This window comes from Paenibacillus tritici (assembly GCF_018207515.1).
GTDB lineage: Bacteria > Bacillota > Bacilli > Paenibacillales > Paenibacillaceae > Paenibacillus_AQ > Paenibacillus_AQ tritici.
Window position 1 is genome coordinate 2,537,218 of the sequence record NZ_CP073365.1, and the last position, 57,671, is coordinate 2,594,888.

48 protein-coding genes and 1 tRNA gene (1 of these 49 running past the window's edge) are annotated in these 57,671 nt (G+C 52.7%); 44 read left to right on the plus strand and 5 right to left on the minus strand.

The window, feature by feature from the left end; translation table 11 throughout:
* Positions 1 to 393 precede the first annotated feature (393 nt).
* The 14 genes from KDC22_RS10585 to KDC22_RS10650 all read left to right on the plus strand — a co-directional run bounded on the left by KDC22_RS10585 (position 394) and on the right by KDC22_RS10650 (position 19,204).
* Positions 394 to 1,347: a nucleoside hydrolase gene (locus KDC22_RS10585; protein ID WP_211722987.1), complete on the plus strand. Its 954-nt coding sequence runs from the start codon at positions 394 to 396 to the stop codon at positions 1,345 to 1,347.
* A 142-nt stretch (positions 1,348 to 1,489) separates the two neighbouring features.
* Entirely contained in the window at positions 1,490 to 2,740 is a 1,251-nt protein-coding gene (locus KDC22_RS10590) for a stalk domain-containing protein (RefSeq protein ID WP_211722988.1), read from the plus strand.
* Between the two features lie 267 nt (positions 2,741 to 3,007).
* Positions 3,008 to 3,961: a radical SAM protein gene (locus KDC22_RS10595; protein WP_211722989.1), complete on the plus strand. Its 954-nt coding sequence runs from the start codon at positions 3,008 to 3,010 to the stop codon at positions 3,959 to 3,961.
* A 95-nt stretch (positions 3,962 to 4,056) separates the two neighbouring features.
* Positions 4,057 to 5,091: a bile acid:sodium symporter family protein gene (locus KDC22_RS10600; RefSeq protein ID WP_246553440.1), complete on the plus strand. Its 1,035-nt coding sequence runs from the start codon at positions 4,057 to 4,059 to the stop codon at positions 5,089 to 5,091.
* Positions 5,092 to 5,327: 236 nt separating this feature from the next.
* Complete coding sequence (locus tag KDC22_RS10605; RefSeq protein WP_173139096.1) at positions 5,328 to 7,361, plus strand: methyl-accepting chemotaxis protein; 2,034 nt, start codon at positions 5,328 to 5,330, stop codon at positions 7,359 to 7,361.
* A 493-nt stretch (positions 7,362 to 7,854) separates the two neighbouring features.
* The gene (locus KDC22_RS10610) at positions 7,855 to 8,127 is read left to right on the plus strand and encodes a CD3324 family protein (protein WP_173139097.1); all 273 of its coding nucleotides are present in this window, start codon (positions 7,855 to 7,857) and stop codon (positions 8,125 to 8,127) included.
* A 159-nt stretch (positions 8,128 to 8,286) separates the two neighbouring features.
* On the plus strand, positions 8,287 to 9,306 hold the full coding sequence (locus tag KDC22_RS10615) for a phosphotransferase enzyme family protein (RefSeq protein ID WP_246553442.1): 1,020 nt from the start codon (positions 8,287 to 8,289) through the stop codon (positions 9,304 to 9,306).
* A gap of 119 nt (positions 9,307 to 9,425) precedes the next feature.
* Positions 9,426 to 10,730 (plus strand): ABC transporter substrate-binding protein, encoded by a 1,305-nt coding sequence (locus KDC22_RS10620; RefSeq protein ID WP_211722990.1) that lies wholly within the window; start codon positions 9,426 to 9,428, stop codon positions 10,728 to 10,730.
* Between the two features lie 93 nt (positions 10,731 to 10,823).
* Positions 10,824 to 11,717 carry a carbohydrate ABC transporter permease gene (locus KDC22_RS10625; protein WP_246553444.1) on the plus strand — a complete coding sequence of 298 codons (894 nt, stop codon included), beginning with the start codon at positions 10,824 to 10,826 and terminating at the stop codon, positions 11,715 to 11,717.
* Positions 11,718 to 12,551, plus strand: coding sequence for a carbohydrate ABC transporter permease (locus KDC22_RS10630; RefSeq protein WP_211722991.1), 834 nt, complete (start codon positions 11,718 to 11,720; stop codon positions 12,549 to 12,551).
* 30 nt (positions 12,552 to 12,581) lie between these two features.
* Positions 12,582 to 14,360: a family 43 glycosylhydrolase gene (locus tag KDC22_RS10635; RefSeq protein ID WP_211722992.1), complete on the plus strand. Its 1,779-nt coding sequence runs from the start codon at positions 12,582 to 12,584 to the stop codon at positions 14,358 to 14,360.
* Between the two features lie 45 nt (positions 14,361 to 14,405).
* On the plus strand, positions 14,406 to 15,722 hold the full coding sequence (locus KDC22_RS10640) for an ABC transporter substrate-binding protein (protein ID WP_211722993.1): 1,317 nt from the start codon (positions 14,406 to 14,408) through the stop codon (positions 15,720 to 15,722).
* 28 nt (positions 15,723 to 15,750) lie between these two features.
* On the plus strand, positions 15,751 to 17,562 hold the full coding sequence (locus tag KDC22_RS10645) for a sensor histidine kinase (protein WP_246553446.1): 1,812 nt from the start codon (positions 15,751 to 15,753) through the stop codon (positions 17,560 to 17,562).
* Positions 17,555 to 19,204: a response regulator gene (locus KDC22_RS10650; RefSeq protein WP_211722995.1), complete on the plus strand. Its 1,650-nt coding sequence runs from the start codon at positions 17,555 to 17,557 to the stop codon at positions 19,202 to 19,204. Before KDC22_RS10645 ends, KDC22_RS10650 begins: the two co-directional genes overlap by 8 nt.
* A 409-nt stretch (positions 19,205 to 19,613) precedes the next feature.
* Here KDC22_RS10650 and KDC22_RS10655 read toward each other — a convergent pair whose 3' ends face one another.
* Complete coding sequence (locus tag KDC22_RS10655; RefSeq protein ID WP_211723990.1) at positions 19,614 to 20,891, minus strand: histidine--tRNA ligase; 1,278 nt, start codon at positions 20,889 to 20,891, stop codon at positions 19,614 to 19,616.
* Positions 20,892 to 21,011: 120 nt separating this feature from the next.
* On the opposite strand from KDC22_RS10655, the gene KDC22_RS10660 reads away from it, so the two are divergent.
* From KDC22_RS10660 to KDC22_RS10680, 5 genes are all read left to right on the plus strand, one after another.
* A complete protein-coding gene (locus KDC22_RS10660; protein ID WP_211722996.1) occupies positions 21,012 to 21,158 on the plus strand; it encodes a hypothetical protein in 147 nt (48 codons plus the stop codon).
* A 19-nt stretch (positions 21,159 to 21,177) separates the two neighbouring features.
* Positions 21,178 to 21,831, plus strand: coding sequence for an HD domain-containing protein (locus KDC22_RS10665; RefSeq protein ID WP_211722997.1), 654 nt, complete (start codon positions 21,178 to 21,180; stop codon positions 21,829 to 21,831).
* A 90-nt stretch (positions 21,832 to 21,921) separates the two neighbouring features.
* Positions 21,922 to 23,373 carry a DEAD/DEAH box helicase gene (locus KDC22_RS10670; protein ID WP_173139107.1) on the plus strand — a complete coding sequence of 484 codons (1,452 nt, stop codon included), beginning with the start codon at positions 21,922 to 21,924 and terminating at the stop codon, positions 23,371 to 23,373.
* A 195-nt stretch (positions 23,374 to 23,568) separates the two neighbouring features.
* Entirely contained in the window at positions 23,569 to 24,228 is a 660-nt protein-coding gene (gene catA / locus KDC22_RS10675) for a type A chloramphenicol O-acetyltransferase (RefSeq protein ID WP_211722998.1), read from the plus strand.
* 1 nt (position 24,229) lies between these two features.
* Positions 24,230 to 24,619 carry a hypothetical protein gene (locus tag KDC22_RS10680; RefSeq protein WP_211722999.1) on the plus strand — a complete coding sequence of 130 codons (390 nt, stop codon included), beginning with the start codon at positions 24,230 to 24,232 and terminating at the stop codon, positions 24,617 to 24,619.
* A gap of 312 nt (positions 24,620 to 24,931) precedes the next feature.
* Here KDC22_RS10680 and KDC22_RS10685 read toward each other — a convergent pair whose 3' ends face one another.
* Complete coding sequence (locus tag KDC22_RS10685) at positions 24,932 to 26,647, minus strand: ABC transporter ATP-binding protein (RefSeq protein WP_211723000.1); 1,716 nt, start codon at positions 26,645 to 26,647, stop codon at positions 24,932 to 24,934.
* 223 nt (positions 26,648 to 26,870) lie between these two features.
* On the opposite strand from KDC22_RS10685, the gene KDC22_RS10690 reads away from it, so the two are divergent.
* The 21 genes from KDC22_RS10690 (at position 26,871) to KDC22_RS10790 (ending at position 48,735) form a co-directional block, all read left to right on the plus strand.
* Entirely contained in the window at positions 26,871 to 26,975 is a 105-nt protein-coding gene (locus tag KDC22_RS10690) for a YjcZ family sporulation protein (RefSeq protein WP_211723001.1), read from the plus strand.
* A 250-nt stretch (positions 26,976 to 27,225) separates the two neighbouring features.
* Positions 27,226 to 28,455 carry a CynX/NimT family MFS transporter gene (locus KDC22_RS10695; protein ID WP_246553450.1) on the plus strand — a complete coding sequence of 410 codons (1,230 nt, stop codon included), beginning with the start codon at positions 27,226 to 27,228 and terminating at the stop codon, positions 28,453 to 28,455.
* 204 nt (positions 28,456 to 28,659) lie between these two features.
* Positions 28,660 to 29,628 (plus strand): ABC transporter substrate-binding protein, encoded by a 969-nt coding sequence (locus tag KDC22_RS10700; RefSeq protein ID WP_246553451.1) that lies wholly within the window; start codon positions 28,660 to 28,662, stop codon positions 29,626 to 29,628.
* A gap of 125 nt (positions 29,629 to 29,753) precedes the next feature.
* Positions 29,754 to 31,355, plus strand: a complete 1,602-nt coding sequence (locus KDC22_RS10705; RefSeq protein WP_173139111.1) for a helix-turn-helix domain-containing protein — start codon at positions 29,754 to 29,756, stop codon at positions 31,353 to 31,355.
* Between the two features lie 77 nt (positions 31,356 to 31,432).
* A tRNA-Leu gene (locus KDC22_RS10710) sits at positions 31,433 to 31,516 on the plus strand.
* Positions 31,517 to 32,139: 623 nt separating this feature from the next.
* A complete protein-coding gene (locus KDC22_RS10715) occupies positions 32,140 to 32,385 on the plus strand; it encodes an acyl carrier protein (protein WP_076078321.1) in 246 nt (81 codons plus the stop codon).
* A 13-nt stretch (positions 32,386 to 32,398) separates the two neighbouring features.
* The gene (locus KDC22_RS10720) at positions 32,399 to 33,727 is read left to right on the plus strand and encodes an ATP-grasp domain-containing protein (protein WP_211723003.1); all 1,329 of its coding nucleotides are present in this window, start codon (positions 32,399 to 32,401) and stop codon (positions 33,725 to 33,727) included.
* 33 nt (positions 33,728 to 33,760) lie between these two features.
* Positions 33,761 to 34,870, plus strand: a complete 1,110-nt coding sequence (locus KDC22_RS10725) for a hypothetical protein (protein ID WP_211723004.1) — start codon at positions 33,761 to 33,763, stop codon at positions 34,868 to 34,870.
* Positions 34,824 to 36,002 carry a radical SAM protein gene (locus tag KDC22_RS10730; RefSeq protein ID WP_211723005.1) on the plus strand — a complete coding sequence of 393 codons (1,179 nt, stop codon included), beginning with the start codon at positions 34,824 to 34,826 and terminating at the stop codon, positions 36,000 to 36,002. The genes KDC22_RS10725 and KDC22_RS10730 overlap by 47 nt, the downstream gene beginning before the upstream one ends.
* A 29-nt stretch (positions 36,003 to 36,031) precedes the next feature.
* Positions 36,032 to 36,892 (plus strand): hypothetical protein, encoded by an 861-nt coding sequence (locus tag KDC22_RS10735; RefSeq protein WP_211723006.1) that lies wholly within the window; start codon positions 36,032 to 36,034, stop codon positions 36,890 to 36,892.
* Positions 36,889 to 37,803 (plus strand): FkbM family methyltransferase, encoded by a 915-nt coding sequence (locus KDC22_RS10740; protein WP_211723007.1) that lies wholly within the window; start codon positions 36,889 to 36,891, stop codon positions 37,801 to 37,803. Before KDC22_RS10735 ends, KDC22_RS10740 begins: the two co-directional genes overlap by 4 nt.
* A gap of 10 nt (positions 37,804 to 37,813) precedes the next feature.
* The gene (locus tag KDC22_RS10745) at positions 37,814 to 38,797 is read left to right on the plus strand and encodes an ABC transporter ATP-binding protein (protein WP_211723992.1); all 984 of its coding nucleotides are present in this window, start codon (positions 37,814 to 37,816) and stop codon (positions 38,795 to 38,797) included.
* A complete protein-coding gene (locus KDC22_RS10750) occupies positions 38,794 to 39,597 on the plus strand; it encodes an ABC transporter permease (RefSeq protein WP_211723008.1) in 804 nt (267 codons plus the stop codon). The genes KDC22_RS10745 and KDC22_RS10750 overlap by 4 nt, the downstream gene beginning before the upstream one ends.
* 48 nt (positions 39,598 to 39,645) lie before the next feature.
* On the plus strand, positions 39,646 to 40,410 hold the full coding sequence (locus KDC22_RS10755) for an ABC transporter permease (RefSeq protein WP_246553460.1): 765 nt from the start codon (positions 39,646 to 39,648) through the stop codon (positions 40,408 to 40,410).
* A gap of 27 nt (positions 40,411 to 40,437) precedes the next feature.
* Positions 40,438 to 41,496, plus strand: coding sequence for a Gfo/Idh/MocA family protein (locus KDC22_RS10760; RefSeq protein WP_211723010.1), 1,059 nt, complete (start codon positions 40,438 to 40,440; stop codon positions 41,494 to 41,496).
* Positions 41,489 to 41,740: an acyl carrier protein gene (locus KDC22_RS10765; protein ID WP_173139136.1), complete on the plus strand. Its 252-nt coding sequence runs from the start codon at positions 41,489 to 41,491 to the stop codon at positions 41,738 to 41,740. The genes KDC22_RS10760 and KDC22_RS10765 overlap by 8 nt, the downstream gene beginning before the upstream one ends.
* On the plus strand, positions 41,734 to 43,245 hold the full coding sequence (locus KDC22_RS10770) for a discoidin domain-containing protein (protein WP_211723011.1): 1,512 nt from the start codon (positions 41,734 to 41,736) through the stop codon (positions 43,243 to 43,245). The genes KDC22_RS10765 and KDC22_RS10770 overlap by 7 nt, the downstream gene beginning before the upstream one ends.
* 96 nt (positions 43,246 to 43,341) lie before the next feature.
* A complete protein-coding gene (locus tag KDC22_RS10775; protein WP_211723012.1) occupies positions 43,342 to 45,786 on the plus strand; it encodes a glycoside hydrolase family 38 N-terminal domain-containing protein in 2,445 nt (814 codons plus the stop codon).
* Positions 45,787 to 45,862: 76 nt separating this feature from the next.
* Positions 45,863 to 47,416, plus strand: a complete 1,554-nt coding sequence (locus KDC22_RS10780; protein WP_211723013.1) for a response regulator transcription factor — start codon at positions 45,863 to 45,865, stop codon at positions 47,414 to 47,416.
* 165 nt (positions 47,417 to 47,581) lie between these two features.
* Positions 47,582 to 48,325, plus strand: coding sequence for a class I SAM-dependent DNA methyltransferase (locus KDC22_RS10785; RefSeq protein WP_246553461.1), 744 nt, complete (start codon positions 47,582 to 47,584; stop codon positions 48,323 to 48,325).
* 254 nt (positions 48,326 to 48,579) lie between these two features.
* Entirely contained in the window at positions 48,580 to 48,735 is a 156-nt protein-coding gene (locus KDC22_RS10790; protein ID WP_211723014.1) for a hypothetical protein, read from the plus strand.
* Between the two features lie 20 nt (positions 48,736 to 48,755).
* Here KDC22_RS10790 and KDC22_RS10795 read toward each other — a convergent pair whose 3' ends face one another.
* The 3 genes from KDC22_RS10795 to KDC22_RS10805 all read right to left on the minus strand — a co-directional run bounded on the left by KDC22_RS10795 (position 48,756) and on the right by KDC22_RS10805 (position 52,533).
* Positions 48,756 to 49,709, minus strand: coding sequence for an ROK family protein (locus tag KDC22_RS10795; RefSeq protein WP_211723015.1), 954 nt, complete (start codon positions 49,707 to 49,709; stop codon positions 48,756 to 48,758).
* Positions 49,699 to 51,525, minus strand: a complete 1,827-nt coding sequence (locus KDC22_RS10800) for a class I mannose-6-phosphate isomerase (protein ID WP_211723016.1) — start codon at positions 51,523 to 51,525, stop codon at positions 49,699 to 49,701. Before KDC22_RS10800 ends, KDC22_RS10795 begins: the two co-directional genes overlap by 11 nt.
* 108 nt (positions 51,526 to 51,633) lie before the next feature.
* Complete coding sequence (locus tag KDC22_RS10805) at positions 51,634 to 52,533, minus strand: AraC family transcriptional regulator (RefSeq protein ID WP_211723017.1); 900 nt, start codon at positions 52,531 to 52,533, stop codon at positions 51,634 to 51,636.
* 81 nt (positions 52,534 to 52,614) lie between these two features.
* Here KDC22_RS10805 and KDC22_RS10810 point away from each other — a divergent pair, with 81 nt between their 5' ends.
* From KDC22_RS10810 to KDC22_RS10825, 4 genes are all read left to right on the plus strand, one after another.
* Entirely contained in the window at positions 52,615 to 54,147 is a 1,533-nt protein-coding gene (locus KDC22_RS10810; RefSeq protein WP_211723018.1) for a response regulator transcription factor, read from the plus strand.
* A gap of 377 nt (positions 54,148 to 54,524) precedes the next feature.
* Entirely contained in the window at positions 54,525 to 56,222 is a 1,698-nt protein-coding gene (locus KDC22_RS10815; RefSeq protein ID WP_211723019.1) for an extracellular solute-binding protein, read from the plus strand.
* Complete coding sequence (locus tag KDC22_RS10820) at positions 56,219 to 57,109, plus strand: ABC transporter permease (protein ID WP_039297518.1); 891 nt, start codon at positions 56,219 to 56,221, stop codon at positions 57,107 to 57,109. The genes KDC22_RS10815 and KDC22_RS10820 overlap by 4 nt, the downstream gene beginning before the upstream one ends.
* Before the next feature lie 15 nt (positions 57,110 to 57,124).
* Positions 57,125 to 57,671, plus strand: partial view of a carbohydrate ABC transporter permease gene (locus tag KDC22_RS10825; RefSeq protein WP_173141266.1) — the 5' portion only. Its footprint extends 335 nt past the window's final position; 547 of the gene's 882 nt are visible here — the first part of the coding sequence; the start codon lies at positions 57,125 to 57,127; its stop codon lies beyond the right edge, outside the window.

Genomic DNA, 57,671 nt, shown 5'->3' on the forward strand with positions numbered 1-57,671 from the left:
TGCAACAATCTGCTCTAACTCCCTCCCCCAACTCGCTCCTCTCTTCTAATATATTCATCTATATAAGAAGCACTAAAGAAAATAACAAAAAGCAAGAGAAGCGAAGGGGAAATTTGGAACTGTAGGAGCGGTAGCGACCGCCTTAGTCCCCGGATTTCCACCGCGAACAGTGGTTTAAATCAAGAAATCTGGGGACAACAGCGGCCGGAAGTCCAAATGTTCACCGCAGTGACGCCAAGCTTCAAGTTCAACTCTTAAGTGCGTCTTATCTACCATACTCTCTTATTGAGCAGACCCCAGACCCGTGATAAGATGGGCAGTACGGCTGATAGAGTAAGTAGCTGGTAGAGTATGTATAAGAGTAAGTATAAATAGAGAGTGGGAGAGATAGAGATGAGCAGCAGAACCCGAATGATTATTGATTGTGATACAGGAATAGATGATGCACTGGCGATTCTGTACGCGCTTCGGTCACCGGAGGTAGTGGTGGAGGGAATTACAACGGTGTTTGGCAACATTGATGTGCAGCAGGCGGCGGATAACACGCTGCGGCTGCTCGCCCTCGCCGATCCGGGATATGAGATCCCGGTAGCGCTTGGGGCTTCCCGGGCGCTGGTGCGCGAGCTTACAGGCTTCTCCACACATGTTCACGGGGAGAATGGCATTGGCGGCGTAGAGCTGCCTCCCGCCCGGCAGGTGCCGGTGCAGGAGACGGCGGCAGAATTCATTGTGCGGATGGCGGACGAGAATCCGGGAGAGCTGGTGCTGGTGACGCTCGGACGGCTGACCAACCTGTCGCTGGCTCTGGATCTGGACCCGCAGCTGACCACCAAGCTGAAGAAGGTTGTGGTGATGGGCGGCACGGTCTTTAAGCCGGGCAATGTTACGCCGGTTGCCGAAGCCAATCTGTGGGGCGATCCGGAAGCAGCCGACCGTGTATTCACCTCGGGACTGCCTGTCATGATGATAGGGCTGGATGTTACGCTGCAGACACGGATTACTTCGGAGCATCTGGAGCTGCTGAAGCGCCATGGGCGGGAAGAGAACAAGGCAGTGATAGACTTTATGGAAGAGTCGCTGCAATATTATTTCAATTTTTACCGCGAGGCTAACTATCTGATCAACAGCGCTCCGCTGCATGATCCGCTGGCTCTGATGGCTGCCCTTCAGCCTGACTTAGTGACCTGCCGCAAGATGAAGGTTCGTGTAGAGCATCAGGGCGCATTCACCTCCGGGATGGTGGTTGCTGATTTGCGGGCGCAGCCCAAGGAAGGACAGTTCATCGAGGTGGCGGTGGAGGTGGATGCAGAACGGGCGGTAGGTGTCTTTTTGAACATGTTCATGTAGGTGCAGGCGAACCCCGGACAGAGGAATCTCCCAATAGGTTACAATCTCTTAATTGCTATAATTATCTAGTTTGATAGAATAGTAGGGGATGTAAGGTATAAGAGATTCATAATCTATCTATTAGAGAATGGGGACCTAATGAATGAAGCATTTGGCCAAAATAGTATTATGCGCAGCGATCTCACTGGGCGGCTACTCTGCGCTTCCGGCAAGTGCTGCCCAAGCTGCACCTGCCGGGATTAATATCATGCTGGACGGATATCCGCTGCCGTTCCCGGTAGAGCCCGTTATGATGAACGGCACGACCATGGTGCCCTTCCGCGCTATCTCAGAAGCACTTGGCATTCAAGTGCAGTGGAATCAGGCTGCCCGCATAATCACCGCGACGCAACCTCCCGCTGCTGGAGCAGCTCCGATAAAGGTTGTCCTGACCCTCGGCAGCAAGAATGCCGTCGTGAACGGGGCGGTGGTGAAGCTGGAGGTAGCCCCGCAGGATATCCGCGGTACCACGATGATTCCGCTCAAATTCTTCAGCCAGCAGTTCGGGGCGGCCGCTTCCTGGAATCAGGCTACCAAGACCGTCTCCATTACCTCTCCGAAGAAGGACATGTATACCCTGGGCTTCTATGCGCAGAAGGCCTACAGCGAAGTATCGCTGATTCCAAGCTTTGATGCGGTTGCCTTTGGCTGGGCCCGGATTGACGCCACCGGCCAATTCACCACCACCGGCAAAGACTTCTGGTGGCCGGAGGCTGCCGGTGAGGTTACACCGGAATCCATTGTACAGAATGCCGCAGCGGGAGGGACCGCTCCTTATCTGATGGTCTATTCCAGTGATTCGTCTCTAGAGCTGAGCAAGAATCTGGAGGACCCGCAGCTGCAGAAGCAGACGATTGCAAGTATTGTAGATTTGGCCTCGCAGAAGGGATTCAAGGGCATTGGACTGGACCTGGAAGGGCTGGGCTTGACCGGAGACAAAGCGCTTGTGCAGAGCCAGTACAATACATTCGTCAAGAATCTCTCCGTGGCTGCACGCGCCGCCAGCCTGAAGCTGACCGTCATTCTGCATCCGCTGAACAGCTCCTACAAAGGTTATGATTACAAGACGCTGGGCTCCCTGGCAGATGATCTGGTCATCATGGCTTACGCTTACGAAGGGGAGACGGGACCGGAGCCGATGAATAAGGTCGATGAGAGTATCCGGCTGGCGCTGAAGCAAGTCGGCAAGGACAAGCTGATTCTCGGAATTTCGGTATACAGCGAGAACGAATCCTCTGTCAATGCCAAGATAGATTTAGCCAAACGTTACGGGCTTAAGGGAATCGCCATCTGGCGTCTGGGCCTCATCGGCCAGCCGGTGATGAGCCGGATGGGAGAAGCGGTGGAATTATAGAATCCGCTGCAAGTCTTTAGGCAAGGATAGATTCATTTCATTTTACAAGCTGAGTTAAGACTGCTGTATGGTGATTGCGGCCATGCGGCAGTCTTTTTGTCAAATATATGACCTCATAGTCCCTCTTAGGCGTCTGCCTGTTACGCAGCATCCTGGCTATTCAGGCTGGCGATATCAAATGTCACATTACCCCTGAGAGCAAACCTGTATAATTCTATAGGTTGACCTTACAATTGACGTTTCAACAAATAGGGAGGACTATAGAGGATGAGTACGAAATATAAAGCACTGGAACTGGATAAGCCGATGACCTATGAGCTGGAAGGGCTGGAAGTCGGTGTGACCTCGAACTGTAATTTCCGCTGTGATTATTGCTGCGCTTATAATAGAAATGATGGTCAGACCCTTGACGGTAAGGAAGTCATCCGCATTCTGGAGGACCTGCCCAATCTGAAGCGCGTGCGCCTTTCGGGCGGAGAGGTTACATTGAAATTTCAGGATTGCGTGGATATCGTGGCATACTGCACCTCCCGCGGGATTCAGACCCAGTTGAACTCGAACGGCAGTCTGCTGAACGAAGAGCGCATTGGTCAACTGGTAGACGCAGGCCTGACAACAATCCATATTTCCTTCAATTTCACCACCGCCGAAGGCTTCTCGCGGTATTATAATATTCATCCGAGTGTCTATCACAAGATCAGAGAGAACATCACGATGTTCGCCACAACGCCGGTGAATGTGGTGCTGGAGACGCTGCTGTTCAATGAGACGCAGGATCATATGCAGGAGATCAGTCAGCATGTCTACTCCATGGGCGTAAGAACGCATGAAATCCAGAACAGTATCATTATGGGGCATACCGGCTGGAAGGCGATTGCGGCCCGTGAGCAGCTGAAGAATGCCGTCAATGAGCTGATTGCCCGCAAGCCGGAGGATACCACACTCTACTTCACCTGTATGGACCGTTTCATGGAACCTATGGGCTTCGAGGAGCAGCCGGGCGTCTACTTCCCGCATTGCATCGAAGGCATGAAGCAGCTGCATCTGCATGGCAACGGTGATATTCTGATCTCCGAGCTGTGCCATCCGGTTATTATCGGCAATATTTATGGCGGTACCTCGTTGAAGGATATATATAGCAACATGCCTGCACCGCTTGAAAAGTATCTGGAAAAACGGCCTTGCCCTGCGCTGGATGCCTTGTTCCCGCAAGGCGTGTAGCCCGGCTGCCTGAATTACGGCGGTGGCCGGGCATAATCTAATGGACCGTACGGGCTCCGGCTCTTGACGGCTCACCGGAGAGGAGGAACCCTGACATGTTCAGTGCAGTAAGACGCGGATTAGTGTCATCCAATGTTGTGCTTGAGCGGATTATGCCGCTGCTCACCCCTACAGCGATTGTGGTCGGTGTGCTTAATGAGGCGTCGCTGCTCCCGCTAACCTGGCTGGTGCCATGGATTTTTGCCGCTATGACGCTGATTGGCAGCCTGAAGTCTAATTTCCGGGATCTGCTCGCTGTACTGGTCAAGCCACAGAAGCTGCTGGTTCTGTTGATCATTCTGCATATCGTGATGCCGCTGATCGGCTGGCTGGCGGCTATGCTGTTTTTCCCGGGCGATCCTTATACGGTTACAGGGTATGTGCTGCTTTTTGCGATTCCAACCGGTGTGGTCAGCGTAGTCTGGGTGTCCATGCATGGCGGGAATATCGCCCTTACACTCGCGCTTATTCTGATTGATACGCTGCTCTCTCCGCTGATCGTGCCGGGTACCCTGTACGTTCTGATGGGGGCCAGCGTACAGATTGAGATCGGTGAGATGATGCGGGGCCTGCTCTGGATGGTTGTGCTGCCTTCGGTGGCGGGGATGCTGCTGAATCAGGTCAGCAAGGGCAAGATCAGCGCGGCCTGCGGCCCGCCGCTTGCCCCTCTGGTCAAGGTAGGATTGTTCATCGTGGTGTCGATCAACGGTGCCAGCATTGCCCGGTATCTGAAGCATCCCGACGGCAAGCTTGCCCTGATTATCGCGGTTACCTTCGTTACGGTCGCGCTCGGCTATGTCATTGGTGCTGTAGTCTCGCGCCGCCTGCACTACGATCATGCGAGCGCTGTGGCCGTACAGTTCAACTCCGGGATGCGCAATCTCAGTGCAGGTGCGGTACTGGCCGTTCAGTATTTCCCGCCCTCTGTTGGTCTGCCCGTCATCACCGGCATGCTGTTCCAGCAGATTCTGGCCGCCTGCTCCGGCATGTTCATCCGCAGCAGAGCCAGACGCCTGCAAGAGAGCAGCCAGTCAGCAGATCCGCTGGTTGCTTCAGCCCCGGCAGGGCAGCAGGGGCACGCTCTAGAATAGAACCCGTTATGCGAACCCGCTTGTCCCTGTTCATGCCGTTGTCTGCGGCTCAAGGGAAGGGCGGGTTTTAGTGTACAAATTAATCTGTTATTCGACAAAATTCGATATTATTTCTGGATATTCTACATGAGACATTCATTAATTTCGGGGGGAATCCGATAATAATTGTAATATAAGGTATAGTTCTAAGTTTCGTAGCTACTGGTTGAGAACAGGGCGGAAGGAAGTTGAGAATAATGAAGATTCGTATGAAGTTATCGGTTATGATGATTGTCGTTACACTTATTTCTACAGCATTAATGGGGATTTTTACGTATACCAAATCCACCGGTACCATCATGAATTTGACCGAATCTTCCATGGCACAGGTCAATACCAACAAAGCGCAGACCATTGGGGCCATGATTGATAAAGAGAAGCGCAGTATACAGCTGGTTGCGGGTGAGAGCGAGATTGTGCAGCTTTTGCTTCAGGAGGGCAAGGGCGGATTACCCGGCGGAGACACTCTGCGGAATGAAGTGAATGTGAAGCTTCAGGGCTTGGTGAAGGACGCAGGCAACCTTGAGCATTTGTTTGTAGTCGATCTGAAGGGAACGGCAGTAGCGGACAGTGATACCAAGCTGATCGGTGCGAACTTCAGCGATAGAAATTATACGAAAAATGTGTTGAAGACAGGTGCGCCTGTAATCAGTGAGACATTGAAATCCAAGTCAACCGGGGCTTACGTACTGGCCTTTGTCCATCCTGTGAAAAACGGGGACCAGATGATCGGATTCGTTGGTGCGGCGGTCAATGCGAACAGCCTGATCACCTATCTGGCTGATGCCAAGGTGACCAATGCCCCTTCCTCTTATGCCTATCTGGTAGACGAAACCGGAAATACATTGTTCCATCCTGACGGGGAGAAGATCGGTACAGCTGTCGAGAACGAATCCATTAAGGCAGTTGTCGAGCGGGTGAAGGCGGGGGAAAAGGTGCCGGATGGGGATGTGCAGTACACCTTCAACGGGGCCAAGAAACAAGCCGCCTACACCGTGCTTCCAGAGACGAATTGGACATTGGTATTGACCGGGGATGTGGACGAGGTGCTGCAGCCGGTGAATGAAATGACGAACTTCATTATGCTGCTCGGCTTGGGAAGCCTGCTGCTGACCCTGCTGATAGGAACAGCGGTGGCCACCCGGATCTCTTCACCGATCATCAAGCTCACAGAGCTGGTGAACCGTACTGCGGAGCTGGATCTGAAGTATGACAACCAATATGAATATTTGACCAAAAACAAAGATGAGACCGGAACCATTGCCAAGGCCATGTTCCATACCCGTGCGGTCCTGCGGGAGATGGCCGGAAGCCTGATCGGGATCTCCTCCAAGGTGCTGGACAATGCGGAGACCCTGGAGAAGCTGTCGAACGAAGTCAGAGAGAATGCGCATGATAACTCAGCTACTACCGAGCAGTTGTCGGCAGGCATGGAGGAGACAGCGGCATCTACCGAGGAGATGACGGCGGCCATTCACGAGGTTGAGAACTTTGTCAGCATGATCTCCAGCAAGGTAAAAGAAGGCTCCGGCGTATCCAGCCAGATTACGGAGCGGGCCTTGGCCCTTCAGCATGATGCGGTGACATCCACCGAGAACGCGAAACAGATCTATGACTCGGTCCGCGGGGAGATGCAGAAGGCGATCGAGCAATCGGGAGCAATCCACGAGATTAATCTGCTGGCCGATACGATTCTCTCCATTACCAGCCAGACCAATCTGCTGGCCCTCAATGCAGCGATTGAAGCGGCGCGGGCAGGCGAGGCTGGACGGGGATTCGCAGTGGTGGCCGGTGAAATCCGCAAGCTGGCTGAGAAGTCCTCCGAGACGGCGGCCGGGATTCAGGATGTAGTCAAGAATGTATATTCCTCCGTAGAGCAGATGACCCGGCATTCCGAAGCCGTGCTGACGTTCATTGATAAGAATGTGCTGGGCGATTATGAGCGTCTGACCGAGGTCAGCCAGCAGTATAACAGTGATGCATCTACGATTAATGAGCTGATGAGCCAGTTCGAGGAGTCAGCCGATCACCTGAACGAGACCGTCTCCAGCATTGCTATCGCTGTTAATGAAGTCGCGGCTACCGTGAATGAAGGGGCAATCGGGGTGCAGGATATCGCCGAGAAGACGGCGGAGATTGTGGAGAAGACCTTCCATGAGGCCACCATGGCCGATGAGAATACGCAGAGCGCCAAAGAGATGCAGCTATTGGTAGAGAAGTTCAAAATCTGAGCCGGTTTCAGGAGATCTTTACCTGGGCTTCATCTGATTTTAAGCTTGGGGGGGTATAGTAGCCACATACCCCCCTTTAATATAATCTTTGACCCCGCCGGACGCTGGCGGGGTCCTTTTTTTCTATATAAGAAGCACTAAAGAAATAAACAAAAAGCAAAAGAAGCTGCCGTAAGTCCAAATGTTCACCGCAGTGACGACGAAGCTTCAAGTTTAAAACTTAAGTGCGTCTTATATCCACCGTCCGTAGGAGTTTTGCGGGAAACGGGAGGTTCAAGTATACTATAGTCAATATAAGCCAGGTCAAATATGGAAGGAGGACACTTCATGAGAAGATTAATGCTCAGCTCTACGCAAAGTCTATGGACAGCACGGCAGTGGTTGTTGTGTAGAGCTGATAAGAAGTCTCCGCTGCAACGATTTGCCGGATAAGCGTCTGTTCTATAGACTTTGCTGCCTTTATAAGTTCAATACTTAAGAGGAGCGGAGCTATATGAAATATGTAAATGCGGATCTTGTACTGCCGCAGCGGCTGCTGCAGGAAGTACAGAAATATATGCAGGGCGGGATGCTCTATATCCCGAAGCCCGCGGGCCAGCGCAAGCGGTGGGGGGAGAATTCTGGCGGCAGAACCTATCTGGCCGCCCGCAACCAGTCCATCCGTGAGCACTATGCCAGCGGACTAAGCGTAACCGAGCTGGCCGGGCAATTCTGCCTGTCGGCCGACAGCATTAAGAAGATTGTATATGGAAGCAAGCGGATATGAATTGGAAGGGGCGGTCCCAATTAGTCATCTCATGACTTTTGGGACCGCCTTTTCCACTTGTGTGCAAAAGTTAGGTTACACCTGTTTATTATCTATGCCCGTTGACAGGGCCGAACCTATAATATATGTAGGCAGCTATATTAAGGGAGGCAGGAAAAGATGGGGATAGAAGGTTTAAGCAGCAGAATGGAAGGTGATTCATCACAATCTACATTAGCAGCAGCAAGAAATATTGTGCTGTGTGCGCTCAAGGAATATGAATTAGATTGGACTAAGATTGATTATATCGGGCAATCCGATAGTGTCACCTTCAAGATTGAGACGGAAACGGCGGGGAAGCTGCTGCTGCGGATTCATGGCGAACGGAGCAGCCGGGCAGAAATTCTGTCGGAGCTGGAATGGCTCAGACATCTGAGTCAGACAGCGGGTCTGGTAGTGCCGGAAGGCAGGGTAAGCTCCAGCGGCAGCTATATCCTGGAGACTGGCGGAGAGGAACAGCTTCACTATGTAACCATGATGCGCTGGGTGGAGGGGGAGCATGCGGAGGGAAATCTGCCGGATGAACAGGTCTTCGCCACGGGAGCCATGCTGGCCGGGATGCATGAAGCGGGCGTACAGTTTGTTCCTTCTGCGGACTTCACCCGTCCGGCCTGGGGGGCTGACAGCTTCAGGGCGGAGTGGACCAAGCTGGAGAAGCATCACGCGGCTATGGTATCTGAAGAACAATGGAAGCTCTATCAGGCTGCTGCGGACAAAATCCTGAATGAACTCGAAGCCATGCAGCCGCAGGCCGGCAATTACGGCTTGATCCACGGTGATCTGCACAGCGGCAATGTGGTGTTCGCTGAGGGCAAGCCGCGGGCGATTGATTTCGGCCGCTGCGGCTACGGTTTCTACCTGTATGATCTGGCTGCTGCTCTGCTGGAGCTGTCCACGGAGCAGCGCAGCAGACTTATTGAAGGTTATCGCAGTGTGCGCACACTGGAAATGGAATCGGATTATGAACGGAAGCTGGAATGCTTCTTCGTCATGATCATGATCGGGAACTACAGCCATCACATCGTACATCCGGCTGAAATTCCCGGTTTGCGGGAGGAACAGCCGTATGCACTGGCCTATCTTAGAGAATATCTGGCCGGCTCCCGTTTTCTGTTCAAGAGGATTGAACCTGCCTTGTAATCTGTAAATATGTCCATTGATCCTAGTCTAAGGACATTTTGTGATCTCCCCCGAAGCGGTAACATGAAGACATCAAAGAGCGACCAGCTTTGAATCACCGATAAAAGGGGAGTACACAAATGAAGCGATCCATGCAAAAAGTAACATCACTATTACTGATGGTTATGATGCTGGCATTGGTTGTAACCGCTTGCGGCGGAAACAACGCTAAGAACAATGGTGTTAATGCCGGTAACAGCGGCAAGGAGACGCAGGCAAGTGACAGCGGCAGCGGCAAGAAGACAGAGCTGCTATTCTGGTCACCCTTCTCCGGCTCGGATGGCCCGTTCATGAAGAAAATCGTAGATAAATACAACAGCTCCCAGGATAAATACAAAGTGAACTTCGTAATCCAGCCCAATGGTGAGTATTACAAGCAACTGGATGTTGCGCTCAGCACCGGTAAGGAACGGCCGGACCTGATGATTATGCATGTGGATCAGGTGCCGACCTATCAGAGCAAGGATCAGCTGCAGCCGGTGGATGAGCTTGCGGCGGCAGCCGGCATTAATCCGGGTGATTTTGCCGAAGCGCCGGTTAAATACGCGACCATCGACAGTAAGCTGTACACGATTCCGCTCGACATTCATCCGGTGGTCATGTACTACAACAAGGATCTGTTCGAGAAGGCAGGGGTCACAGCACCGCCAACCAACCGTGCTGAATTCGACGCTGCTGTACAGAAGCTGACGGATAAAGGCAAAGGGGTCTACGGATATGTAGTACCTACCCTTTGGCCGCAGCAGTTCATCTTCCCGTCGCTTGTCTGGCAGAATGGCGGAGAACTCTGGAACGGGACGGATGTAGCCTACAATTCTCCTGAAGCAGTAGAAATGGTGCAATGGCTGCGCGATATGGTAGACAAGGGCGTCTCCCCGGCCAATGTGCAGCAGGATGGCGAGAACACGTTGTTCCTGCAGGGCAAGAATGCGATTCAGTTCAATGGACCTTGGATGAAATCACAGTTCGATGAAGCCGGACTCAACTATGGCGTAGCCGTAATGCCGCAGATCGGCACAGCGAAGCAAGCCATTTATGCAGGCTCCCATGGCTTTGTGGTTCCGAAGGCTGTGACAGACAGCAATACGCTGGCCGGCATCGGTGATTTCCTGAAATATGTCTCCGGCAACTCGCTGGATTGGGCTGAATCCGGTCAGGCGGTCGCTTCCAAAACCGTTATGGACAGTGCAGAATTCAAGGCGATGGAGTTCCAGAGTACGGTATCGCAGAGCTTCTCCTCTGTACAGTTTGCACCGAATGTGCTGAACTGGGGCACTATTGTTGAGCCGGTGTGGAGCGAGCTGAGCAATGCCATCCTCGGCAAAAAATCACCGCAGCAGGCCATGGATGATGCGGTCTCCAAATCCCGTCAGGCGATGAAATAACCAGCGAGATGATGAGATCATTCTGGTAAGAGAAAGCGGGGAGCGCATCATCGCTTCCTGCTTTTCCCTATACGAGGAAATGGAGGGACTCCTTTGAAAAGCACATGGACTTCACGCTTCACCTCATTTCTGTTCATTCTGCCCTATCTTGCAGCCTTTGGCATGTTTCTGCTTTTTCCTATTCTGTACGGTGTTGTGATCAGCCTGCAGGACTTTGAGCTGCTGTCTGACGCGCATCCCTTTGTGGGGCTGCGCAATTATATTACGATTTTCACCCCGGGCACGCATGAGAACAGCATCTTCTTCCGCGGCCTGTGGACCACCTTCCAGTTCGTCTTATATTCTGTACCGCTGTTAATTGTGGCAGGGCTGGGGATGGCGATGCTGGTCAATGCGCTGCCGGCGAAGCTGCGGGGGATGTTCCGGACGTTCTACTTCCTGCCCTACGCGCTGTCCGCTTCCGTAATGGCCGTGATCTGGCTGATGATGTTCGATACGAATGCCGGATTCATTAACAGCCTGCTGCAAAAGCTGGGGCTGACCGGTATTCCGTGGCTGACGGCTACTCCATGGGTCTGGCTGGCGCTGGTGCTCACGACACTCTGGTGGACCATCGGGTTCAATATGATTATTTTTGTCAATGCGCTCAATGAGGTGCCGGAGGATTATTATGAGGCGGCTGCGATTGACGGGGCGGGTGCCTGGAGCCGGTTCATGTCGATCACACTGCCTACGATCCGGCCGGTCATGCTGTTCGTCATGATCACCTCCACCATCGCGTCCTTCAATATTTATGCCCAGCCGTTCCTCCTGACGCGCGGGGGGCCGGGAGACACTACCAAGGTGCTGTTGATTAATGTGCTGGACCAGGCATTCGTGCGCAAGGATATCGGTTCGGCTTCCGCGATGGCGATTCTGATGGCGCTGCTGATCATGATGGTGTCTATCGTGCAGTTCCGTCTCACGAACCGGAAGGAGAAGGTGTAAATGGGGAGAACCCGAAGAATAGGCCTGCTGCTGCTGGCCAGTCTGATTGCGCTGTTCGTGCTGCTGCCGCTGGTCTGGATGTTGTCCACGGCGTTCAAAAATGACTTCGAAGCCCTCTCCGGGCGGATGAATTTCCTGCCGCAGAAGCCTACGCTTGATAATTTCGTTCAGGGGCTGAGCGGGGAGCTGATGAATACACCGATTCTGCGCTGGATCGTCAATTCCTTGTCAGTGGGCATCGCGGGTACGGCAATCGTGCTGCTGATTGATTCGATGGCGGCGTTTGCCCTGGCCCGGCTGCCGGATCTGCCGCTGCGCCGTACGCTGCTGTCCATGTTCATTGCCTCGCTGATGATTCCCAGCGTGCTGACCTTTCTGCCGATGTACATTGAGTTCAATACGCTGGGGCTGATCAATACCTATCAGGCCTTGATTTTGCCCGCTACCGCCGGGGCGTTCGGGGTGTTTCTGCTGTACCAGTTTTTTGTCTCCTTCCCGAAGGAGATCGAAGAAGCGGCCCGGATCGACGGGGTGAACAAATGGAAGCTGTATACCCGTATCCTGCTGCCTTCTGCCGTGTCGATCATGATGACGCTGGGTATCTTCACCTTCATGGGAATCTATAATGACTTCGTCTGGCCGCTGTACGCGACCACCTCGCCGGAGATGCGGACAATTACCGCAGGAATTGCCATGATGGCTACCGGAAGCTACACCCAGAGCTACGGGAAATTAATGGCCATGACGACCATCGCAGCGCTTCCGGTGCTGATCCTCTTCATCGCCGGGCAGAGGTCGTTCGTTAAAGCAATAACCAGCTCGGGTGTGAAATAGCGGGTTCCCTAACCCTGGGAGGAGCAGCAAATGAACAAGATATCAGTGAAACCGCAGAAGGCATGGACGGGTAAGAACCCGCGTAGAATAATCTGCTCCATCGCAGCGGCTCTGCTATTTATACTGGCGGGAGGTGCATATATGTTATTACAGCACAACAATGGCGTAACGGATGAGGTCTACAAAGGGCACGGCGGAACCTTTAAAAACACGCTGGCTGAGATAGATACGCCTGATCCGAGCGTGATTTACAGGGAGGGGTATTATTATATGACCTTCACCCATAACGGAACGGATATCATGGTGATGAAGTCTCGTACCCTCGATTTCCGCCAGGCGGAGCGGAAGGTGGTGTGGTATCCCCCGGCGGAAACAGCCTATTCTGCTAATCTCTGGGCTCCCGAGCTTCAGTATATCCGGGGGAGCTGGTATATCTATTTCGCCGCAGATGACGGAAGGAACGAGAATCACCGGATGTATGTGCTGCAGGGTGACAGCGGTGATCCGCAGGGCGGCTATACCTTCAAGGGCCAGGTCACCGACAGCACCAACAAATGGGCGATCGACGGGCTGGCGATGGAGGCGGACGGAGAACTGTATTTCGTCTGGTCCGGCTGGGAAGGCGAGGTGAACGCTGCGCAGAATACCTATATTGCACCGATGAGTGACCCGCTGACGATCAGCGGACCGCGGGTGCTGATTAGTGAACCGCTGCTTCCCTGGGAGCAGGCCGGAGGCCCGCCTTATATCAATGAAGGCCAGTCTGTCCTTCAGCGTGACGGCCGTGTCTTCATTGTCTATTCCGGTGCGGGAAGCTGGACTCCGCATTATAGTCTGGGCTTGCTGGCTCTGAAGCCCGGCGGCAATCCGCTGGAAGCCGCAGACTGGATCAAGTCGGAAGAGCCGCTGCTGGCGATGGACGAAGCCGCCGGAGTGTACGGACCGGGGCATAACTCATTCACGGTGTCGCCGGATGGCAGCGAGCAGTGGATTGTCTATCACGCCACCACAGGGGCGGCGGACGGGTGGAACAACCGCAAGGCACGGGCCCAGCGGGTTAGCTGGGACAATGAGGGGCTGCCGGTGTTCGGCAAGCCGCTGCCGCTGAGCGAAGCGCTTAACGTTCCTTCGGGAACGGGCGTGTTCCGGGCGGAGTCAGCTGTCCGCAGCGGGAACCGGCTGGAGTTCCCGTCTCTGCCGTCCGCAGTGGATAGCGGCACTCCGCTGCTGGTGCATTATGTGAATCCGGGTGGAGAAGCTGCGAAGGCGCTCTTGTCAGTGAACGGCGGGCCGCCGTCAACACTACACCTGCCGCCATCCGGCGAGGGCCAGGCCGGTTATGCCTATCTGAGTCTGCCGTTCACCGCCGGGAAGAATACAGTTGCTATTGATTGGCCGGAGGGAGCCGGGGCTGAAGTGCAGGCGATTGAAATTCCGCGGTATGAGGGCGAGGCCCAGTCGCTGGAGGGGGAGGCTGCTGCTGAAGACAACCCGTATGCCTCAGGCGGTGCAGTGGCAGGCTTAAGCGGCAGCGGGGCAGCGCTGCGCTTCGGCAATATCCAGGTCCCGCGCTGTGGAACCTACACGGTGACGTTAGCAGTCCTGAATGCTTCGCCGGATGCGAAGCTGGAGGTATCCGTGAACGGGGCGCCGGAGACGATATCTCTCCCCGGGCGGAAGGAACGGAACCAGCCCGCATTCATGGAGCTGAAGCTCAAGTTACAGAGCGGAGAGAATGAGATCATTCTTTTTGACAGACAAGGCAGCTTCGGTATAGATTATATGGATATATGGCAGAAGAGTGAATGAACATGACAGACTCATAGATTGTGAGCAAGACGGGGGCCTGAACATATGAGAGAGACAGGACGCTTTGGCGGACCCAGACGGAATGGACTGGTTACGCTTACAATAATACTGCTGGCGGTTGTACTGGTGCTGGGGGGCTGCGGTGCAGCGCGGGAAGAAGAGTCGCCGGCACCTGCCGCCCAGCCGGTAATCCTGGAGTACTGGACACCGTTCAGCGGTGGAGACAACATCTTCATGACTGAGCTGGTGGAGCAATTTAACCGGGAGCATCAGGAGATCCGGCTGGATCAGATCAACTCCCGGCTGGATGATTATTATTCCCGGCTGCGCACGGCGATTCTGTCCGGCAATGCACCGGATCTGGCTATTATCCATGCCACCAATCTGCCGCAATTCGTGCAGAACGGATATATCGAACCGCTGGACGGACTCGCTGCGGATACCGGGCTGGACTGGGGCCAGTTCAATGCCACAATCGCCGGGTCTACCGTCTACGAAGACGCCCATTATGCCGTACCCTTGGATACGCATACCTTAGTGCTCTATTATAACAAGAAATATCTAAGAGAGGCCGGGCTGCTGGACGCTGAAGACAAACCGTTAATCGGGCAGGGAGAACAGGGGTTTACCGCATTCCTGCACAAGCTGAAGGAGGTAGTCCCGCCCGGTGTCGCGCCGCTGGCTCTGCCCAGCACACGGATTGATTCCGTGTGGTTATGGTGGAGCCTGTATAATCAGATGCCGGGCGGCGGTGTCTTTTATAACCCGGAAGGCACGCAGGCGGTCTTTAACAACAAGGCCTCTCTTCAGGCGCTGAAGTTCGTGAACAGTCTGTATCAGCAGGAGCTTATTCCCCCGGATATTAATGATGCCTTTAAGCTGTTCTACGACGGTCAGGCGGCGGTGCTGATTACCGGGGTGTGGGGAACCGGCGCTTTTGAGAAGGATGAGCAGCTGGAGCTGGGGGTTGTGCCGGTCCCGGTCATTTATGACCATCCTGCAGTATGGGGAGATTCGCATACGCTGGCTATTCCGGCCAAAAGTGAGATGAGTGCGGAGAAACGGAAGGCAGCTATGGTCTTCGCCCGCTGGGCCGTGGAGCATGGAGTGATGTGGGCGGAAGCCGGCCATGTGCCGAGTTCGCTTAAGGTAACCGGGAGCGAAGCTTATTCAGCGCTGAAATTCCGTAGTGATTATGCCAATACCGCCAACTCGGTAGTCTATTGGCCGAGAAATATGAAGCAGTGGAGTATCAATGAAGAGATTATCCGGCAGTTTGAAAAGATGATCTACAAGGAGCAAAGTCCGGAGCAGACGCTGCAGCGGGCAGTGGACAGCATTAACCTTCAACTGAAGAGATGACGGTATCGGATCAAAGGGGAGAATGCGGTTGAAATCATTTCGCGGCTGGTTCAGGAATCTGGCACTTGCGCGTAAGCTTATTCTGATCAATGTGGTGTTCATTGTGCTGCCGCTGGGACTGACGGGCTATTTCGCCTTCGCCCGTTTCACTGAAACCACGGAGCGTAAGGTGGGCGATTATCAGCTTCAGACGCTGAAGCAGCTTACTCTGAACATTGATACCTATATGAATGAGCTGAACCGGCTGACCGTAATGCCCTACCAATATCCGAAAGTTACCGAATATCTTGCCACGAAGCGTGCCCCCGGTGAACCCTTAACGCTGGATGAGATCAGCGGACTCAACAGCTTCGTCACTCAGGTGTTTCTGAACGGCCGGGTGGATATTCTGGGTGTTTCCCTATACGGGACCGGCGGAGCCTCCTATGTGGTCATGCCCGAGAGCCAGTATGTGACAACTTATAAGCTGGATGAGAAGGTTAGCTGGCTGAATAAGTTCAAGGGTCACTACGGGCAGCCGGTGTATGTTGCCACGCATGACTTAAGCGCAAGCGGCGGGAATGTCTACCAGGCCTTCTCCATTGTCCGGGAGCTGCGCAGCTTCGATGACGGCGTGACTCTAGGGTATATTGTCATTGATGTGGACCCCAAGTTCATCCGGGAGATTCTGTCCAACGTCAAGCTGGATGCCAAAGAGCTGCTGTATATTACGGATGACTCCGGCAATCTTGTCACCGGCAAGGAGCATGGGCTCCCCCTGGAGGCCTCTGCCGTCACTCCCGGCCAAGCCGGCGAGGGGGTTAGCCATGTGAAGTCAGAAGGGGAAGGGCTGCTGGTCGCTCATGTGACCTCTGAGGTTACAGGCTGGACTACAGTGGGCGTTGTGCCTGTGTCCAGTCTAATGCAGGATACCGAGGTTCTGCGCACATACATTATTCTCATTGGCATCCTCTGTGTAGGACTGGCCCTGCTGCTGTATGTCTTCATCGCCTACCGGATCACCCAGCCGCTGCGCAAGCTGAGCCGGCTGATGCGGGGTGTTGAGCGGGGAGATCTCAGCAAGGTTTTTCCGGTAAGCGGTACGGATGAAGTGGGGCTGCTGGGCCATTCGTTCAACGGCATGATTGCCAAGCTAAGCGAACTGGGCTATCTGCTCTATGAGACGGAGATCCGGGAGAAGGATGCGCAGATTGCCGCGCTCCAGAGTAAGATCAATCCGCATTTTCTATACAATACACTGGGCTCTATCAGTATGTATGCCGAGCTTGAGGGCAGTCCGGAGATTATTACGATGTCCAACAATCTGAGCAAGCTGCTGCGCTACAGCCTGAGCGGACGCAAGGAGCATGTGACTCTTCAGGATGAGCTGGACCATGTCAGCGGGTATATGGCCATCCAGCAGATGCGTTATGAGGAACGGATTCAATTCAGCATGACCATTGAGCCTTCCCTGCTGGGCTGTGAGGTTATCCCGCTGATGATCCAGCCGCTGGTGGAGAACGCCATTAACCATGCGCTGGATAAAGGGATTGGCCGGGGCAAGATTACACTGACCGCAAGCAGCAGCAGTCGAATCCTCAGAATCACCGTGGAGGATGACGGGATCGGCATGAATGCGGAAGCCCTGGAGGCGCTCCGGCTGCATCTGCGGAATACGAAGGAGCTCGGCGGACGTTCAGGCAACGGGCTGCTGAATGTTCACCGCCGGATTGTGCTGCATTACGGGGAGGAATATGGCCTGTCCCTGGAGAGCATGCCGTATCAGGGCTTCAAGGCAGTGCTTAAGCTGCCGGTCATTAACCATCAGGGCAGAGCAGGGGAGGATGACGGAGTTGCCTAGAATATTAATTGTTGACGATGAATCGGTCTTCCGCAAAGGACTGCGCAAAATGATTACCAGCCTGGACGGCAACTGGGAGGTAGTCGGTGAAGCCAGCGACGGCTATGATGCACTCGACAAGCTGGCCGAGCTGTCTCCTGAAGTGCTGCTTACCGATATCCGCATGCCGGGAATGGACGGAATCCAGCTGCAGCAGCTGGCCGGGGGGCGGTTCAAGGATCTGATGACCGTCGTGGTCAGCGGTTATGATGAATTCGCCTACGCGCAGCAGTCGATGCGCCAGGGGGCGAAGGATTATCTCATGAAGCCGGTCGAACGGGAGGAGCTGGGCCGTGTACTGGAGAGGCTTGGGCGGGAGCTGGCCGAACGTAAAGCGCAACCGGTGCGCAATGAGGAGCCGTGGCAGGTTCAGCCCCTGCTGAAGCGGCATGTGGCCGCGCATCTGACCGAGAGTCTGCTGAAAGGCAAAACGAAGGATAGTGACCTTGAGCTGCTGCGTGAGATGGGCTTTGTGTTCAGCTCCCCCTACTTCATCTGTATGGTGATCAAGCTGGATAAATATTCGGTGGAGAAGGAGCGTTATCTGCGGGGAGATGCCTCTTTGTTCCTTCTGTATATCCAGCAGGTCGTCCAGGAAATGATAGACCGCCAGACCAAGGGGATTAGCTTCGTGCAGTCAGACACCGAGGTGGTGGCTGTGCTGAATATAGCAGACCCGCAGCAATCCTTATCCGCGCCGGGAAGCCTGGGCGACATGATCCGCAGGCAGATCCGTTCCTTGTCCAACCTGACGGTGACCATCGGGGTCAGTAATCCGGCGGAAGGGCTTGCGGGGATTCCGAAGGCATACAACGAAGCCGGAATCGCGCTCTTGTACCGGTTGATCGAAGGCGGTGACAGGCTGCTGGATTATGCCAAAATGACGGAGCGTCCCCACTCCGGCAGCGGACCCCTGAAATGGTCCTGGGAGCTGCTGGAGAAGTCGATTACCGGCGGCAGGGCCGCCAGTATAGGACCGATTGTCGAGCAACTGATTGAAGAGCTGTGCAGCATGGCGGAATCACCGGAGAGCATTCACCAGCAAATCTGCAAGCTGCTGCTGTACTACTACGAATTGTCCGAGGAGCTTGATGTTACCGAATCGTGGCTGGGGTCCAAGGATATCCGTAAAGTGCTGTTCGATGTATGCAGCCTCTCTTCCCGGCAGGAGCTGGCCGAGAAATGCCGCGGACTGTTAATCACGCTGACCGGCTGCATCACGGCATCCAGAGCAGCGAAGGATATCGATCCGGTAACCGCCGCCCAGCGCTATATTTCGCTTCATTACTACCGTCCGCTTAGCCTCAAGGAGGTAGCGGATGAAGTGTTTCTGAGCCCGGTGTATTTCAGCAATCTCTTCAAGCAGAGAACCGGTGTCACCTTCATCGAATTTCTGACGCATATCCGGATGGAAGAAGCCCGTAAGAAGCTGGCATTTACGGATGAGAAGATCCACAGTATCGCGGAAGAGACGGGCTTTGGCAATGTGCGCCACTTCAACCGCGTGTTCAAGAACAGCAGCGGTCTCTCGCCCAAAGAATACAGGGACAGCACACGGGCGGTGCAAGCGGCCTCAATGGATAGCAAGGGCGCTGAAACCTAAGACGAAGAAATAGAGCATGATCTAAATAAGGAATTTACAGCGTGTGAATATCCGGGTCAGTAATTTATCAGCGGCAACCGGGTGAATTTGAACGGGGAGTGGAACGATGCACGCGCTCCGGGCCCGGGCAGATGGAATTCCTGCATAAAATCCAACATTGCACATTCCCCGGGCCCGAGCTAATGGGATTCCTGCATAAAATGCAACATTGCACATTCCCCGGTGCTGATCTGATGGAATTCCTGCCTAAATTGCAACAATGTGTGTTCCTCAAGTGCTAATTGGATGGGATTCCTGCAATAAGTGCAACAATGTGCGTGCCCGGGGCCAAACTGACGAAACATTCTGCAAAAAGTGCAACATTTAGCTATCAGCATCAATAAATTGTGACTGGGGAGAGGCTTCGGAGTCACCCCGTAATTAACTGAACCGCCTCCGTCACTGTAACCAGCCTCTCGCTCCCCAGCTCCATATCCTTCAGCCTTAGCTTCTCCACAGTGACCTCGCTCTCCCCAACCATAATGACATAGCGGATGCCCTTGGCTGAAGCTGCGGCCAGTGTTTTTTTGAGCTTGCGCGTGCCGGTGTCCACGCCTGTGCGGATGCCTGCGGCCCGCAGGGCAGCGGCAGCAACCAGAGCCTGCGGCAGATATCCGCCGACGGGAATAATCAGGACACCGGAACGGTCCGCCGTATCCGCCGGGCGTTCGCCCAGCAGCGCCATGATCGACTCCATCCCGAAGGAGATGCCGACTGTAGGATACTCTATATCGTCGCGTCCGACGAGCTTCCCTATGATGGCGTCATATCTGCCCCCGCCGCCGAGGCTGGAAGTATAGCTGCCTGAAGCATCGAAGATTTCATAGACTGTCCCCGTGTAGAACGACAGCCCGCGTGACAAAAAAGGATCGAAGACGCACACTTCCGCAAGGCCAACCGCATCAATCAGCTGCTGCAAGGCTACTACCTCAAGCGTACCGGGCTGCCCGTCCAGCTTATATCTCTCTACCATTTGCCCGAACCCCGGGTTCGTCAGCTCCAGCAGCTCCGAAATCAGCCGAACCGTCTCAGCAGTCAGTTGCTTGTCCGTCAGCTCTGCCAGCACACCGCCGCTGCCGATTTTGGCTAGCTTGTCGAGCGTCAGCATGACGGAGAGCTGCTCCTGTGGCGGAACGCCGACCGCTCCGAGAATCTCGCCCAGGAAGCGGCGGTTGTTCCACTTCAGCACCACCGGGATATCCAGTCTGCGGAAGACCTCCGCGGCCAGCTGCATCAGCTCGGCTTCAGCCTGCGGACCGGCGATGCCGACCACATCAGCGTCACATTGCAGGAACTCGCGCAGGCGGCCTTTTTTGACCGGACCATCGCGGAACACCTTGCCGATCTCGTAGCGCCGGTATGGGAACACAATACCCGGATTCGTAGCAATCACCTTGGCAAAAGGGATCGTCAGATCGTAACGCAGCCCCAGCCTGCGCCCGCCCTGATCCGTAAGCTGGTACATCTCGCGCAGAATCTCATCGCCCCCGGCATATTTGGAGGTCAGCAGCTCCAGCTCATTAAGCAGCGTCGTATCCATCGACTCGAATCCGTACAGCTCGAACAGCTCCTGAAGCGTAGTCCGCACCTTCTGGCGGATGGCCTGTTCGCGGCCGAAGTAATCGTAGGTTCCTTTAATATTTTGCATCATTAGCAGCTCCCTTGTTCTGTAGTTTCGGTAAAATAAAAAACGCGCCGGACCCCATGGTCCCGCGCGCTTATCTATGCCGCAGGGAGGTCAAACGCGAAATGCGTTAGCCCTCCCTGAATGAATTCAGGTGTGCTAACGCTGCTTGTGATGATGAAGTTGATTCGTTATGATGGACAAGCGGTTCATGCGAATCAATTCCCTTCCGGCTGGATTACAGCACATTATAACGGATCAGAAGCAGCAGCGCAAGACCTGCATTATTAGTCATAAAGGAGTAATTATAATGGATTATATACATCTCATAACGGCGGCAGAAAATTTCGCCAAAGAGCAATTAGGCCAGGATACCACCGGCCACGACTGGTTTCATACCGACCGGGTACGGAATACAGCCGCTCTAATCGCAGGGATGGAGGGAGCCAATGTCGTGATCTGCAGTATTGCGGCACTTCTGCATGATGTGGCTGACGAGAAGCTGAATCCATCCAAGGAAGCGGGGCTGCTCAAAGTCCAGACTTGGCTGGCCGCACATCTGCCGGATGAAGCTGCGTGCGAGCAGATCATGGAGATCATCGAGACGATGTCCTTCAGCGGCGGCAGGGGAGCTCCGATGTCTACACTGGAAGGACAAATCGTGCAGGATGCGGACCGTCTGGATGCGCTGGGGGCGATTGGCATTACGCGGACGTTGGTTTTCTCCGGAGCGAAGGGACGTCCGGTCTATGATCCCAAGATCCCTCCCCGGGACGAGTCGCTGAAGGAAGAATACCGTGATTATTCCAAAGGGACGGCGGTCAACCATTTTTATGAGAAGCTGCTGAAGCTGAAGGATCTTATGAACACTTCGTACGGGAAGCAATTGGCGGAGGAGCGCCATCAGTTTATGCTGGTTTTTTTGGAGCAATTTTATAAGGAATGGAATCAAGGGGCAGAGTAGGTGTTATAATGGAATAATGCGTAAGATGGATGGAACGCGGGAGACCCCGCCTGAACCGGAACAATCGGCATAGAAGAGGTAGAATATAATATGAGTGAAGTACAAGTACAGTTTAGTGATTATGGTTTGAGTGAGGAGATTACCCGTGCGCTCGAGGTTCTGAAGTACGTGGACCCTACGGAGGTGCAGCGGAAGGTGATTCCGGTGGCACTGAAGGCGCGCGATCTGATCGTCAAGTCGCAGACCGGCAGCGGCAAAACCGCAGCATTCGCCATCCCGCTCTGCGAGCTGGCCGATTGGGCGGAGAACAAACCCCAGGCGCTGGTGCTGACACCGACCCGGGAGCTTGCCCAGCAGGTGAGAGAGGATATTACGAACATCGGGCGCTTCAAGCGGATCAAGGCGGTAGCGCTGTTCGGCAAGCAGCCTTTTGCCCCGCAGAAGATCGAGCTGACCCAGAAGACGCATGTGGTTGTAGGCACGCCGGGCCGTGTATTCGACCATATCGAGCGCGGGACGCTGAATCTGAGCCGGATACAATATCTGGTAATCGACGAAGCGGACGAGATGCTTAGCATGGGCTTCATCGAGCAGATTGAGAAGATCATCAAGCAGCTGCCCAAGGAGCGTGTAACGATGCTGTTCTCGGCGACGCTGCCGGATGTGATCAAGAATCTGTGCCGGAAGTATATGACGGAGCCGGTGGACATTGAGATTGAAGCCAGCGGAATTACGACAGCGTCGATCGAACATGCCCTGATTGAAGTCGTACAAGCTGCCAAGTTCGGGCTGCTCAGCGATCTGCTGACGGTGGAGAATCCGGATAGCTGCATTATCTTCTGCCGGACCCAGGAGCAGGTGAATTCCCTCTTCCGCGGGATGGCCGACCTCGAATATCCGGTGGACAAGATCCACGGCGGCATGGAGCAGGACGAGCGGTTTGAGGTGATGAATGCTTTTAAGCGGGGACAATTCCGTTATCTGATCGCCACCGACGTTGCTGCCAGAGGGATTGATATCGAGAACATCACCCATGTCATTAACTATGATATCCCGCTGGAAAAAGAGAGCTACGTCCACCGCACCGGCCGTACCGCCCGTGCCGGCAAAAGCGGCAAAGCGATCACCTTCGTTACGCCGAATGAACACAAATGGGTCAGGGAGATCGAAGGCTATATCGGCTTCAGCCTGCCAATCATGAAGGCTCCTTCGGAGGATGCGGTGGCTTATGCCAAACCGGCGTTCGATCTGAAGCTGGGCAAGCAGCAGGTCCGCAAAGCCGGCAAAACCGAGGTCATGAACCAGGACATCATGAAGCTCTATTTCAACGGCGGCAAGAAAAAGAAGCTCCGCGCAGTTGATTTCGTCGGCACCATTGCCAAGCTTGAGGGCATTACGGCGGCGGACATCGGAATCATCACGATCCAGGATAACGTCACCTACGTCGATATTCTGAACGGCAAGGGATCACTTGTGCTACAGGCGATGAAGGAGACAACCGTGAAGGGCAAGCTGCTGAAGTGCCATATCGCCAAAAAATAAGCCGGAGCTGCTGCTAGTGCAGCCGGGTTTCGAACGCTGTCACACGGGCCACAAGGCCGGGGGGCAGCGTTTTTTGAAATAGTGATGTATGATACAATAATATGAAGTCTTTTTAAAGGATGGACTTTATATGAAAAAGTCAGACAAGTCAGCCTCCTAAATCCGGTTTACACAAACATTTAGGAGGCAGAGCCAATGAATTTTAATCCGATTGACAGGGATAAATGGAAGAGTCAAGAGATCTTTACTCATTACCTGAACCAGGGTACGACCTTTAGCATGACAGCAGAAATTGAGATTAGCAGTTTATACCGCAAGATAAAACAACAAGAATATAAGCTGTATCCTGCCCTGCTATTCTTGATGACCTGTGTGGTCAACTCCAATACAGCGTTCAGAACGGGGTACAATAGTGCGGGGGAGTTAGGGTATTGGGACAAGCTAGACCCGCTGTATACGATTGCTGACAGTGTCTCGGAATCCTTCTCGGCGATTTGGACGGCTGGCACGAAGGATTTCCAAGCGTTCCACGATTCTTACCTGTCGGATGTGGAGAATTATAAGGATTCCGGGCGATTGTTCCCCAGGACACCGATACCCGAGCATACCTTTTCTGTATCTATGATTCCGTGGACTTCCTTTACCGGATTCAACCTGAATATCAGCAGTAACGGGAATTACCTTCTGCCCATTATTACCGCAGGGAAATTCACGACCATAGGCGATTCCATATACCTGCCGCTGTCATTGCAGGTCCATCACGCTGTCTGTGACGGCTATCATGCAGGATGGTTCATGAACGAGGTCCAGGCAATGGCAGACCGTGCTGACGAATGGATTGGTGGAGGGCGATAATTTGGCTACATTACAAGACCATTATGAGAAAGATAAATCTTTGAATATGGAATTTGTCTATCGTGATGAGAGACCTGACCAGGGCTGTAAGTTTATCGTTACTAATACAGAGAATAGAAGCAGAGTTGTGAGTGATGTAGGATGGACCAATTTTACATTAAGTAAATTCGTTGAAATGCTTAATCATTTCCCTATGGATGTATATAATGGTTATTTTTCGCATTATGACGAATCCTTTGAATGGACATGGACCCGACAATCTGATCCAGAGTTGTTCCTAATTACTGTTTTTACTGCGGGCAGTGAATTTTCTTACACCAGCAGTATTCAAGAGATTCAAGCCTTTGGTGCGGCGATTGTTGAGGATATTAAGAGTGCTCCACAATTTTAATATATATAAGACACACTTAAGATTTGTACTTGAAGCTGATTCGTCACTACGGTGAACATTTGGACTTCCGGCCGCTGTTGTCACCAGATTTCTTGATTTAAACTGCTCTTCGCTGGTGAAATCCGGTGACAAAGGCGGTCGCTAACGCTCCTACAGTTCCAAATTTCCCCTCCGTTTCTTTTGCTTTTTGTTAATTTCTTTAGTGTTTCTTATATAAATAAAGAAACCTTCCGGATGCGCCCTTGGCCGCATTCCGGAAGGTTTTTCATTTGAGTCTGCCTGACTTGTTCACTCCGGCATTAATAGAAACACCTAAGCATTATACTGCGCCTGATACAGGCGGCTGTAAGTGCCTCCGGCATTGACCAGCTCCTCGTGGCGGCCCTCCTCGGAGATGCCGTCCTCGCTGACGACAACGATCCGGTCAGCGTTCTTGATCGTCGTCAAGCGGTGCGCGATGACGAGTGTAGTCCGGCCCACGGATAGGTCGGCCAGCGATTGCTGAATCGCCGCTTCCGTCTCGGTATCGAGCGCCGAGGTGGCTTCATCCAGAATCAGAATCGGCGGATTCTTCAGGAACATCCGGGCAATTGCCAGGCGCTGCTTCTGTCCGCCGGACAGCTTGACGCCGCGTTCGCCGATCACAGTGTCCATACCATTCGGCAGGCTGTTAATCAGCTCCTCCAGCCGGGCCTGACGGGCAGCCTGCCAGATCTCCGGCAGCTCTGCATCCAGCTTGCCGTAGGCAATATTCTCGCGGATCGTACCGGAGAAGAGGAATACATCCTGCTGCACGATCCCGATCTGCTTGCGCAGCGAGCTGAGCTTCATATCGCGGATGTCGATCCCGTCGATGGAGATCGCGCCGCCGGTCACATCGTAGAACCGGGGGAGCAGGCTGCAGATGGTTGTTTTCCCCGCACCGGAAGGTCCGACGAAAGCAATCGTCTCACCGGCGTTAACGCTCAGGCTGATATCCTCCAGTACCTTGCGGTCGTCTTCATAGCCGAAGCTGACCTTGCTGAAGCTGATATCCCCGCGAAGCGTTCCAACCTCTACAGCATCCGGTTTGTCGGCGATATCCGGCTCGGTATCAATGACTTCCAGATAACGTTTGAAGCCGGCAATCCCCTTCGGATAACTCTCGATGACAGCATTAATCTTCTCAATCGGCCGGAAGAAGACGTTGGACAGCAGAATGAAAGCGACAAATTCCCCGATTTCCAGCTCTCCCTTGATGAAGAACCACGCGCCGCAGACCATCACGACAATGGTGATCAGACGGGTCATCATATAGCTGACCGACGAGCTTTTGGCCATCAGCTTGTAAGCCATCAGCTTGGTCTCGCGGAACTTCTGGTTGTCCACGGCGAACAGCTCTTTCTCGAATTCTTCATTGGCAAAAGACTGGACCACGCGGATTCCGCCGACATTGTCTTCAATCCGGGCATTGAAGTTCCCGACGTTGCCGAATAGACGGTGATAGGTCTCGGTCATGCTGCGTCCGAAGTGGATAATGACCCAGGCCATAATCGGCACGATGATGAACGTGATCACGGCCAGCTGGAGATTGATATCGGCCATCAGCACAAATGCGCCGACCAGTGTCATGACGGCAATGAACACATCCTCCGGCCCGTGATGCGCGACTTCCCCGATATCGTTCAGGTCATTGGTAATTCTGCCGAGCAGATGACCTGTTTTGTTGTTGTCGAAGAAGCGGAAGGAGAGCTTCTGGATATGATCGAACATTTTTTTGCGCATATTGGTTTCAATATTAATACCCAGCATATGCCCCCAGTAGGTAACTACGTAGTTCATCGCTGTATTGAGCGCATAAATCCCGAGCAGGGCAACGCAGGCAATCAGAATCAGCGGCCAATCCTGACCCGGCAGCAGATCGTCAATGAATTTATTAACGGCCACAGGAAAAGCAAGCTCCAGCAGACCGGCACCTACTGCACAGGTGAAATCAAGGATAAACAGCTTCTTGTAAGGACGGTAATAGGAGAAAAAACGACGCAGCATCTCTTGTTCACTCTTTTCTGTAATGTGTTATGTATCTGGTTATTGAGATCAATTCTCAATTAAACCTTATTCTTAGGATACTAAAGTGGGTTACACGTTTTGTCAACGGTGAGAAATTATTAAATTGAATATAACCCGGGTATTTCATTGCCGCTACACCCATACCAAGAAGATATTTTATACATATTTTAACAGTGTATCCAAGGGTAAAGGAGGAGTTAACATGAGCGAAAATGTTGGGGGATACGGCGGAGCTTTCACTTCCACTGGAGCGATTCTGGTTCTGTTCATCCTGCTCGTAATCATCTCTAAATCTCTTTGGTGCTAATTTAGCTTGATTTCATGTGTGCGGCCGCTGGTCCTGGAGACCGGCGGTTTTGATTCAGCATCAGAAGAGGTGTCAACCCTCTGGAAGAACTTATATTTGTGCAGCCTCCGCCGTTAAGGGCTATAATTGACACATGCGCCTTGGACTAGCAGCATCTTCTGCCTGCAAACCCGGTGTAATACATATCACAGCCTACATCCCTGACGAGCTTTTGCTTGGCGGGTGTTTTGCTGCGACCTGGAGGATCAGCATGAATTTCAGCCGTAAAAACAACATGGCAGGAACAAGCCTGCCTGCCCATGATTCAAATACCGGAAGCCGCTGGATGCTCATCATCGGCATTATTTGTGTGGCCGCCGCGCTGCGCGCCCCGTTCACCTCCGTCGGCCCCCTGCTGGAGATGATCCGTGATGACCTCGGCTTATCGAATACCCTGGCCGGAGCCATCACGACCTTGCCTTTGTTGGCCTTTGCGCTTCTGTCCCCCTTCGCTCCGCAGCTTGCCCGCAGGCTGGGACTTCCCAATATCCTGATGCTGGCCATGCTGACGCTGTCGATGGGGATTCTGGTCCGTTCGGCTTCGGGGACGGTCACTTTCTTTGCGGGTACGGCGATGATCGGCCTGTCGATTGCCGTCTGCAATGTGCTGCTCCCGGGACTGATTAAGGGGAAGTTCCCGCACCGCATCGGCCTGATGACCGGAGTGTATACCGTTTCCATGAATATATGTGCGGCGGCAGCTTCCGGGGTGAGTGTTCCCTTGGCGACCTCTGCCGGACTGGGGTGGAGGGGAACCCTGGCCCTTTGGTTTGTGATCGCTGCCCTGGCAACCCTCTTCTGGATTCCGCAGATGAAGAGTCTCGGTCAGAACAGTGCAGGCACCGTCCGCTCATCGGCCGTACGGATCTGGCGCTCTCCGCTTGCCTGGCAGGTTACGCTGTTTATGGGGCTTCAGTCCTTGCTCTATTATGTTCTGATCTCCTGGTTCTCGGTGATTCTCGGTGAGCGGGGGATGACACCGGGCCATGCGGGGTGGATTCTTTCGCTGATGCAGCTGGCCCAGCTGCCGTTCACTTTCTTCGTACCGCTCTGGGCCGGACGGATGAAGAATCAACGCCTGCTGGTAGTCATTACTTTCGTGCTGTTCATCATCGGTATCCTTGGGGTCTGGCTGGGCCGCACAGAATTAATGGCGTTATGGGCCATCTGTATTGGAATAGGCGGCGGTTTTGCTTTTGGCTTGGCGATGATGTTCTTCAGCCTGCGCACCCGGACAGTGCAGGAAGCAAGCGAGCTGTCAGGCATGGCCCAGTCAGCCGGATATTTGCTGGCAGCGGCGGGACCCGCATTGTTCGGCCTGCTGCATGATGCTGCGGGCAGCTGGAATGCACCGCTGGCGCTGCTTGCGGGAGCATGCGTGCTGCTATTCGTGGCCGGCATGGGGGCGGGACGCGACAGATATGTGGGAGACCGGTTGTGAACGAGAGGCCCCGTCAGCTTGACGGGGCCAACTATACGTTTGTATAAGATTTTTGCCGAGAAAGTGCATTGAAAGCTGGTCAGAACATGCTACGATGTGATTAAGTCATTGAGAATGATAATCAATGAAATTAGACACAGGAGTGAAGCGGAAATGATAAGCTGGGGTCGGAAATGTATTGGGACAGTCGTACTTATAGTGGCAATGTCAGCTATAGCGGCTTGCGGAAATAATAAGGCTGCGGACGGCAACGCCGTGCAGACTGGGAATAAGGCGGAACAGACAGTAGCAGCCAGTGCAGCTCCTGCGGAGACTGGGAATAAGCCATCCTCAGAAGGGGCAACCCGTACGATTGCCGGGGAATTCGGCGAGGTCAAAATTCCCGTGAACCCCCAGCGGGTGGCAGCGATCTATCTGGAAGACTATCTGAAGGCACTGGGCGTTACTCCGGTGGTGCAGTGGTACCATCCAAGCTGGGGCAAGCAGGATTATCTCAATCTGGATGTACCTGAATTTGATATCAGCGGCAGCATAGAAGCACTGCTGGACAAGAATCCGGATCTGATTATTGCCGATGGCGGTGTGGATGCCGCTAAGTATGAGCAGTATTCCCTGGTAGCTCCAACCTACCGCCTGCCGGAGAGCGTATTGCAGGATTCAAGGCTGATCCTTACAGCGGTCGCAGACGCGCTCGGTATTCCTGAGAAGGGAAAGGCTGTACTGGCCGAATATGACCAGAAGGTGGCAGATGGAAAGGCCGCGCTGCAGCAGGCACTGGGACAGGAGAAGGTGGCTGTGATCCGGCTTAATGTGGCGGACAAAACCGTTGCTCTTTTTGGAGTCAAAAACCGCTTTACCGGTGTACTCTATAATCAATTCGGTCTGACACCTGTTCCTATGGCTGCTGAGATGACGGAATTCCAGTCGATTATCTCAGAAGAAGTGATCCCGGAGCTTCAAGCGGATCATATCATTGTGTTCCCTGACAACGGGAATTGGGATACTGCGGCCAACCAGGAGGCGATTCGGATTCTCGATGGCCCGCTGTGGAAGAACCTGCCTGCGGTGAAGAACGGAAACATCTACAGAATGGAGCGTTCCCACTGGCAGTCCGGTGCCATTACGGCCAATTTGATGAAGCTGGATGATCTGTTGAAAGCCTTCGTGAAATAGTATTCCGTACAAGCTGCTGTTTATATTATAAAAGCGAAAAGAGGATCTATCAGCAGGTTGATAGATCCTCTTTTTTGTTTTACACTTAGAACTGATGATAATGGTTCTCAATCAGGAGGGGTAGAATGGCGGAACATTTGCAGGCAAGCACCGGAAGAACGCTGCTCTACAGCCTGATTAACATAGAAGCAGTTACCCGGTCACCCGGGGGAAATGAACCGGTCGCTGTATATCAAGAGCATGTATTAATCATTGTATCGGCAGGAGCGGGCTGGCTCAAGGCAGATCATTGGCGTTATCCATTGGAGAAGGGTGCCGGATTTCTGATCGAAGCCGGGTCGGTAAACAGAATCCAGGCCGGAGAGCAGGGGATCAGCTTTTACCAGCTCTCCTTTGAAGTCATCCGCAGAGGACACAGCAATCATGGCGGAGTGGACAAGCTGTCTGGAGAGGGCCTGCTCGTGCCGGGACTTCTTAACTGCAGGCCCTACTCACAGTGTGCCCTGCTGCTGGATTCCATATATTATAGCTGCCGGCGCCCGGAGGATATGGAATGGTTTGCGGCCCAGACCCGTTTTCAGGAGCTGCTGCTGCTGATTATACGGGCGAATGCCCCGGCGATGAAGACCAAGGATGACCGCGAGGCGGTAGAGCGTTCGATCCGTTATATGGAGGAGCATTTCAGTGAGGCCTTATCCGTAGACCAGCTGGCGGAGATTGCCGGGATTGGCCGTGCGCGTTATACGCAGCTGTTCAAAGAAATTACCGGCCAGATTCCCCTGGAGCACTTGAACAGTCTGCGGATTGAGCAGGCGCAGCAGCAATTGCTGCTGACCGGGGACCGTCTGCATGAGGTTGCACTGGCTGCTGGGTACAGCAACGAATACTATTTCAACCGGCGGTTCAAGGCAACGGTTGGGGTCACTCCGGGTCAATACAGAAGTCTTCATCAGGAAGGAGTCCGTGTATTTGCGCCATTTCTGGAGGATTACCTGGTGGCCTTAGGGGTTATGCCAGTGGTGCAGTATTGTCATGCCCAGTGGGGCAAGCAGGAGTACCTGGGTCTCGATCAGGTTCCGGCGTTTGATATTTCGGGCGGAGACTGGCAGGGGCTCTCCCGGTATAGACCGGACCTGATTATGCTGGATGACGGCTTCCAGCGCTGGCAGCTGGGAGAATGCCGCCAGGTGGCTCCATTGTTCCGGCTGCCGTTCCATCAGGAGGACTGGCGGGCCACATTGCGCTCGGCGGCAGCGGTCTTCGGCAGAACCGGCCGTGTGCAGGAGGTCATCAGCGATTATGAGCAGCTGGCCCGGCAGGCCAAACGTCAGCTCAGCCGCAGCATCCGGGGACAGACGGTGGCACTGCTGCGGATTTCTGCCCATGGCGTTGCCCTGTATGGCAGTGAGAATCTGGGATATTCCGCCCATGTTCTGCACGAGGATCTGGGGCTGCAGCGGCATCCCGCCGTCCAGCATCTTACCCGGGGACAGAAGCGTGTCAATCTGACCCATGACGAGCTTGCAGGCTTGACCGCAGATCATTTGTTCATTACGTTTGACCTTCAGGAAGGGGAGAGCCGGGAATTGCTGGAGACACAGCTCTGGAGAAGTCTGCCTGCTGTACGCAACCGCTGCGTGTACGAGGTGGATTTCATGGCCTGGATGAATTACGGTGTCCTGTCGCATCAGCGGAAGATCGCGGATGTGCTGAAGGTACTGGCTTGAAAATTAAAGCTTGCAATTCCGCTCCAAAGAGAGTATATTCTTAATTACGGTGATTGAATCACTGCAATACATAATATGCGGTCATGGCGGAATTGGCAGACGCGCTGGCTTCAGGTGCCAGTGATAGCAATATCGTGGAGGTTCGAGTCCTCTTGACCGCATCATATTTTACAATACAGGTTCTTGCTTGGCATTTATGCCGCAGGAACCTGTTTTTCTTTTGTTGTGGATGAGTGCTCTTTAATTGCTTCTTGAATGTATGAGGAAAACAGCATACATTTGCTGGTACGCAGGCGTGTGGCCCGAATGTATGAGGAAAACAGCATACATTTGCTGGTACGCAGGCGTGTGGCCCGAATGTATGCGGAAAACAGCATACATTGTGCCGGCACGCAGGCATGTGGCTCGAATGTATGCGGAAAACAGCATACATTTTGTTTATTTCTTTAGTGCTTTTTATATATTTAAAGCCTGTAGTTCGTTCCCCGCTTAAACAGCGGAGAGGACGGAACGAATGTGGAAAAGCGGCAGCGGTCGCCTTGGTCTCCGGATTTTCACCGCTAAGGGGAATTCAAAAAATCTGGAGACCACAGCGATTGGAACATCGGTCCGTTCACGGAGCGTCCACCAAGTGCTCTGGCGAACCTCCCAGCTCTGATCAATTCCAATAAAAATCCTATACATATCATAAAAATGTGAGTTAGAAGCCGGAACTCTGAGGTTGTATCATAACTAGTAAGCAATGCTGCTTATTTAAAATTCATGATGCGAGGAGAACGGTGATATGCAGGATACCATTGTGCGGATCTTGAGTGAAATTAAGAACAATCCCGAGCTGTTGCTCACTGCCACTGAAGCCACCGATATTGTGAATGAGGTAGGTCTGGATTCCCTGCAGATGATTAATTTCATTCTCCGGATCGAAGACGAATTCGAAATTGAGTTTGATTTTGATCATTTTGCCTATGAGGATTTCCAGTCGATCGGGGATTTCATGGGGTTCATCACAGCCACGCAAACCGCTTCATAAGGGGGCTTCATGAATGAAGTCAACCGTGGTTCTAGGCACCTTTGATTCCGAGGCGTGGTGGCGGAGTCCGCATGGATCTACGCTTCCTTCTATGAACAGCAGCCAAGCTGTGACGATGGGCATGGATGAATTGTTATTTCCGTTATGCAAGGAACAGGACCTTCTGTTCACCCGGCAGCCCATGGACGAGCATCTTAGAAGCTATTTATCGCGGCTCGGCTATACCTTCACCCCTATTCATTGCAGAAATCCCGTTCATGCGGATGACTACAGGCTGCATGTGTTTGACCTTCTAATGGCTGATGCAAGCTACTACCAGCAGCTACTCCCGCAAGATACTATAATCTCTCCCTATTCTATTCTTTCTGATGCCAACGAGGTAGTACGCAGGTTCAGTTTTGGTAATCATTTTCCCTCCTTAGATACAGTTCGAGCTGTCAATTCAAAGATCTATTCTCATGAACTAAGACAAAGATTGGGCATTCGCAATAGTTCCTCTATAGCTGAAAGTTCTGAGGAACTGCTGACCTACGGGCTTCAGCTGCTACGGACCGGACAAGTGCTGGTGAAGGACCCGCTGGGTGTCTCAGGCAAAGGCAATATGTTAATTTCAAGCGAGAGAATGCTGAGAAGAATTGCCGCCTATCTGCAAGAGCAAGAGAATAGAGGCAAACAAACACAGTTCATTATCGAACCCCTGCTGGATAAAACGGAGGATTTCTCCTGTCAGCTGTTCATAACAGAGCAGGGGGAAGCGGAATTGTTGTCTGTTCAACGAATGGTGAATGAAGCTTTCTCTTATGCAGGCTCCTATCCTGCCGGTTCCGGGTTTACCCGGATGCTCCGGGACAAGGGTTATTTCAGCATTATGGAAGATGCCTGCAAGGACTTGTTCGAGACAGGCTATCATGGCGAGGTATGTATAGATTCCATGCTGCTGGCAAGCGGTGAGCTGGTGCCCATCGTTGAGATTAATGCCAGAAAGTCCATGGGGCTGATTAACCATCATCTCAATAACGATTTACAGCAGTATTCCTTGTTCAGCTTTTTGACCTTTATCCCGGCAGGCTGCGCTGCGGAAGTGACCATGCTGCACGTACTGGAGGTTCTCCAAGCCAACGGATTGTTGTTTACGCAAGAGAACAGGCAAGGAATCATACCGCTGGGTGCAAACACGCTGTTCGGCTCCGGCAATACCGCATTTGCTGACGCGGAGTCTGAATGGAGGAAGGGGAAGCTTTATGTAGCTGCTCCCTATGCCTCTGATGTGAGTGAAGCATTCACGCTAATCCAGCGGGTGAAGGACGTCTTGAAGTCTCTAACCATTAAGGTATATAACTGACCAGTCTTGATCGTAAAAAGAGGGAGCTGACAAATGATTACCATTTTATGCTCATCTGTCGCATTGGGGGTATATACACCTGCGGTCCTGCTACGAGACGAGCTAAGCAGGTCATATGAGGCCGATCTGGAAGTGCTGGAGAGCCTGTATCCGCCCGAAACAAGACTGAAATTAACCGAAAATAAAAAGGTTTTCTCTACGAGATTTGAAGTAGCCAAGCTGGGTCACAGAATGATCAGGGATATCACACCGAATCTGGACCCGCAGCTGGTAACCCGGCTTTTAGGCAAGTGGGCAGAAGAGAACCGGAGGGTGTTTATGGTTTTCTCGGGATTCTGGATGCCCGTTCTGGAAGAGTACGCGAAGAGTTACCGCAAGGATGTCCATGTCGAGCTGATTCATATGGATGCGGTCATATCTCCATCGTGGAAGCTGTATTCCAACAATATCCGGAATGATCTGTTTACGGTGAACGATGTCTGGTTTTTTGACGGGGCGTCTGGGCGGGTGAATTACAGTATTTCCATGGGGCAGGCTGCCCCGAAGGACTATAAGGAACGTGACCACCGGTTCGTCATCCATGGCGGCGGCTGGGGAATGGGGACCTACAAGGAGACGGCAGCAGAGCTGAATCACTCCCTGGATTTGAACATCGTCATTCATGAGCTCACGGATGATCAGGCTTACGGAGCCGGCCACCGTTATTACATGGTAAAGCCGGGCTGGTCACCCTGGATGAAGAACGAAGAGCATGAATATACCCTGCCGCCGTTCGGTGAAGTGATCAATAATTCCTTTAACGAGGATACCGGGGTGAAGCATAGCTTCTATCAGCTGATCTGTAACTCGAAGGCGATTATCAGCAAGCCCGGGGGAGGAACCCTGCTGGATTCGCTGGAATCCTTCACGCCGGTTATTTTCCTGGAGCCGCTGGGTGAGCATGAAGCCTGCAATGCGGAGCTATGGGAGCGGCTGGGTTTTGGCATAAGGTATGAGCACTGGATGAGTATGGGTTGTCCGCTTGAGGTGCTGGAGACATGCAGTGAGAACCTGAGAAGCTATAAAACACAAGTATTACATTACGGGAGGTGTTTTGATGAGACAGCCGCAAACATCCGTAGTTCTGGACCGGGATTCCTTTGAGCGCCTGAAAAAAACCATTAAACATATGTCGGTCACGCACAAACAGGTTCATCTCAATCCTGCGTATTCCACGAATCTTCCGGTCGAGGTCGGGCTTAAATTAACCAATGGCTGTAATCTGCGCTGCAAGCATTGCTTTGAATGGAACGCTGAGGGGTATCACCGGGATTTGGGCAGAGCCGAGCAACGGGAAGAGCTTGATTTCGCTGTGATTGAAAAAGTGTTCCGGCAAACCAAAGAAACGAACGCCAATATGTTCCTTTGGGGAGGAGAACCTCTGTATTACAGCCGGTTCAATGAGCTGGCCGACCTGCTGGAGCAGGACCCCAGATGGACGGTGTTATGCACCAACGGCATTCAAATCATCGAGAAGCTGGATTCCATCCTCAAAATGTCCAAAAGTCTGGTCTGTCTGATCAGCCTGGAAGGCTTCGAAGCAGAGAATGATGCGATCCGGGGAAAGGGTACCTTCAAGAAGGTGATGGCGGGCATTGATAAGCTGCTGGAGCTGGAGAAGGAGGGCATCTACCAGGGGAAAATCTCCATCCATCTGACCATTAGCGATGTCATGATTGATAAGCTGTATGATTTTGTGGAGTTTTTTGAGAATAAAGGAATTGACTCGGTGTATATTACCTTCCCGTGGTATTTGCCGGATGAGGTATCGAGCAATATGGACCGCTATTTCAACGAGCATTTCAAGTGGCTGGCGGATGATCTGGAGGAAGGGCACCGCAATAGCTGGCATTCGTTCAAATATCGCATCTCGCCTGACAGGATTGATTCGCTGCTTGCGCAGATGGAGAGGATTAACCAGCGAACCTGGAATTTAAGAACACGTTATCAGCCCGCGCTTGAACTACATGAGGTACGGGACTTTGTACTCGGTTCAGAGAAGCCTGTCCAGAATAAAACGCAATGCCTGTCGATCCGCACCAGACTGGATGTGCTGGCTGACGGTGAAGTCAGTGCCTGCAAATTATTTCCGGAGTTCTCCCTGGGGAATCTGGGGGATCAGGATCTTAAGGAGATATGGGACGGCGATAATTTCGAAAGGGTTCGGGAAACCCTGAAATGCGGCCTGATGCCGGTATGCTCCAAATGCATTCTGCTGTATCTTCACGGAAAATAAGAATGGAGGCTATCCCGAAGAATTCCGCTGTGAGCCGCAAACTGACGGATTGGACGGTTCCTTTTGGCCCCTATGATTGTTTGTTGAATGCGGTTACATTGTGGCTGTCTGTTCATCATGCTGATCCGAATCCGCTGTACAGGTATAATTTCTCCATTAATTATTATGCAGGCTATGACTGGTTCGACAGTACGGTGCCGGTGAAGGAGCTGTTTAGCTTCATCCGGCACGCTTATGGGGTTGAAGCGAAGCCTTGCCATTTAGACTCGGTGGATCGCGGAGAGATGTATCTGCTGCCGGTGGACGCCTATTATGTGCCTTACATGAAGGAATTTTACGGGAAGGGCCATATGCTGCATTATGTGCTGGCTGAAGCGGCAGACGATCAGAGCCTGAGAGTTACAGATCCTTATTTCGCAACAAGCCTATTGGCAGACCGGACTTGCGTGGAGCAGGCTTGGCGCACCTTCAGCGAACCGGTTATGGAAATCAGCCCGCCCCTCAGCCTGAAGCCTGACTTGAACTCTATCCGGCCTTATCTAACTACACAGCCCTATGCAGAGCTGCTCCCCGTCACCTTTGCCCGGATTTCGGAACGGATCATGGATGTTGGAGCTTACAGGGGGCCGGAGAATGTAATGGAACATCCGGTGTTCAAACAACAGTTTGGCTGCATCCGCACGATTGCCCTATCGCGGTTTAGGCATTTCGGCACCTGCAGCACCATGGATGTTGCTCACCTCGGCTCGGCCTGGAGGAAGCTTGAAGTGAGCTTTATGAAGATGACGATCAGCTTGGACAGAGGGGTAACGGCTACCGTGAAGCAGCTGAAGCAGATTGCCGAGGATGAGCTGGCTTATTTACATTCCTATGCAACAGGAGGACGATGATGCCGGAAGAAACCAGGTACGAGCAGATCCAGCGGATGTTCTGGGAGAAAAGGGTAGAGGCGGTCCAATTGCTTAGACGGGCGCTTAAAGAGCAGGTGGAGCAGATTGAAATTCATCAAGCGGAGACCCGGATCAGACTGACGGACGGGAGACGGTTTGTGTGGGATACCGGGCACTTGAACAGTCTTGGTTTTCTCATGCGGGATGGGTTTGTGGAGCGCGGGGAGAGCCGGTTATTGTCCGTACTGATCCGTGAAGGATTTGAAGTATTGGATATCGGGGCGAATTATGGGTGGTATTCCACGCTATTCGCACAAGCGGTAGGGCAGGGCGGCAGAGTTCATAGCTTCGAGCCGGTAAGCCCCACCTTCGCTGAACTGGCAAGAAACATTCAATTAAACAACCTGCAGAATGTAATTCTCAATCAGGTTGCGCTGTCTGACTATAACGGGGAAGCAGAGATCTATCTGCCTGTACGAAGCGGATCTGAGGATGCTGCGTTAATCATTGACCCGGCCTTACAGCATGAGACCTACCATTGCCGGGTGCAAACGCTGGATACGTACATTGAGCAGCAGCAGATCAGCCATATTGACCTGATTAAAATAGACATTGAAGGCGGCGAATTAAAAGCATTAAAGGGAATGGAACAGTATTTGCAGCAGCATCATGAGAAGCCCCTGCTCATGCTGGAAGCGACGGAGGTTCTGGCTTTGCGGTTCGGAAATTCGATCAGTGATCTGTTCCGGTTTTTGCAGCAGTATCAGTATCAGCTCTTTCAACTGGCCGCAGAGGAGCTTGTGGAGCTGGATAGCACTGCGGAGCTTACGGCACAGAATATATTTGGCCTGCAGCCGGAGCATGTCCGGAGGTACAGCCCGTTCATCAGATTGATAACCATTGCAAAGTAGGGATGCCGGTATGGTCATTCATGTAGATCAATTGAGCAAGTCCTTTGACTACTACAAAAAAGAAACGGGAATCCGAAACTCCGTCAAGAATCTGTTCCACAGGGAGAAATTAACCAAGGATGCGGTGAACAAGGTCTCGTTCGATATTAACGAAGGCGAGATGGTTGCGTTTCTGGGTCCGAACGGAGCAGGCAAAACCACCACTTTGAAAATGCTCTCCGGCATCCTGTATCCGAGTGGCGGCAGTGCGGAGGTGCTGGGCTACACGCCCTGGGACAGAAAAAATGACTTCAAGAAGCAATTCTCCATTGTTATGGGCCAAAAAAACCAGCTGTGGCTGGATCTGCCGGCAAGCGATTCCCTGTATTTAAACAAATGTATCTATGAAATCAGCGATCAGAAGTATAAGGATACACTTGACGAGTTAGTCACCCTGATGGATGTCAGGCACCTGCTGCATGTACAGGTCAGAAGACTGTCCCTGGGTGAGCGGATGAAGATGGAGTTGATCGCTGCTTTGCTGCACCGGCCCCGGATTATTTTCCTGGATGAGCCGACGATTGGCCTGGATCTGGTGTCACAGAAGAACATCCGCGAGTTCCTCAAGGCTTATAATCATGAGTTCCGCACAACGCTGCTGCTTACGAGCCACTATATGAAGGATATTGAAGACTTGTGTAAGCGGACTATCGTGATCAATCAGGGCAAGCTGGTGTATGACGGGGAGATCCGCAAGATCAACGAGGTCATGAATGAGAAGAAACGGATGAAGCTGACCTTCTCGGCCATCGTCGAGCGGAAGGATCTGGCCGTTATGGGTTCTATCAAAGAATATAGCGGACATGAGGTCATTCTCGAAGTGGAGCGTACGAAGTTCAAGGAGTATTCCAGAATGGCCATGGATCACTTTCCCGTCATTGATCTCAATCTGGAGGATATTCCCCTGGAGGAAGCCATTGCACGTTTATATGAACAGCCGGAGCCGCAGGGATGAACAATAAATTTGCCGTCAGCTTCTCGCTGGGAATCCAGAACTCCATGGAGTACCGCTTCAACTTTTTTATGGGCTTTGCCAGTCTCTTTTTCCCAATCTTCATTCAGCTCTTCCTGTGGAAGGCGGTCTATAGCCATGCCTCCAATATGAACTTATATGGCTATACCTACCGCCAGATGATCGTCTATACCATCGTAGCTGCCCTGATCTCGCGGCTGGTGGCTACGGGTCTGGAATATGACATTAACCATGATATCAAGAGCGGGGGGCTCAATAAATATCTGGTGCGGCCGATCGGTTATTTTCCTTATAAAATATGTGTCTACCTTGGCGGGAAGGTCCTCTCGTTTGCCATTACCTTAATCCTGCTGCTGGGCGTGGTGCTGTTCATGGTCTATTACTTCAAAGCGCCAATCAGCGTATCACGTATCCTGGTTTTTGGTGTCGTGCTTATACTGGCGGTGGTGCTTAATTTCATGATCTCCTTCTCGGTCAGCGCGATTGCCTTCTGGTTAACCGATGTTTCTTATTTTTTTCATGTTACAGCGTTATTGATTCAGATTTTTAGCGGCGGGATCTTCCCGCTCGATATTTTTGGGGCGACATGGCTGGCCTTCTTCGACTACCTGCCGTTCAAGTATACGATCTACATGCCGGTGAATGTAATCAACGGCAAGCTGACCCTGCTTCAGGCGCTGCATGTGATCGAGCTGCAACTGCTATGGATTGGCCTCCTTCTGTTGCTTACGCGCTATATTTGGACAGTGGCGATCAAGAAATATATTGCCGTAGGGGGTTAAGGGAACCCGATGCTCAGATCACTCCGGAAGTACGGTTTCATATACAGCTTGTTCATCAAAAATTCCCTGATGTCCCAAATGGAGTATCGGGTGAATTTCCTGATGGGCCTGCTGGTGGAGACCTCCTATCTGTTCGCCAAATTCCTGTATGTGATTATTGTCTATGAGGCCGGCTTGACGCTGGATGGCGTGCCCATTGATGCGATATTGCTGTTTATTGGCACCTACACCTTGATGACGGGGTTATATTGGGGACTGTTTGCCATCAACTTCGTGCAGATCCCGGAGCATGTAAGAACGGGGTCACTCGATCTTTTGTTAACGAAGCCGATTTCCCTGCAATTTATGATGACGTTACGGAATGTTGACTTTGGCCTGGCGATTCCGAATGTGCTGGGCGGCGTGACCATGATTGTGGTGGGCTGGAGAAGACTGGGGCTTCCGGCCGATGCCGCTTCAATAGGCGGGTTCATCTTCTTCCTCGTGCTGGGTCTGTTCGTGACCTACACCCTGTTCCTGATCCCGCAGTTATTATCGTTCTGGTTCATTCAGATTGCTGCTGTCAATGACATCTCCAACGGCCTGTTCGAGCTGAATAACATGCCAATGATGATCTACTCCAAATGGATTCAGCGTATAGGGGTATTTGTTATCCCTGTTCTATTGATTACTAACTTCTCACCCTTATTCGTGCTGGACCGGTTACAACCGGGCCTTTTCCTCTGGGCCATTCTGTCTCCCATTCTACTGCTGGGCATCACGAGATGGATCTGGTCCAAAGCGATTCGTAATTACAACAGCTCAGGCGGCTAGCTATCCGGGATCACAGGAGGTAAGGATATGAATACTCACAAGCCATATCGTATTGGAATTTTGGGCTGCTCCACAATAGCTCCGTTCTCGATCATTAACCCGGTCAGGGAGCTTGATCAATTTCTAACTTATGGTGTGGCGTCGCGTGATTTGGACAGATCGAAGGCTTATGCGCTGAAGCATGAGATTCCGCATGTTTTTGACAGCTACGACAGGCTGCTGGCGTCGGCGGACATTGATGTGGTCTATATTCCGTTATCCAATTTCCTGCATAAGGAATGGACGCTGAAGGCGATTGAGGCTGGCAAGCATGTCTTGATTGAGAAACCGATGGCCCTGCATGCCGATGAGGTGCTGCTCATCAATGAACGGGCCAAGGAGCAGGGAGTGCATGTCCTGGAAGCACTAATGGTCCAGCATCATTCGTGGCAGCAGGATATAACGGACATGATTGCAGCTGAAACCTACGGCAAACTGAAGAAGATCAAAACCCGGATCTCCTTTGAAATTCTGCAAAGCAACTATAGCGCGGATAATTACCGGTTCAAGCCGGAGTACGGCGGCGGGTGCTTCATCGACGAATGCTCGTACTGGCTGCAGTTTATTCAAAAGGTCATCGGCCTAACGCCGCAGACACTGGACGGATACTCGACGTTCTCCGGCATCAATCAATGCGACTGGACCTTTCATGCGGCGCTGCAATATGAAGGGGGCGTCGAGGCAGAGTTCCTGGGTTCCTTTGAAATGCCGAACAATGCCACCCACTGGTTGGAGTTTGAGCGGGCCAGGGTAAGGATCAGCGGTTTTTTCAAGCCTTGCTATGGGGATTACAAGATCGTTGTTCAGGTTGAGCATACGGAAGAGGGAACAACAGAGAAGCTTGTCTACTCTCCGCAGAATTACTATGTGAACCAGCTCCGGTTCTTGGCTGAGGTTCTTGGGGGCACCAGAGAGAATATCCCCTTATCTGAATCCTATGAACGAGTGGCAACTATGAACGCTATCTATGAGATGGCCAGGAAGAAGCATCTTGAACAGCCCGGCATGGAAGATAGACCGGGCGGGGAGGCTGTGAGTTATGGATGACAGAGAACAGGAGCTGCGTAAGCTGCTCGCTCAATTGCCCGGCGGTCCTTCCCGGATGAAGGATGCAGGTATGGACGTGGATTTGCGAAGCTATGGCATGGATTCTTTGTTGTTTATTCATTTTGCAGTGGTCCTGGAAGAGCATTTCTCCATAGAGGTAAGCCCGGAATTTCTCGATATAGATAAACTGTACAGTCTTCAGAAGTGGAGAGAATATATTGATTCACAGGATCTTGTATGCTAGTAGCCCTGGAGATGGACTATTTCAGCGAGGGCTACCGGACCATGCACTCCAATTGTGTGGATTTGCCCATGGCGGGTGCCGCAGGCTTTCATCAGTATGAGAATTATTTCTACTATACCTTCCTGTATGCCGTCATGATGAATTGGGGAGAGGCAGCGGACGGGGACTGGGTGGCCTCCAGACGCAGCATTCTTAACAAGCTCGGCTTGACCCTTAAGGTGACTGAGGTCCTGGATACTGCTGGGCTGCTGTCTGCGATTCGTATGAACATTGATCAGCAGTGCCCGGTCGTGATGATTGCCAACTACAATTATCTGTTTTTTTTGAGCCAATACGGGACGGTCATTGATGATCATGCTGTGTTAATCACGGAATATGATGCAGCCAGAGAGCTGATCGTGATCCGGGAGAATCAGCTGAACAAGGAGGTAACCTTGAATGTGATGAAGGGGGAGCCTTTCTTCAAGCTGCAGCTGACCGAGGAGATGATAGCGGATATCTGGAATAAATCCAATGCTTCTTTTAAGGAGATCAGGAATTATTGTTATAACAAGCTGTTCAGCGTAGCGAAAATAGGCGAACCGGAGATTCACAGCTATCTGGAGCTGGTTGAGGATTTCCTGAAGTGCTATAAGGACCGTTCCAGCCATTTAATAGAAGCCGTGGAACGGTTCAACGACAATGTCGCTCTTATGGAGGGGCTTCATGACGCAAATGCCGTTGCGGTTGAATTTGAAACCATGCGCAGGAGTTATCACGGCTCGGCGATCATCCTGTTTGATATCTTCGAGAAGGCGCTGCCCTGGTTATCCGCTCATGAAGAATGGGGGCAGATATTCGGTGGGTTCCGGGATCAATATATCAAATTCAGATACCATCTGATCTCCAGTCTCCATGCGGATACGCTGAGACGGAAGCTGATGCCGCCGGATAGAATTCTTCAGCTTACAGAGGAGATTAGACAACTGGATACGGAGCTGTTCTCTCTGCTCAGTAAGCTGCTCGCCCATCACCATAAGGAGGAGGAATCTCACAATGCCGCACAGGCTTGGACGAATTACGCGGCTTACGCTGAAGTATCGGCGGATAGTGAGTATAGCCTTGACCCGGAGACCGTCTGTCATGCCAGCCAGGCGGTGAATGGCAGGCTGGAGAATTGGGTCACGGATTCCTGGCATTCGGACACCGGCCAGCCCGTCCATTGGCTGCTGCTGGATCTGCTGAAGCAGAGAGATCTTCTGAGATTTGTGATCAGGCATTCGCCTGCCCCCGGCTATATCACGATGGATTATGAGCTGCAGGGCAGCAACGACAAGGAGCAGTGGGAGCAGATAGCGGCTGTACGGAATAATGAGTCTGTCTTAACCGCGCATGAGGCTGACGGCTGTTCGTTCAGATACATCAGATTATATATTACTTATCCGGCCCAGAATGATTTTCAGGCGCGGATCTTTGAGCTTGAAGTGTGGGGACTGCCTGATATCACTCAAGCCTCAAAAATCTGATACGATTCAAAAAAAAGTAGGATATCCTTCCATTTGGCCTGCTGGATATAATGGAAATGTGAAAAATAAAATGCCAAATTGATTGGAGAATCAAACATGAACAACAAGAAGAAATGGACGATTTATGTGATTCATCATTCTCATACGGATATTGGCTACACCGAGCGGCAAGAGAAGATCGAGCAATATCACGTGGACTTTATCAGGCAGGCCATTGCGATCTGCGAGGCGGCTCAGACGGAAGAGCGTAAGGAATGGGCGGGCTTCAAATGGACCTGCGAAACCTTCTGGGCCGTGGAGAAGTTTCTGGAGGAAGCCACGGAAGCAGAGAAGGAACAATTTGCAGCTGCGCTCAGACGCGGGGATATCGAGTTATCGGGCACCTACTTGAATATGACGGAATTAATTAATTTCGAGCTGCTGAGCAGTATGCTTGCACGGGCAGGGCAGTTCGCCCGGCCGCTGGGGCTTCAGGTGAAGTCGGCCATGACCGCGGATATTAACGGATACAGCTGGGGTTATGCACAGGCTCTGGCAGATGCAGGAGTCGAGAATTTGCTGTCCAGTATCCACACGCATCACGGGATGTTTGCCATCGGGCGCAAGCAGTTCCCCTTCTATTGGGAGACACCCAAAGGCAACCGCCTGCTGGTATGGAGCGGCGAGCATTACATGATGGGGAATGATCTGGGGATCAATCCGGATGGGGCATTATCCTATACCATCAAAGACGAAGACCCGGTATGGGGAATCTCTAAAGATCACTGGAAGCTGGCCGAGACCCGGATTGCCCGCTATCTGGATCAGCTGGAGAAGGAGCAGTATCCATACGATTTCGTATTGGTGAATGTCATGGGGCTGCTGCGGGATAACTCGGCGCCGAATCCAGGAATCATGACCTTCATCAAGGAATGGAATCAGAAGCACGGGGACCGTGTTGAGATTGAAATGACAACGCTTAACCGGTACTTCGAGCTGTTGCGGCAGCAGGAGGCCGAGATTCCTGTCTATAGCGGGGACTGGCCGGACTGGTGGTCCGATGGCGTGGCTTCAACGGCGATGCACACCCAGATCTTCAGGAATGCCCAGCGGACCCTGGACGTAGTCAAGCGGCTGGACCCGGAACGCAAGCTGGCGGCGTCAAGCGATATGGCCCAGGCAGAGCAGCAGTTAATGATGTATGCCGAGCATACCTGGGGATATCACTCCTCCATCTCGGAGCCCTGGCACATCATGGTACAGGAGCTGGCCGTCCGCAAGGAGGCGTATGCCGCCAATGCCAGCAGACAGGTTCATGCCTCGCTGGATACGGTTCTGAAGGCGCGGGGCGATGTGCTGCTGCGGGCAGACCGGGCATTCACCTATAAAGTAATAAATTCCTTCGATTACCCCGTAGAGGATCTGGCTCATTTCTATCTGGAGGAGCAGTGGGAAGCGGATTATTTCCGGCAGGGGCTCGAGGTGGTCGATGAGCAGAGCGGAGAAGTGGTCCACCATCAGCAGGAGAAGGTAAGCAGAGGATACCAGATTGCGGTCTTGGTCAAGCTGGGCGCGAAGGAAGAGAAGCGGTTCCGTATCCGGGAAGCCTCGAAGACCGTCCCGGTCACGACAAGCAGCACCCGCTTGCGGGGAGCCGACCGGATTCATGATATCCGGGATATCTTCCCTCCTGTGCAGGAGGAGAGCCCCCGGCTGTTCATCACGGAGAATCATATTGAATCGCCTTATGTACGTATTGCGTGGAGAGCCGGAGAAGGCATCGTCTCCTGGATAGATAAACAAACCGGCCAGGAATTCATTGATCCCCGTCAGACGCACGGAGCCTTCACACCGGTGTATGAAGTGACCCCCGGCGGCGGTGACGACCAGATGACCGTGCGGAGAATCATGGGCAGGAACCGCAAAGGCATGAATGTTCAGCGTTCGGAGGGTGTCCTCTCAGGCGTGAAGGAAATAACGAACGGGCCGGTGTATGGCATCATTGAACTGAAGTATCAGGTTCAAGGAATGAGCCACTATTCTTTATTCCTGAAGGTGTTCAAGGACCGGAAGAGAGTCGATGTCTCCGTCCGCATCCACAAGGATAGTGTGTGGGACCCGGAGAATGTGTACGTCGCCCTCCCCTTCAATATAGGCGGCAGCAGTGAGCTGTGGTTCGAGAAGGCCGGGGCTGTCCTACGGCCGGGAGTAGATCAGATCCCGGGCACCTGTACGGATTTCTATTGTATTCAGGAAGGGCTGGCGGTTATATCCCCTCAAGGCGGGCTGTCCATTGCCACCCCGGATACGCCGCTGATGCAGACCGGACCTTTGGAATACGGCCCAAGACTGGTGCAGGGCCAGCAGGAAGAGAATCGCCATACCTCGTTATATGCCTGGGTGTTGACCAATTACTGGGAGACGAACTTCAAGGCGACCCTCGGGGGATTCTACGAATTCCGGTATATGCTGCAATGGGGAAGCGAAGCGGATACGGCAGAACAAGCTATTCAGTTGTGCCACAGTGCCAATGCAGGCACGGTTGCATTCAGAACCACATAAATTCCGGCGGGCATAAGAAGGGCTGAATCTTTTATAGAGGAGCCCTTTTTTTTGTTAAAAAAGGGAGGCGTACGCTGTGTACCGTATTCTGATTGTGGATGACGAACGCATTGAGAGAGAGGGCATTCAGCAATTGATACAGGAGCACCATCTGGAGCTGGAGACAGTCCTTGCGGCGAATGGCGAGATTGCGCTGGAGATCCTACAGAAGCACAAGATTGATATTCTGATTACGGATATCAAGATGCCCTTTATGGACGGGCTGGAATTGTCGGAGAAGGTCAGCAGCCTGGGGCTGGATATCGAAATGATCATCTTCAGCGCTTACCATGAGTTTGAATATGCAAGAAGAGCCTTGCGGACCAACATATCGAATTATTTGCTGAAGCCGGTTCATATCCCGGAGTTTCTCAGTGTGGTGAGCGAGGCGATCCAGGCCTGTGAAGACAAAGCGGCCGAGAAAATGCGGAACGAACAACTGGTGGAGGGTTATAACCGGGGACTTCTGTACGAGAAGGAAAAAATGCTGCTGGACTCCCTAAACGGCGTGAAAATAAATACGGAGGCATGGATGTCCCCGGAACTGCTGGAATATGTCCATCACAAGCATTGGCTGCATATGATTCTGGTGGATTGCCGCCGGAAGTTTTTTGATATTCACAATGATGAATTCATTAGGCTGTTACACGATAACCTCAGCTACGCCTTCGATTATGTGAACTTGAGCGAGCATCAAAGCATGCTGTTCATCAAGCACCCCCGCCCCATCCCCAAAGAGACGCTGCGGATGCTTGGAGATCAGATTATCCGCGCCGCCGCCGGGAGTATGGAGCTGAATGTGGGTCTGGTGATCGGGAGAGCGGTGAATCAGCCGGCACAGCTATATGATGCCTATACCGAGATGGAGCAGATGCTGGAATTCAAATTTTTCATGGATGAGTATACCCTTCTATTTGCCGATGAACCCTTTGAGCAAGCGGGCTTTGACGAGATCGAATTGAATCCGATTCTGGATAAGGTCTACCAGTGTCTGGAGTATAACGATTTTACCGGTGCGAAATACAGTATAGAACTGCTGTTTACCTACCTGAGAACCAAGGGGCAATTCTCGTCCCTGTACACCAAGTTCATCTGTTCGGAAATTATGAAAAAGGTGGTGACGCGCGAGAAAAACCGTGAGACTGCGGAGATGAATCATTACCTGGAGCAAATTCATAAGACCGTTTCCCTTCAAGATCTGAAGGATCATATGTTTGCGATCCTGTCCCTCATGGAAACCGTCAGCGGAGCGAGCCCCAAGAAGGCCGCCAATCTTAAGCTGATCCGGACCATTACAGATGTAATCGACAAGGAATACGATCAGGATCTCTCTTTGGAAGGCATCGCGGAGAGGGTCTATTTGACCCCAAGTTATCTGAGTTATTTGTTCAAGAAAGAGACGGGCCAGAGTCTCATCCGGTACATCACGCAGGTGAGAATGGACAAAGCTGTTGAGCTGCTGAATACAACGAATATGAAGATCGTCGATATCTATAAGAAGCTGGGCTACAGAAGCTCGACCTATTTTATCCAGACCTTTCGTAATTACCATGGAGTCACTCCGGCCAAGTTCAGGGAAGGCTCTCCGTAGAGTAGATAAGAATTGGTTATATTTATTAATTACCAGGCAGATGATCCGGAAAACTATAAAATATATATAAGAAATCTGGGGACAACAGCGGCCGGAAGTCCAAATGTTCACCGCAGTGACGATGAAGCTTGAAGGTGGGAAAAGTGACGGAGGAGAATTGGAGGAATGACATTGATTGAACATGACAATCTTGAAGAATATCAGGATCCGGTAAATTACGATCTTGAATTCGGCGGTGAAGAGGACAAATATCAGTTCTACCTTGAGCTTGCCAGATCGAATCCCGGGGAAGTGCTGGAGCTGGCTTGTGGTACAGGCTTAACAACTATTCCGCTGGCGAAAGCCGGCATTAAGATGACGGGGGTAGATATCTCTTCAGCGATGCTGGCCCATGCCCGGCTGAAGGCGGAAGGATTGCCGGTTACTTTCATAGAAAGTGATGCCCGGACCTTTGAATCGGATAAGCGGTTTGCGATGATCTATTTGACCGGGAATGCCTTTCAGGCATTCTTAAGTGATCAAGACCAGATCGGGTTGCTCGCGACCGTTCACAGGCATCTGCAGCCGGGCGGAATCTTTGCCTTCGAGACCCGTAATCCCAAGGGCACGGAGTTAGCTGATGAAGAGGAGACCGGGTGGGGATCGTTTATAGATAAGGACGGGAATATCGTCAAGGTGACAGGCACTCAACGCTACGATGCCATTCGGCAGATTATGCATTGGGTCACTATTCGGGATTGGGGGAATAAGCGGACAACCTCACGGATTTCTTGCCGGTTTACGGATCAGGATGCGCTGAATTCTTTATTAACCCGTCAGGGCTTCCGCATCGAGCATCAATATGCGGACTGGGATAAAACACCTTTCTATCCGTCAGCCTCATCAATTATTAGCGTTTGCCGGAAATGATCCAACTATTTCTCGCTGTAACGATACCGGAAATAGTTGGATTTTGTACACTTGCTGATGGACGATGGAACCCTGCGGCGGACGCAGTTGTATAAACAGCACTTAAATTCTCCGATTTCACCCCAAGCAGCGAAAACGCACAATAGCAGATGTACTTTATCCACTTGCTTCCGTACATCCCCCGGAAATGGGCAAATTAAGATACGTTTTTCCACTTGTGATCCTGAGCTGGACGGGTGGCAACGGCGAAGCAAATGCCGAAGCGCCCGGCGAAGCTTGCCGCGAAGCGCCTGGCGAAAGCGCACGGTGAAGCTCGCCGCGAAACGCTCAGCGAAAGCGCATGGCGAAACACCCGGCGAAAGCGCATGGTGAAGCTCGCCGCGAAGCACCCGGCGAAAGCGCATGATTAAGCACCCGGCGATGCCCCCGCCTATCCCCCGCTGAACATCCGGGCAATGCCCTGGAAGGTATAGGCGAGCACATGCTCCGCCGTGCGGACCGTCAGGGCGGGAGAGGAAGACCTCTGCAAGCGGTCCAGCAAGGCAGGGCCGAACAGGTCATGGCTTCGGGAGATTTGCCCGCCCAGCATGATGAAGTCCGGCCGGTAGCCGTCCACGTAAGGCTGGAGCAGCTCCCCGAGCCGGGCTCCGAATTCGGCGAATACTCCGCGCGCGGCAGCATTCCCCTCTCTGGCTTCAAGAGCAAGCTCCTTCACATCTAACTCTGCTCCCGGAAGCCCCGCCTCCCCAAGCCCTGCTTCACGGGCCAGCTTCAGGATGCCTCTGCGGGAGAACCAATCATCCGCCCTGCCGTCAAGATAAGGCTGGTCATACAGCCAGCCGTTCGGCGGGATGCCCGGCCCGTATTCCATGATCCGCGAGCTGTCGATGAAGGCGGAGCCGAGCCCGGTTCCGAGCGTCAAGGCCATGAACCGCTCGCGCGGGAATTCCGCGCTGACTCCCAGCGCAAACAGGCGGGCGTCATTTTCGAAGCGGATATCCATGTCCGGCAGCGGGCCGGACTCCCCGGAGCTGCCAGCGGGCCAGCGTGCGCGTAAGGCTTGGCCCAGATTCAGCCCGTAGATCGCCTCGAATTTGCCCAGCCCCCGGATCAGACAGATCCCCTGCCTGTAATCGAACGGGCCGGGAAAAGCCATCCCGATATGATAGCGGCAGTCCGTTACAGCGTCCCGGAACCTATGCTGATACAGGTCGTACTGGACCTGAAAGATAGATAGGAAATGGTCAAGGATCGTCTCCTGGTCCCGGTCAGCCAGGGCGGGGAATTCCATCTCGCTGCCTTGCAGCGGAAGGCTGTCCTCCAGCACACAGGTCTTAATAAAGGTTCCGCCCACATCCAGCGCGAGTACGATATCACGGCTCAAGGAGACTCACATCCCATGCTGCGGAGACACCGGCCTTGATCAGCTTGCAGGGGCCGGAACCGGTATTGACGATGGTGTATTCCCCTAGTACAGCCGGGAGAATATACGATTCCGCATAATGCAGCTCCACGAACACCGCCTCGTCCGCAGCAGACACAATCCGCACGGCCTCTCCTTCAACGAGGTTATACATGGTCATTTCGCCGCGTGTATCGTCTTTCCAGGTATCCTTCAGGTGAACACGGTGGACATAGAACAGCAGATCGCTGCGCTGTCCCAGCACATACTCTTCATTCTCCCCTTGCTGCTGCACAAGCACCGGCGAAGGCATAAGCTGCTCTTCAACCCGGGCGGTCTTCTGCGTGAAGTCAATATTGTCGAAGGCGAAGTCGATGTTGATCGGCCGGGGTTTGCCGTCCAGATCCTTGCGCAGAAAATCATAGATTTTGAAGGTGAACCACCAGGTGGTAGAGGAGATCTCCAGCACCAGATTGTCTTTGCCAGCGGAATGGACGGTTCCGGGCGGGATCAGGAACAGCTCGCCCTTCCGGGACTCATAACGGTTGACATAATCGGTCAGCGGCAGCGGGATGCCTGTCTCCTGGGCCTTCTGCACCTCATGGCGGAACTGTTCCGGTGTACAGTCTTCAGTCAGTCCCAGATAGACCCCGGAATCCCCCTGCTGCTCCATGATGTAATAGGATTCCTGCTGGGCCATGAATTCATTGAACCGGCTGCGGATATAGTCCTGGGTAGGGTGGACCTGGCAGGAGAGATTGTCTCCGTCCATCGTGTCCAGATAGTTGAAGCGGATCGGGAAATAATCTCCGAATAAGCCGGTCAGACGTTCCCCCAGAATCGCCGGATGCTCCTGCTGCATGACCAGCAGAAACGGAATTTCCATCTCTTTGCCTTCATACCCTACAACGATGGAATTCTCGGGGGCAATCGGCTCGAAGCTCCAGGCGCAGTTCACCCAATCCTCCGGCAGATCAGCCAGCTGTTTGAGGAATTGCCCGCCCCACACCCCCGGTGCATAAAAAGGCTTCACCCGCAGCGGCGACCCGGCAATATCCGAGATCATCCGGCGCAGGGACGGCACGGCAGTCATGACCGGCTGCTTCGGCTGATTCAAGTCGAGGTAGTAGTCCATCTGATCCAGGATTTGTTTGCGGTAGGTTTCGAGAATGGGCCATTCCACGAACAGGGCGATTTTATATTTCTCCACGGCATCCCGGTTCCAGTTAAGGCCGAAACTCAGCAACTCCTGCCGGTGGCCATCCTGCTGGTATTCACGCGAGACATCCAGATATAAGGATAGATCGAACCGCCCCTCTCCAAGCCAGTAGGCCCCCGGGCCAAAAACCAGACAGAATGCAGCCGAATCCGTACCCGGCTCCATCTCATCCAGCCTGCGGGCGGCTTCTTCCCTGGCCCCGTCCCGGAAATAATCCTCTATACTGCCTTCAGTGAAATAGCCGAAGGCGCGGTTATCCGTAATATTGGCGGCAAAAAATTCCCGCAGCTCTTCGCCTGACTTGAGATAACTGCCCGAACCGATGAGGGACACGGAATGACCCGCTTGCTCAAGCGCCTCCACTGTTTTTTGCAGAACAGCTTGAAACGGGGCACCGTGGGTTCCGTCCAAAGCAACATACAGCTTGCCGCTTTCCTTCCCGCTGGCGAGCTGAAGCAGGGAAGCGGCAATCGCTGAATAGCCCTCCCGGAGCACTGCGGGAGGAGCAGCCGAGGGTATGTCATCCTGAGGAACAGGAATGGGGCTGCGTACAAGGTTGACTGGTCGTTTAACAAACATGGGGAACTCACTCCTTCTAAGGGTTTACAACCATTGTAAGGAGTCCTTGCGGGATTATCTTTGAATACGGCGTCTGATTTTTTGTACAATCCGGACATTTGCTGATGATTAGCTCTGGTTCTGTCTGCCGTCTGCAAATTGCGATCTGCGGAACCGGGCGGGGGAGACACCAAGCTGCTTGGTGAATACGCGGGTGAAATAGTGCACAGACTCGAAGCCGCAGCGCTCGGCGATGTCTTTGATGGGCAAGTCGGTGTGCAGCAGCCAATCCTTGGCTTGTTGGATTCTTCGTTCCTGAATATAATGGACGAAAGTCTGGCCCAGGCATGCCTGGAAGATCCTCGATAGATGGCGTGGAGAGATATCCAGTTCCAGGGCTACCTGGGCCATATGCAGCGGGGAGGACAGATTGTCGCGGATATAGCGCCTGGCCCGCTCCAAATGGCGGTGCTCCCCGCTGTCCTCCTTCATCGCCCCGGCCTGCAGATGGGGTTCGGAGGAGAACGCCTGCGGGAAGGAATGCAGCAGAGCAAGCGCCAGATGGTTCATCGGCAGCCGGGACACCGCCGCTTCGCTCTCGGCCAGGCTGAAGAGGGTCCGCCAGATTCGGGCAGAGAGTGCGGCAGCATCTTGCGGGGCTATGGCCTGCCCTCCGGCGGCGAGTTCCTGAAACGGCTTGCGGCCGTCCGCAGAGCTTAAGGCTTCGTCGATTTCAAAGGCAATAAAGAACAGGACCAGCCCCTGTTCACTGCGGATTTGGTGCCAGATGCCCGGACGCGAGCAGAACAGGGTTCCCGGCTCCAGGGGGAAGAGCGCATCGTCATCCTGGTAGGAGCCGGTGCCTTGCTGAACATAACAGACTTCAAAAAAAGAATGGCGGTGCAGGGAATTATTATAATGATTCGGCATGAAGCCCCAGTAATGAATATGAAATGAGGTTTGTCCGTCACTGATATTTGAGATATGCTGATTCAAAAGTGCATTGGCTTTGCGGTACGCCAGGCGCATGGCAAGACCTCCTCATGGTGTAGGCTTCAACGAAATGATAACGTTTACTTATAATTCTATCAGACATCAGGAGGGAACTCTATGTTTACCATATTGATCGTGGATGATGAGAAAATTGAACGGGACGGCATCCGGGGGCTGATCGCTGACATGAACTACGAGCTGCGGGTTACCGAAGCGGAGAACGGGGAGAAGGCGCTGGAGTATCTTCGTCTGAACCCGGTGGACATCCTGCTCACAGATATCAAAATGCCCTTCATGGGCGGTCTGGAGCTGGCGGAGCAGGCTAGCCTGGCGCAGCCCTCTCTGGAAATTATTATCTACAGTGCCTACGGGGAATTCGACTATGCCCGCCGGGCGCTCTATACCAATGCTTCCAGTTATCTGCTGAAGCCGATTGATATTGAGGAGTTCGCCGGGGTGATGTCGGGCGTGATACAGAAATGCGCGGATAAGGCCACCCAGCAGCGCCGCACTGCCGAGCTTATGCAGGGGTATCAAAAAGGTCTGGAGTACGAGAGGGAGAAGTGGCTGACCGATGTGCTGAACGGGGTACAGGTGATCGCGGATGATGCCGCACTGCCGTTCGGAGGGCAGCCGGCCGCTCTGCTGCTGATTGATTTCAAGGAGCGTTTCTTTGACCGCAGCTACGAGGCATTTGAGCAGGCGGCGGAGCAGCTCACAGCCGGTGAATATGAGCTGCTGAACCTGAATGAATATCAAAGTGTGCTTATGATCCCTTGTCCGGGCAGCGGCGGACAGAAGAGGATCAGGGACATGAGTGAAGCGCTGGCGGAGCGGATCGCGGAACGCTTTTACCGGCATTGCTGCATCGTATACAGCCGTGTGATCTCCGATTGGCAGGAGGTTTCGGCGTGTTATGAGCAGATGGAGCAGACGCTGGACTACAAATTCTTTTTTGAGGATACGGTGGTGCTGTTTGCCGGTGATGACCTTGCTGGCCGTGTCCCTGAGCTTGTCAGCACAGAGACGCTGATGGCGGATATTAACCAATTCATTACCCATGGAGAATATGCAGGCGCTGCCAAAAGCATTGAGCTGCTGTTCAGCCATTTGAGCCGGAACGGCGGTTCATCTGCGATATATGTCAAGTATCTGTGTTCGGACCTGGTGCGGAATGCGTTTGAACAGTCGGCCCGCAGGCAGAAGGCGGATTTCCAGCAAACGGTAGAGCGTATCTTCAAAAGCGATTCGATTACAGAGGTGAAGCAAGTGCTGCTGCAGGCGCTCTCGGAAATAGAACCGGACAGCGGCCCTCCCGATGAGAGCAAACGCCATATTGTCCAGCAGGTCATCCGGATTGTGGAGAAGGATTTCAGGGAGGATATCAGTCTGGAGGTCATCGCCGGGCGCGTATCGCTTAATCCCAGCTACCTGAGCCATTTGTTCAAGAAAGAAACCGGGCAGAGCCTGATCAAATTCATCACTCAGCAGCGTCTGGAACGGGCACGGCATTTACTGGACAGCACCAATATGAAAATCGTCGATATCGCCGAACATGCCGGCTACTGGAGCTCCTCCTACTTCTGCCAGACCTTTAAAAAATATTACGGCATCAGTCCGCAGAAATATCGTGAAATGCTGGACGAATAACGGCACCCAAGGGATGGGCAGCGGCCGGAGGGCCAAACATAATATATATAAGAAGCACTAAAGAAATTAACAAAAAGCAAAAGAAGCGGAGGGGAAATTTGGAACTGTAGGAGCGGTAGCGTCCGCCTTTGTCACCGGATTTCACCAGCGAACAGCGGTTCAAAATCAAGAAATCTGGGGACAACAGCGGCCGGAAGTCCAAATGTTCACCGCAGTGACGATGTAGCTTCAAGTTTAAATCTTAAGTGCGTCTTATATAGCTTCCAAATTAATTGACGCGTATCCAAAGAATTTGGGATTTCGCTCCCTTCCAGGCTAATTTACAATTTAACTGTAAGCATGAAAGCGTTTTATAACAAAGTTTGGGAGGGGCATCTATGAGATTGAAGAGAATTCGTGTTATGGCTTTGCTGCTGTCCATGGTATTGGTGCTGGGAGTGCTGGCGGCCTGCGGCAGCAGTCCAAAGGAGGAGAAGGTAGCTGCGCCCGCCGGCAGTGAGTCCACGAATGCGGGAGGCAATGAACCATCCGCCACCACCAAAGAGGACGATGGACCCTTCAGCAAATATGAAGAACCCGTTACCGTGTCTCTGGGGAGACAGGGCGTATCGGGAAATAACCTGCCGGCAGGAGATACGCTGGAGAATAACAAGTATCTGAAATATGTCGAGGACCGCCTGAACGTAAAGGTGAAATACGATTTCTCGGTGGAAGACCAGGATGCGTATAACCAGAAGGTTACCCTGGCAATCTCAAGCAATTCCCTGCCTGACATTCTGGTGGTGGATGAGCAGCAGTTCAAGAGAATGGCCAAAGCGGGTATGCTGGCCGATCTGACTGAATTATACGATCAATATGCCTCGCCGCTGATTAAGGATTATTACAACTCCTACACGGGAGACCGGGTGCTGAACACCGGAAGAATCGACGGGAAGCTGATGGCGCTGCCCAATACCAACATTGACGGCAATTATCAGCTCCTGTGGATACGCCAGGACTGGCTGAACAAGCTGAAGCTTGAGACGCCCAGTACTATGGATGAGCTGAAGACTGTGATCAAAGCGTTCAAGGAGCAGGACCCTGACGGTAACGGGAAAGCGGATACCGTTGGTCTGCTTGGCGATAAATCAGTGGTCGCAGACGGCGGCTTCTTCACCTTCGATCCGATCTTCAATGCCAATCATGCTTATCCGAAGAACTGGTTCAAGGATGAGGGAGGAAACATCATCTACGGCTCCACAACTCCAGAGACCAAGCAGGCGCTCTCTGAGCTGAGAGAGATGTATGCGGACGGGTTGATCGACAAAGAGTTCCTGACCCGGAAGTACGAGGATAATGCCGGGCTTGTATCAGGCGGCCGGGCCGGTATCCTGTTCGCCCCCTGGTTCGGAGGCTGGGCGTTGTCTGATGCGGTGAAGGCCAACCCGGAAGCGGATTGGGTGCCGCTGGCTGTACCGCTGGACGGGGAAGGCAAACGGAATATCGTGCCATCCACGCCATCGGGAACCTTCATGGTGGTGAACAAGAAGGCGGAACACCCCGAAGCTGCCTTGAAAATGCTCAGCGTGGAGTATGAAGGCATCCGCCTGCTTGATTCTACAGCGCAGGAGCTGTATAAGGATCTGGGTGTAGGCTGGCTTAATTACCCGATTAATGTGCAGCTGGATTATCAGGATTCCCTGGCACGTGATGTCCCGATCTATGAGAAGGCGATTAAGGATAAGAATCTGGACGGCCTGCCGGCCCGCATCCTGCCGAGAGTCAAGGCGGTCTTGAAGAATAATGAGAATCCGAAAAAGGATATTCCCGCTTATGCCGATTCACTGGCCTTCTATACTGCCGCCTCCATCACCGGAGCGAAAGAAATTGTGAAGGTGGAGCCTGTATTCTACGGCAAGACCGAAGCGATGCTTAAAAAGGGAGCCAATCTGGAAAAACTCGAAAACGAGACCTTTTTGAAAATCATTACCGGCACTTCTCCCCTTGAAGAATTCGACAAGTTCGTGAAGACCTGGAAGAGCATCGGAGGGGATGAAATCACCAAAGAGGTTGCTGAGGCAGTTGAGTCACCATGAGAAGCAGAGCTTCCATCTGGAATTACCACCTGATGCTGCTCCCCGGCATATTGCTGCTCATAGCATTCAGTGTAGTTCCGATGTTCGGAATTGTGATTGCCTTCCAGGACTTTCAGCCTACGCTGGGCATCTTCCACTCGGATTGGGTGGGCTGGGAGAATTTCGAGTATATGTTCAGCCTGCCGGACAGCAGGCTGATTCTCGGAAACACCCTGAGCATTGCACTGATGAAGATCATTGCCGGATTGACCGTTCCCTTTGTCTTTGCCCTGCTGTTCCATGAAGTAGCGAATATTAAATTCAAGCGCACCATCCAAACAATTGTCTACCTGCCGCATTTCATGTCCTGGGTTATTCTCTCAGGAGTGCTGATTAACCTGCTCAGTCTGGACGGCATTATCAATCAGATGATCCAGTGGTTCGGCGGCGATCCGATTATGTTCCTGCAGAGCAATCACTGGTTCCGCTTCGTGATCGTGTCGAGCGATGTGTGGAAGGAATTCGGCTTCAATACGATCATCTACATCGCTGCCCTGACTTCAATCAACACTAATCTGTACGAAGCAGCCGCCATTGATGGAGCGAACCGGTTCCAGCGGTTAACCAATATTACGATTCCGGGTCTGATGACCACGGTGATTCTGCTGGCGACCTTAAGCCTCGGCAATGTGCTGAATGCGGGCTTCGAGCAGATTCTCAACCTGTATAATCCGATTGTCTATGAGTCGGGGGATATCATTGATACTTATGTATACCGTTCAGGATTGCTTGAAATCCAGTATGGACTGGCAACAGCGGTAGGCCTGCTCAAATCGGTCGTAAGCTTTGTGCTGATTGCCGCTTCCTATGGTCTGGCTGCCCGGTTTGCCAACTACCGTATTTTCTGACAGAGGTGATTTGCTGTGATCCGCGGAACCAACCGGACTGTTGATATTGTGATTTATTGTATTCTAACCGTGATTGCTTTTCTCTCCTTGGCCCCCGTACTGAATACCTTGGCTATTTCGTTCAGCGGCAAGGTGGCGGCCATGTCGGGTCAGGTCTTCTTCTGGCCGGTTGATTTCAATCTGGAAGCCTATAAGTCGGTCATCAGTGACCGGAGCTTCTTCACTTCCTTTGGCGTATCTGTGAAAAGAGTGCTGCTCGGAGGAGCCATCAATCTGCTGGTTACCGTGCTGATGGCCTATCCTTTATCGAAATCGAACAAACATTTTCCGGGCAGAAATGTCTATATGTGGTTCGTGATCTTCTGCATGCTGTTCAACGGCGGGCTGATCCCGTGGTATATGACGATCAATACGTACGGGCTGCTCGATTCCATCTGGGCGCTTGTGCTGCCTACCGCCGTTCCGGTATTCAATGTGATTCTGCTGATGAACTTCTTCAAGGGCGTTCCGAAGGAGCTGGAGGAGGCTGCCGGGATGGATGGCGCGGGGGCGTGGAGAACGC

What these genes read in the sequence shown, in the direction of transcription:
- KDC22_RS10660 (WP_211722996.1), top strand. Translation starts at nt 21,012, where the DNA reads ATGAATTCAGGTGTGCTAACGCTGCTTGTGATGATGAAGTTGATTCGT.
- KDC22_RS10720 (WP_211723003.1), top strand. Translation starts at nt 32,399, where the DNA reads ATGAAGTCAACCGTGGTTCTAGGCACCTTTGATTCCGAGGCGTGGTGG.
- KDC22_RS10595 (WP_211722989.1), top strand. Translation starts at nt 3,008, where the DNA reads ATGAGTACGAAATATAAAGCACTGGAACTGGATAAGCCGATGACCTAT.
- KDC22_RS10685 (WP_211723000.1), bottom strand. Translation starts at nt 26,647, where the DNA reads ATGCTGCGTCGTTTTTTCTCCTATTACCGTCCTTACAAGAAGCTGTTT.
- KDC22_RS10690 (WP_211723001.1), top strand. Translation starts at nt 26,871, where the DNA reads ATGAGCGAAAATGTTGGGGGATACGGCGGAGCTTTCACTTCCACTGGA.
- KDC22_RS10600 (WP_246553440.1), top strand. Translation starts at nt 4,057, where the DNA reads ATGTTCAGTGCAGTAAGACGCGGATTAGTGTCATCCAATGTTGTGCTT.
- KDC22_RS10745 (WP_211723992.1), top strand. Translation starts at nt 37,814, where the DNA reads ATGGTCATTCATGTAGATCAATTGAGCAAGTCCTTTGACTACTACAAA.
- KDC22_RS10670 (WP_173139107.1), top strand. Translation starts at nt 21,922, where the DNA reads ATGAGTGAAGTACAAGTACAGTTTAGTGATTATGGTTTGAGTGAGGAG.
- KDC22_RS10620 (WP_211722990.1), top strand. Translation starts at nt 9,426, where the DNA reads ATGAAGCGATCCATGCAAAAAGTAACATCACTATTACTGATGGTTATG.
- KDC22_RS10800 (WP_211723016.1), bottom strand. Translation starts at nt 51,525, where the DNA reads ATGTTTGTTAAACGACCAGTCAACCTTGTACGCAGCCCCATTCCTGTT.
- KDC22_RS10760 (WP_211723010.1), top strand. Translation starts at nt 40,438, where the DNA reads ATGAATACTCACAAGCCATATCGTATTGGAATTTTGGGCTGCTCCACA.
- KDC22_RS10635 (WP_211722992.1), top strand. Translation starts at nt 12,582, where the DNA reads ATGAACAAGATATCAGTGAAACCGCAGAAGGCATGGACGGGTAAGAAC.
- KDC22_RS10665 (WP_211722997.1), top strand. Translation starts at nt 21,178, where the DNA reads ATGGATTATATACATCTCATAACGGCGGCAGAAAATTTCGCCAAAGAG.
- KDC22_RS10700 (WP_246553451.1), top strand. Translation starts at nt 28,660, where the DNA reads ATGTCAGCTATAGCGGCTTGCGGAAATAATAAGGCTGCGGACGGCAAC.
- KDC22_RS10585 (WP_211722987.1), top strand. Translation starts at nt 394, where the DNA reads ATGAGCAGCAGAACCCGAATGATTATTGATTGTGATACAGGAATAGAT.
- KDC22_RS10605 (WP_173139096.1), top strand. Translation starts at nt 5,328, where the DNA reads ATGAAGATTCGTATGAAGTTATCGGTTATGATGATTGTCGTTACACTT.
- KDC22_RS10765 (WP_173139136.1), top strand. Translation starts at nt 41,489, where the DNA reads ATGGATGACAGAGAACAGGAGCTGCGTAAGCTGCTCGCTCAATTGCCC.
- KDC22_RS10590 (WP_211722988.1), top strand. Translation starts at nt 1,490, where the DNA reads ATGAAGCATTTGGCCAAAATAGTATTATGCGCAGCGATCTCACTGGGC.
- KDC22_RS10715 (WP_076078321.1), top strand. Translation starts at nt 32,140, where the DNA reads ATGCAGGATACCATTGTGCGGATCTTGAGTGAAATTAAGAACAATCCC.
- KDC22_RS10615 (WP_246553442.1), top strand. Translation starts at nt 8,287, where the DNA reads ATGGGGATAGAAGGTTTAAGCAGCAGAATGGAAGGTGATTCATCACAA.
- KDC22_RS10820 (WP_039297518.1), top strand. Translation starts at nt 56,219, where the DNA reads ATGAGAAGCAGAGCTTCCATCTGGAATTACCACCTGATGCTGCTCCCC.
- KDC22_RS10695 (WP_246553450.1), top strand. Translation starts at nt 27,226, where the DNA reads ATGAATTTCAGCCGTAAAAACAACATGGCAGGAACAAGCCTGCCTGCC.
- KDC22_RS10785 (WP_246553461.1), top strand. Translation starts at nt 47,582, where the DNA reads ATGACATTGATTGAACATGACAATCTTGAAGAATATCAGGATCCGGTA.
- catA (WP_211722998.1), top strand. Translation starts at nt 23,569, where the DNA reads ATGAATTTTAATCCGATTGACAGGGATAAATGGAAGAGTCAAGAGATC.
- KDC22_RS10640 (WP_211722993.1), top strand. Translation starts at nt 14,406, where the DNA reads ATGAGAGAGACAGGACGCTTTGGCGGACCCAGACGGAATGGACTGGTT.
- KDC22_RS10790 (WP_211723014.1), top strand. Translation starts at nt 48,580, where the DNA reads ATGCCGAAGCGCCCGGCGAAGCTTGCCGCGAAGCGCCTGGCGAAAGCG.
- KDC22_RS10805 (WP_211723017.1), bottom strand. Translation starts at nt 52,533, where the DNA reads ATGCGCCTGGCGTACCGCAAAGCCAATGCACTTTTGAATCAGCATATC.
- KDC22_RS10740 (WP_211723007.1), top strand. Translation starts at nt 36,889, where the DNA reads ATGATGCCGGAAGAAACCAGGTACGAGCAGATCCAGCGGATGTTCTGG.
- KDC22_RS10725 (WP_211723004.1), top strand. Translation starts at nt 33,761, where the DNA reads ATGATTACCATTTTATGCTCATCTGTCGCATTGGGGGTATATACACCT.
- KDC22_RS10775 (WP_211723012.1), top strand. Translation starts at nt 43,342, where the DNA reads ATGAACAACAAGAAGAAATGGACGATTTATGTGATTCATCATTCTCAT.
- KDC22_RS10655 (WP_211723990.1), bottom strand. Translation starts at nt 20,891, where the DNA reads ATGCAAAATATTAAAGGAACCTACGATTACTTCGGCCGCGAACAGGCC.
- KDC22_RS10810 (WP_211723018.1), top strand. Translation starts at nt 52,615, where the DNA reads ATGTTTACCATATTGATCGTGGATGATGAGAAAATTGAACGGGACGGC.
- KDC22_RS10730 (WP_211723005.1), top strand. Translation starts at nt 34,824, where the DNA reads ATGAGACAGCCGCAAACATCCGTAGTTCTGGACCGGGATTCCTTTGAG.
- KDC22_RS10705 (WP_173139111.1), top strand. Translation starts at nt 29,754, where the DNA reads ATGGCGGAACATTTGCAGGCAAGCACCGGAAGAACGCTGCTCTACAGC.
- KDC22_RS10630 (WP_211722991.1), top strand. Translation starts at nt 11,718, where the DNA reads ATGGGGAGAACCCGAAGAATAGGCCTGCTGCTGCTGGCCAGTCTGATT.
- KDC22_RS10770 (WP_211723011.1), top strand. Translation starts at nt 41,734, where the DNA reads ATGCTAGTAGCCCTGGAGATGGACTATTTCAGCGAGGGCTACCGGACC.
- KDC22_RS10750 (WP_211723008.1), top strand. Translation starts at nt 38,794, where the DNA reads ATGAACAATAAATTTGCCGTCAGCTTCTCGCTGGGAATCCAGAACTCC.
- KDC22_RS10610 (WP_173139097.1), top strand. Translation starts at nt 7,855, where the DNA reads ATGAAATATGTAAATGCGGATCTTGTACTGCCGCAGCGGCTGCTGCAG.
- KDC22_RS10815 (WP_211723019.1), top strand. Translation starts at nt 54,525, where the DNA reads ATGAGATTGAAGAGAATTCGTGTTATGGCTTTGCTGCTGTCCATGGTA.